This is a genomic window from Aeromonas sp. R1-2, from assembly GCF_040908505.1.
GTDB lineage: Bacteria > Pseudomonadota > Gammaproteobacteria > Enterobacterales > Aeromonadaceae > Aeromonas > Aeromonas veronii.
The window spans coordinates 56,315-104,085 of record NZ_JBFODU010000037.1 but is presented as its reverse complement, the minus strand read 5'-3'; the positions used below and the strand labels follow the sequence as shown (position 1 = coordinate 104,085).

Sequence of the window (47,771 nt, the reverse complement as noted above, 5' to 3'; positions counted from 1 at the left end):
CAATGAATTGCTGAAATAAACTGTTCGACTTCTTATTGCTAAGAAATCGTCTTGGTCACTTCACCAGACATTGAAAATCAAAAATTGTTTTTGATATTCGATGCTGTGAGTGCCCACACAGATTGCTTGATTCAAATTGTTAAAGAGCGTCACGCTTGTCGCGTTGAGGAGGCGCATATTACGCTTCTCACTTCGAAAGTCAAGCGATTGTTTTCGCTTTTCTTTCGGCGCCCACCTCGCTAGGAAGCTGGCTCATCAGTTCGGCGTGTTCCGCCGTGCTGGTAGGGGCGCATTATAGGGAGCCGCGCCTGGATGACAAGGGCTTTTTGCAAAAATGCGTTCGTTTGCTGAAAAAGCGAACTGAACGCCCCAAAACAACCCCTTGGCATCTCTTTTACGCCGCTTTTTTGCTCAACTCTTCGCTTTGTGCCCGGATATAGTTGACCCAGCTGGTTGCCTTCTGCTGCCAGTTATCCTGCTGCTGCAGCTCTCGGGCCAGTTCCAGCGCCTGGGCATACTGCTCCTTATTAAGGTGTGCCTGCACCAGCAACGCTTTGGCGCGATTGCCTTGCTCGCCTTTTACCGACTTGATGACGGCGAGCTGGGTCATGGCAGCATCAGTCTTGCCCTGTTGCAGCAGCAGTTCGGCGGCGCGCATGGCGCCTTTGGGCTGACCGTGCTGGTTGGCGAGCAGCTGCCAGCTATCGACCGCTTGTGACCACTCCCGGGCACCTTCCCACAATTGGGCAAGCAGTTGGCGGTTTTCAGCACTTTGCTTCATCTGTCCCTTGGCCATGGCCGCTTCCAGCAGACGGGCACCACGATAAGGCAGCCCTTGCCAGGCATAGAGACGGATCAGCTGATTGCGGGCTGACGCGTCATCCATCAGTTTTCTGTCGATAGCTGTTTGCAACAGAGCCAACGCCTGATCGCCACGTTTGGCGGAGAGGTTGAGCGATACCGCCTGTTGCCACCATTTGCTCTCTTTGGGTTCGTGGCTGATCAACTCGGCCGCCTGATCGGCAGCCACGCCATAACGTTGCTGAGCGGTGAGGGCGGAGAGACGAATGATGGCGGCCTGCTTCTGCCAACCCTTCTTCAACAACTGTTCGCTCTGGCTGGCAGCGTCACCGTACTGTTTGTTGTGGTAATAGAGGCCGGCCAGACGCAGGCGCAGCCCATCGTCTTGTTTGAGTGCCAGTGCCGCCTTGTAGCTGGCGATGGCGCCAGACCAGTTGGATTGCTGGGCCTGAATATCGCCGCGCAGTCGCAACAGCTGGAGCTGTTGCTGCTCGGGCCACTCTTTATAGGCAAGAGCCTGTTCGACATAACGGCTCGCCTGGGCGGTCTGTTGCAGATTGGCCGCCAGCGAGGCTTGCAGCTGCGCCAGCCAGGCACGCTCGGCATCGCTATTTGGCTTGAGGCCGGACGCCTTGCTCTGGGCTTGTTGCCACTGACCGGACTGATAGAGCTTCATCACGGGTTCAAGCTGACGGGAGAAGTGAGGGCTGACCTCCATCGCCAGACAGGCTTGGCCGACCAGGGCCAGCAGACAGATCCAGATCCGCAACATAGTTATGACTCCAGTTTGAATTTGAGCGTGATGACTTGCACCAGCTTGTCGGTAGCGCCCGGTCTCGGTTGATAGCGCCACTTGTTGATCGCCTGAATGGCCGCCCGCTCGAACTGACGCTTGGGCTTGGCCTCGACCACTTCCACATCCTGCACGCCACCTTCGGCATTCACGCTAAAGCGCAGGGTGACGAATCCTTCGATCCCTGACTGCTGGGCACGATAGGGGTAGACCGGCTCGATCCGTTGCAGCGGCATCAGCATGTCACCTGCGCCGATACCCACTCCCTGCTGCTGGCCGTGGTAGTTGCCACTCAATACCGGTGCGGTACTGGTCGCCACTCCGGGGGCATAGACCTGCACCGCGCTGAGGCTGGAAACCAGATCCAGACTCGGCTCAACGGCCGCCAAGGGGGCCGCGGCAGGCATCGGCAGCGGTGTCGAGGCCAATGCGGCAGGAGGCTCTGGCAGAGGTTCAGGCTCCTGCGGAACCGGACGCTCGCGCACCTGCACCTCGGTCACCTCGTTCTGCATATTGATGACGATGGGCTTCTGCTCGCTCGCCACCTTTTCGCCCCGGGGCGGTTCAACCAGCGTGGCCATGAACAGCAGGATACCCAGACTGAGGGCGATCCCCAGCCCCAGGCTCATCAGCTTGTATTTCATTTCGGTGCCACCGCCACGGCGATATTGGCGATACCCGCCGCCTTGGCCTCATCCATCACCCGCACCACCTTGCCGTGGGGCACCCGCTCGTCGGCCTGGATCACCAGACTGGCATCTGGCTGCTCCGCCAGCAGACGGGCGATGGTGGCCTGCACCCGCTCCACATCGATCTGCTTGCGGTCGAGGAAGATCTGACCCTGAGCCCCGATCGCCAGCATGATGCTGGAAGATTTCTGCGCCTTGGCCTGACTGGCCTGAGGTCTGTGTACCTCGAGCCCGGCTTCGCGCACGAAGGAGGTGGTGACAATAAAGAAGATCAGCATGATGAACACGATATCCAGCATGGGGGTCATGTCGATCTGCACTTCGTCACGCTGGCGTTTGGATTGCCGTCTCATTGCATTACCTTCTCTTCTCGCAGGCCGTCCCGGGTCTTGGCCAGCGCACGCTTGGCCTGACTCTCGAGCCGACTGAGTAACAACACGCCGGAGAGCGCCACCACCATGCCCGCCATGGTGGGGATAGTGGCGCGGGAGATCCCGCCTGCCATGCTCTCCGGGTTAAAGCGGTTGGCCGCAGCCAACGCATCGAATACGCCGATCATGCCGGTCACTGTGCCCAGCAACCCCAGCATGGGACAGAGCACCACCAGGGTGCGGATGAAGATCAGATGACGGTTCAGTTCCAGCTCTGCCTGCGCCAGCCAGCGGCTGCGGATCGCCCGGGCGTGCCAGCTGTGGCGCTCGCTGCGGGCTTGCCAGCGGCCGAGCAGCTGTTGCTGCAGCGGGCCGAAACCCAGATTGAGGTAGAGCAGCCGCTCGATCATCAAAATCCATATCAGCACCAGCAGGGCCAGAATGACCCAGAGCACAGGGCCGCCACGGCCCATGAAACTCTGCAGCTGTTGCCAGATGTCGAGCATCATGCTGCTCGCTCCATCCCGCCGTTATTGCGCTCGGCGCGCTCGGCCAGAATGCCGGCTACCTGCTGCTCCAGTACATTGGAGAGCTCGGTGAAGCGCGATTGCAGCAGGCTGTGGGCCAGGATCAGCGGAATGGCCGCAACCAGACCCTGTACCGTGGTGACCAGCGCCATGGAGATGCCGCCCGCCATGATCTTGGGATCGCCGGTGCCAAACTGGGTGATGGCCTGGAAGGTGCCGATCATCCCGGTCACGGTACCGAGCAGACCCAGCATGGGGGCGATGGCCGCGATCACCTTGACCATGCCGATGCCGCGCTCCATACGAGGAGTCTCCTGCAGGATTGCCTCATCAAGACGCAGCTCGAGGGTCTCCATGCTCAGCTCGGGGTGTTTGTCTGCCACCGTCAGCACCCGGCCGAGGGCGTTGTCGGCATGGTACTCGCCGCTCTTGAGCTGGCGGCGCACCCGACCCAGTTCGCGGGAGAGGCTCCACAGCCGTACCGCAGCGATACCCAAACCGATGGCGGCCAACAGCACGATAATGGCGCCGACCTGACCACCTTGTTGTACCTGCTGCCAGAAGGTGGGTGCCTGTGCCAGCATCGCCAGCAGAGTGCCATGCGAAGGATCCAGCGGCAGCGCTTCCCCTTCCTGACCCTGATAAGCCGCAACGGCAGAGAGCACGCTACCGGGCAGACCCAGTACCGGGCTCAAGCCTTCGGCGGTCGGTTGCAGGAAGCCTTCGCTCCCCAGCAGGGCAAAACTGCCAACCCGGGTCAGCGACTGCTCGCTGGCAGCCCCCTGGGCATCGAGCACCTTGCCGTTGAACTGGGCAATCCGGCCAGATTCGCGGATCTCCTGCAGCAGCGTGGCGGGCAGCAGGGCGAGGGCGGCGCGATCCGGCACCTGTTTATCCTGTGCCATGGCTTTCAGCGGGGCGAGACGCTCCGGGTACTGGCCCTCGACGGCGGATTCGCTCAGCAGCTTGACCGCATCGCTGGCGCCCTGACGGGTGACCGCGAAGATCTCGTTCATGTCGCCGGAGGCTTGCTCCCACTGGGCGTTGAGCTCGACCAGTTGCTTCTCGTTGCTGGCGAACTTGCCAGCCAGCTCCTTGCTCAGGCGCTGGGCCTCGGCCAGTCTGGCGCGGGCAGTGCCGAGCTCCCTGGCAACGGTCGTCAGATCTTGCTGAGCCTGCTGTTCACGAGCCTGTTCCTGCTGCTGCCACTCATCGGCAACAGCGGCGTTAGTACCGCAGGAGAGGGCAATAAGGAGGGGGAACCACTTCATGGTGACTCTCATGATTGGGCCTCCTGACTGCGGCTGACAGAGAGGGGGACATTGAGCAACTGGGGAACTTTCTTGTCGGCGGCCACATCCATCGCCTCGGCTATGGGGGAGAGCCACTGGCTGTCGAGGGCTTGCCACTGCTTAGCCTCGGCAGACCAGCGCCATGCCTGACTGCGATCGGCCGTCATTGCCAGCAGGGAGACCCGACCCAGCGCCAGCACATCGACCCGACGCGGAGCACCATCCAGCTCCAGCTCGGCGGAATAGCTGTCCATCCTGCTGCCGTACTCGGCTTCGATCTGATAGGCCTGCAGCAGCTGACGGAATTTCTCTGCCTCGCTAACGTCTGCGCGGGCCAGGGTCGCTTTCAACTGTTCAACCCGCGCCAGCCGATCTTCCTTGCGCAGCGGGATGTCGTTTTGCACCAGCTGTTCCAGATCTGCCTGCATCTGCAACATCAGCGGAATCAAGCCCTGACGGGTCTCTTGCACCGCTTCCAGATGCTGGCTCAATTTACCCAGCTCATTTTGCTGATCGGCCACCAGAGATTGCATGTAGCGGTTGTAGGCTTCGAGGTCACGCAGTTGCAGCTGGGCGTTTTGCAGCTCCAGTCGTGCGGCAACGGCGGCATCGGCGGCTTTTTCCACCCGCTGCTGGGAGGCTTTCCCGGCAGCTATGCTGTTCTTGAGGGCGGGAGCAACCAGCTCATCCCCGATGGCAGCAAAGTGGACTGACAGTGGCAGCAGGGCCACACCCCATAATTTGTTCATTGAAATACATCTTACTAATGATAACTATTATCATTATCTCAAATGCAGGGCGGACTGGCAACGAGAGGATTTTCTTGGCCTTTATGCACAAAAACAGGATAATTTTTAAGCACGCACGGAATAAGTGGCGCCAATAGCCACCGCACAAATATAAATAACGAGAAAAAATCTTTTCGATCAGTGTGATAGAGATCGAAAAAGGAGAAAGTAATGCTCAACGATGCGATCTGGGAACATATCGACAAGTTCACCAAGGCAACAAAAACCAGTGATATCCAGCAACTGCTGGAGCGCTTCAGTCATCAAATGGGCTTTGATTACTTTCGGCTGCTGATTATTTTCCCCATCAGCATGCAAAAATCCCACGTGGCACTGTTCAACAACTGTCCGACCACCTGGTTTGACGCCTATAGCGAAAACCAGTATCTGACCCAGGATCCGGTGGTCTATCTGGGGCTGAAACAGACCCAGCCGATCTTCTGGAACAAGCTCGACTGCGACTCGCCCTGGCTGCCCAGCGCCAGCCGCGACGTGATGAACCTGGCCGCCGATTTCGGGGTACGCAATGGCGTCTCCTTTCCGCTGCACACCCCGCAGGGGGAGCACGGCATCCTCTCTTTCATCACCAAGGACAAATCCAACTCCGACCTGATGTTTGAAAATGTCCCGCTGCTGTCGTTCTGCGCCAGCTACATCTTTAACTCTGCACTGCAACTGATCAAAAGCAGACCGGATATGATGAAATACCTGACCGAACTGTCGGATCGGGAGAAGGAGTGCCTGTTCTGGGCCAGCGAGGGCAAGACCTCCTGGGAGATCGCCACCATCCTCGGCATCAGTGAGCGGACGGTCAACTTTCACCTGACCCAGGTGACCAACAAGACCGACTCAAAGAACCGCAGTCAGGCCATCGCCAAAGGGATCACCAGCGGCATCATAGTGCCCTCCCTCGACGAGGTCACCATCACCAACCTGCGGCTGTCGTAACCCCTCAGCCGAAACAAAAAGAGCCGCAATTGCGGCTCTTTTTCATTTGAGAGAGTGACTTACTCGACGGTCACCGATTTTGCCAGGTTGCGCGGCTGGTCCACGTCAGTGCCCTTGATCAGGGCAACGTGGTAGGAGAGCAGCTGCAGCGGCACGGTATAGACGATGGGGGCGATCACCTCTTCCACGTGGTTGAGGTTCATGACCCGCATGGTCTCGTCGCTCTTGAAGCCGGTGTCGGCATCGGCGAACACGTAGAGGATACCGCCACGGGCGCGCACCTCTTCCACGTTGGACTTGAGCTTCTCCAGCAGATCGTTGTTCGGCGCCACCACAATGATGGGCATTTCGGCATCGATCAGCGCCAGCGGGCCATGCTTCAGCTCGCCAGCGGCATAGGCTTCGGCGTGGATGTAGGAGATCTCTTTGAGCTTGAGCGCCCCCTCCATGGCGATGGGGTACTGGCTACCACGGCCGAGGAACAGACTGTGCTGCTTGTCGGCAAACTCTTCGGCCAGGGTTTCGATATCCTTGGCCAGCGCCAGGCTCTCTTTAATACGCAGCGGCAGGGCTTGCAGCGCCTTGACCAGTTCGGCCTCGGCGGCGGCGCTCAGGTGGCCACGGCAGTGACCGACCGAGGCCACCAGCATCAGCAGGCCAGCCAGCTGGGTGGTGAATGCCTTGGTGGAGGCCACACCAATTTCTGCCCCCGCGCGAGTCATAAAGGCCAGATCCGATTCACGCACCAGCGAGGAGCCCGGCACGTTGCAGATAGCCAGCGAGCTCATGTAGCCGGATTCCTTGGCCAGACGCAGCGCCGCCAGGGTATCGGCGGTCTCGCCACTCTGGGAGAGTGTCACCAGCAGGCTGTTGGGGCGCACTACCGATTTGCGATAGCGGAACTCGGAGGCGATCTCTACATCGCAGGAGACGCCAGCGATCTCTTCGAACCAGTAGCGAGCCACCATGCCGGAGTGATAGGAGGTGCCACAGGCGACGATCTGCACGTGCTCGACCTTGTCAAAGATGGCGCGTGCACCGTTGCCGAAGGATTCGACCACCACGTGATCGCTGCCCAGACGCCCTTCCAGGGTGTTGGTGATCGCTTTGGGCTGCTCGTGGATCTCCTTGAGCATGTAGTGACGGTATTCACCCTTGTCACCGGCATCGTGGGAGAGTTCGGACTCCTGCTCTTCGCGCACCACGGCGTTGCCGTTGGTATCAAAGATATGCACATCGCGACGGGTCACTTCGGCCACATCACCCTCTTCCAGGAAGATGAAGCGACGGGTCACCGGCAGCAGCGCCATCTGGTCGGAGGCAATAAAGTTCTCGCCGATACCGCGGCCGATCACCAGCGGTGAACCGGAACGGGCAACCACTACGCGGCTGTCGTCGCGGCTGTCCATCACCACGGTACCGTAGGCACCGCGCAGCTGCTTCACCGCAGTCTGCATGGCGGCCAGCAGGCTACCGGCGCTCTTCAGCTCGTGATGGACCAGATGGGCAATCACCTCGGTATCAGTGTCGGAGCTGAACACATAACCCAGCGCCTTCAACTCTTCCCGCAGCTCTTCGTGGTTCTCGATGATGCCGTTGTGTACCACCACGATATGCTCGGAGACGTGGGGGTGAGCGTTGCGCTCGGAGGGCTCGCCGTGAGTGGCCCAGCGGGTATGGGCGATGCCGGTACCACCGTGAACGGACTGCTCGTCGAGCGCCTTGGCCAGCTCGGCCACCTTGCCCAGACGGCGAACCCGCTGCAACGGCTGGTTGGCGCTGAACACGGCCACACCGGCGGAGTCATAACCGCGGTACTCCAGACGGCGCAGGCCCTCTACCAGAATTTCAGCCACATCACGTTGGGCGACAGCCCCGACGATGCCACACATACACTTCTCCTTGAGATGCAAATCGTAAAGTCAGTTGGATGGTTCAGAGCTCGATGTCAGCAAGTGACCGGGGCGCAGATAAGCGTCACCCCCTGGGCTTGAATCTGTTCTCTGGCCTCGCTGGCCAGCCCCTCGTCGGTCACCAGGGTATGGATGCTCGACCAGGGCAGTTCGAGATTGGGGATCTTGCGGCCGATCTTTTCCGATTCGACCATCACAATGACCTCCCGCGACACCTCTGCCATCACCCGCGACAGGCCCACCAGCTCGTTGAAGGTGGTGGTGCCACGCTCCGGGTCGATGCCGTCGGCACCGATAAAGAGCTGGTCAAAGTCGTAGGAGCGCAGCACCTGTTCCGCCACCTGCCCCTGGAAGGATTCGGAGTGAGGGTCCCAAGTGCCACCGGTCATTAACAGGGTAGGCTCATTTTCCAGCTCGCGCAGGGCTCCGGCCACATTGAGGGAGTTGGTCATCACGATGAGGCCGCGCTTGTTGCCCAGCATGGGGATCATGGCGCTGGTGGTGCTGCCGCTGTCGATGATGACGCGGTTGTGATCACGCAGCCGCTCGGCCGCCGCACGGGCAATGGCTAACTTTCGGTTCGAAACTTGTTCAGGATTGGCCTCGACCACCATCTCGCTCGGCAAGGGGACGGCGCCACCGTAACGACGCAGCAGCAGACCGCCGGTCTCCAGTACCGCCAGATCTTTACGGATGGTCACTTCGGAGGTAGAAAAGTGTTTGGCGAGGGCGTCGACACTCACTTCACCCTGCTCTTGTACCAGGGTCACTATGGTGTGTCGGCGTTGTTGAGTATTACGTTTGGTCATTTTTAAGTTTCGATTCGAAAGAACATCGAAATATTAGCCCCTTTTTTGGAAAAATAAAACAGCAAATAGGATCCGATTTGGTTCGATGCCAGAATGGGGTGCCAATTTGCGACGAGGATGCCATGCAAAAGAGAGTCATCTGGCTGGTGGAGGATGAGGCCAGCATCGCCGACACCCTGATTTACGCCCTGCAGACCGACGGGTTCGAGGTGGAGTGGTTCATGCTGGGCCAACAGTTGCTGACACGACTGGAACAGACGCGACCCGACTTCCTGATCCTCGATGTGGGGCTACCCGACATCAGCGGCTTCGAACTCTGCAAGCAGGTGAGGGCGCTGACCAATATTCCCCTGATGTTCCTCACCGCCCGCAGCGAGGAGATAGACCGACTGATCGGGCTGGAGATAGGTGCCGACGACTATGTGGCCAAACCCTTCTCGCCACGGGAAGTGTGTGCCCGGGTGCGGGTCATCCTACGCCGCAGCCAGCCCGTCGCCCCCCAGCCCAGCGCCCTGCTGGTGCTGGATGAGGAACGGGCCCGCATCCATTTTCGCGGCCAACCGCTGGCCCTCACCCGCTACGAATATCTGCTGCTCAAGACCTTGATGCAGGCGCCGGGCCGGGTCTACTCCCGCCAGCAGCTGATGGATCTGGTGTGGCAGGATGCGGAGGAGAGTCTGGATCGCACCGTCGATACCCACATCAAGACCATCCGCGCCAAGCTGCGCGAACATGATCCCGAGGCCAACCTGATCCTCACCCACCGCGGGCTGGGCTACAGCCTGGAGCTGGCATGAGACTCGGGTTGCAACTGCTGTGCGGCCTGCTGCTGATCTTCGCGCTGGCCGCCTGGTTCGTGCTGGAGATCTTCGTCGAGGAGATAAAACCCGGGGTGCGCAGCGCCACCGAGGATACTCTGGTCGACATGACCCAGCTGCTGGCGCCGCTCGCCCTCGATGATCTGCAAGAGGGCAATATGATGAACGGGCGGTTGGCCAGCGCCTTCGCCCGCCTCAACCAGAATCCCATCAATGCGATGATCGATGGCCACCTCAAGCAGCAGGCGGAGTACCGCATCTATGTCACTGACCAGAATGGTATGGTGATTTACGACTCCGACGGCACGGATCTGGGCAAGGATTATTCCCGCTGGAACGATGTCTACCGCACCCTGCGCGGCCAATATGGCGCCCGCAGCACCCGCACCGATCCCGACGATGCCGCCAGCTCGACCATGTATGTGGCGGCGCCGCTGCGGGAGGGGGCAGAGATCATCGGCTCCCTCACCGTCGCCAAGCCCAACCGCACCCTGATGCCTGCCATCGAGCGGGGGGAACAGGAGCTGCTGCGGGCCGGCGGCCAGATGCTGCTCATCTCGCTGCTGATCGGCAGCCTGCTGGTGTGGTGGCTCAACCGCGCCATCGGCAAGCTGGTGCACTACGCCGACTCGGTCAGCAAGGGGGAGGCGGCACCGCTGCCGCAGTTGCACACCGTCGAGCTGGATCGGCTCGGCCGCTCGCTGGAGACCATGCGCCACCAGCTCGATGGCAAAAGCTACATAGAAGCCTATGTGCACAGCCTGACCCACGAGCTGAAGAGCCCTCTGGCCGCCATTCGCGGGGCAGGGGAGATTTTGGCCGAAACGCCGCCCCCCGAAGTTGCCAAACGGTTTATCGGCAACATCAATCTGGAAACCGCCCGCATGCAGCAGCTGATCGAGAGAATGCTGCAACTGGCGCGGCTGGAGTCGGGGCAGGGGCTGGATCGCCAGTCGGTGGAACCGGCAAAACTGGGCAAGCGCACCCTCGATGCTCGCCAGATCATTGCCCAGCGCCGTCAGGTGGCGCTGGTAGCCGAGCTGGCCAGCGCGCCGAAACAGAAGTGGGATCCGCTGCTGGTAGAGCAGGCCATCGGCAACCTGCTGGATAACGCTATCGACTTCTCTCCCGCCAACGGGCAGGTCACCCTGAGCGGCAGCCAGCAGGAGGAGGGCTACTGTTTTCGGGTTACCGACTGCGGCCCCGGCATTCCCGACTACGCATTGCCGCGCATCTTCGAGCGCTTCTACTCCCTGCCACGACCGGACAAGGGCAAGAGCAGTGGTCTGGGGCTCAGCTTCACCCATGAGGTAGCCCACCAGCATGGCGGCCGTCTGACCCTGAGCAACCGGCCGGAAGGAGGCGCGCTGGCGGAACTCTGGCTGCCATTCGCCTAGTCACCCCGCAACTTCACATTCCCCACACAAAGCGGCATTAGACTGCCGCTTTCTCTCATCCATTTGCTCAAGGAAATGCTATGTCCCGCCTGCTTCTCTCCAGCCTGCTGGCTGCCGGTCTGCTCGCAGCCCTGCCTGCCTCCGCCGCCAGCGGCTGCTTTCTCTATGCTGACGGCAACGGCCAGACACTCTCCAGCGAAGGGGACTGCTCCAGCCAGCTACCGCCCGCGTCCACCTTCAAGATCCCGCTGGCGCTGATGGGTTACGACAGTGGCTATCTGGTGGATGAAGAGCATCCGGCACTGCCTTACAAACCGAGCTATGACGGCTGGCTGCCCGCCTGGCGTGAAACCACCACCCCGCGCCGCTGGGAAACCTACTCGGTGGTCTGGTTCTCCCAGCAGATCACCGAATGGCTGGGGATGGAGCGCTTCCAGCAATATGTCGACCGCTTCGACTACGGCAACCGGGATCTCTCCGGCAATCCGGGCAAACATGACGGCCTGACCCAGGCCTGGCTCAGCTCCAGCCTCGCCATCAGTCCGGAGGAGCAGGCCCGCTTCCTCGGCAAGATGCTCAGCGGCAAGCTGCCGGTTTCGGCGCAGACCCTGCAGTACACCGCCAATATCCTCAAGGTGAGCGAGATCGACGGCTGGCAGATCCACGGCAAAACCGGCATGGGCTACCCGAAGAAGCTGGATGGCAGCCTCAACCGCGATCAGCAGATTGGCTGGTTCGTCGGCTGGGCCAGCAAACCGGGCAAACAGCTGATCTTCGTCCATACCGTGGTGCAAAAGCCCGGCAAGCAGTTCGCCTCCCTCAAGGCGAAAGAAGAGGTGCTGGCTGCCCTGCCTGCACAACTTAAAAAGCAGTGAGCTCGCTTCCCGCCAGATAACCCCCCGATAACCACGGTCAGCCCACCAGCGACGGGCTGACCGCCATTCGTAAACGAGACAAACATGAAATTATTTCTATTGCTGCTCTGGCTTCCGGCCAGCATGGCGCTGGCTGCCTGTGATCTCTCCGACCACCTGACGCGGCAGGGAGAAGTCATCCATGATCGGCTCAACCAGCTAGAATGGCAGGCGTGCAGCCTCGGCAGCCAGTGGCTGGAGGGGAAAGGGTGCGTGGGCACACCGGCCCTGCTGACGCTGCTTGAAGCCAAAGATGAAGCAGCCCGCCTTGGCGAGGGGTGGCGACTCCCCACCATCGAGGAGCTCTTCACCCTGCTCGACGAAAATTGCCGGATGCCGATGACAGACCCGCGTTTCTTCTCCGATATCCATGACAACGGGGAAAATTCAGCCCCCTACTGGACCTCCAGCTCCATTGAGGAGATGCCGGAACTGGTCTACTACATCGACTTTATGCACGGGCTGATCGACGGCCACACCGATCGTTTCGCACAAGCCGCTCGGTTGGTGCGCTCCCGCCCCTGAACAATCCCGCGGCACCTGATGGCGCCGTTTTTCAACAGTTCACCGCCACTTCACACAAGCCCATCACCACTTCACGCCGGACTGACAGACTCACTCCATCAAACAAGGAGACGTGTCATGGTCAAACAGATATTCACCCACAAGATCTTTCTGCTGCTGTTGCTCAGCCTGCTGTTGATGGTGCCGGTGCAATCCATCATGGAGCTGAACCGGGAGCGTCAGGCTTACCGCAGTCAGGCCATTCACAGCATCATGGCCAGCAGCAGCGGCCCGCAACGGCTGATGGGGCCCATTATCGTACAGCCCTATACCCGTTCGGTGACGGTCGAGCAGGAGGGCAAGCGCTTCGTCCGTCAGGAGCAGATCTACCGCTACCTGCTGCCGGAGCAACTGGATATCAGGGCCAACATGGAGGTGACCCCGCGCAAGCTGGGCATCTATCAGGCGCAGGTCTATCAGACCCGCCTCTCCCTCTCGGGCCGCCTGCCCATCCGGCAGAGTTTGCTGAATGACGCGACCTCACCGCTCGGTGAAACGGCCGAGCTGGTGGCGGGCAAACCCTACCTGAGCCTGGTGCTCTCCGATGCCCGCGGTATCAACAGCGTCCCCGAACTGCAGCTCGGCACACAGCGGATCCCGTTTGCCCCCGGCGCCCGCCTCGGTGATGCGCTGGCGGGTATCCATGCCCCGCTCGACAGCCTGCCGCAACAGGATGGCACCTTCCATCTGGAGCTCAATCTACAGGGGATGAACGCCCTCGACATAGTACCGCTGGGCAAGGAGAGCACCCTGCAGCTGGCGGGCAACTGGCCCCACCCCAACTTTATCGGTGACTTTCTGCCGGGCAGTCGCACCCTGAGCCCACAAGGGTTTGAGGCCAACTGGCAAACCAGCTGGTTCGCCAGCGACATGGAGACCCGCTTCAACCGGATGATGAACGGGAGCGATAGCAATCTCTCCACCTTCAGCGTCAGTCTGGTGCAGCCGGTGGATCACTATCAGCTCAACGAGCGGGCGGCCAAATATGCCCTGCTGTTTATCGGCCTCACCTTTATCAGCTTCTTTATGTTCGAGCTGCTCAAGGGGCTGAGGGTCCACCCGATCCAGTACGCGCTGGTGGGCATGGGGCTGGCTATCTTCTATCTGGTGCTGCTGGCACTGACCGAGCACCTCGGCTTTGGTTGGGCCTATCTGGTGGCCGCGCTGGCCAGCGTGCTGCTCAACGGCTTCTATCTCAGCCACGTACTGGGCGGCCCGAAACAGGGGATCGGCTTTGCTACGCTGCTCGGGCTGGTCTATGCCATCCTCTACAGCCTGCTGCAGGCCGAAGAGATTGCTCTGCTGCTCGGCGCCCTGCTCTTGTTCGCCACCCTAGCGCTGATCATGCTGCTGACCCGCAAGCTCGACTGGTATCAGGTGATGGATTACAGCACACCCGCCACCACATGGACGGCCCCCCAGCCATCGACCAGTGACCCCAGCCATCAGTCATAAGCCAAAAAAAACCGGCGCCATCAGGCGCCGGTTCTATTTTATTGATCGGGCATCACTTCTTCTTGACCGGGCGAGCCCAGTTTTTGATGTGACGCTGGGGCACCCGGGTGATCACCAGCTCGTTCTCAGCCACATCCTTGGTGATGGTAGAACCCGCCCCCAAGGTCGCACCCTTGCCGATGCGCACTGGCGCCACCAGCTGGGTATCAGAACCGACGAACACGTCATCCTCGATGATGGTCTGGAACTTGTTCACGCCGTCGTAATTGCAGGTGATGGTACCGGCACCGATATTCACTTTGGCACCCACCTCGGCATCCCCCAGATAGGTGAGGTGGCCACACTTGGAACCAACCCCCAGACGAGCCTTCTTCATCTCGACGAAGTTGCCGACGTGGGCATCCTGCTCCAGCACGGCCCCCGGGCGCAGACGGGCAAATGGGCCGACCGAGCACTGATCCGCCACCTGAGCCCCTTCAACGATGGAGTAGGGCTTCACTTCGGTGTGATCGCCAATGACACAATCCTTCAGCACGGCACCGGCACCGATACGGACGTGGTTGCCGAGAGTTACCTTGCCTTCGATGATGACGTTGACGTCGATCACCACCTCTTCACCGATCTCGAGGGTTCCGCGCAGATCAAAGCGGGCCGGGTCAATCAGGGTGGCACCGGCGATCATCAGCTTCTCGGCCTGCATCTGCTGATAGCTGCGCTCAAGTTGGGCCAATTGCACCCGATTGTTGGCCCCTTCAACTTCAGCGGCACGCTCTGGATGCACGGCGGCAATCGGGCAATTATCGCCGTGCGCCATTGCGATCACATCGGTCAGATAGAACTCGCCCTGGGCATTTTTGTTGTCGAGACGAGACAACCATTGATGCAACTGGCCCCCATTGGCCACCAGCACGCCTGTGTTCACCTCACGAATGGCCAGCTGTTCGGCATTGGCATCCTTCTGCTCGACGATGCCGACTACCTGACCATTTTCACGGACGATACGGCCATAGCCGGTCGGGTTGTCGAGCACTACAGTCAGCAGTGCCATCCCGTTTTCAGCCTTGGCAGCCAGCAGTCGCTGCAGGGTCTCTGGCTGGATCAGCGGGGTATCGCCGTACAGCACCAGCACATCGTCTTCATCATTCCAGAACGGGATGGCCTGGGCGACGGCATGACCGGTCCCCAGCTGCTGCGCCTGCAGCACCCAGTTCACGTCGGCCGCCACGATCCGCTCTTTCAGCAGCTCGGCACCGTGGCCATAGACCAGATGCAGCTGCTCGGCGCCGACCTGACGGGCGGTATCGATCACGTGGGAAACCATGGGTTTGTTGGCTACCGGGTGCAGTACCTTGGGCAGAACGGAACGCATGCGGGTACCTTTACCCGCCGCCAGGATCACGACGTTGAGAGACATGACTTCGACCTTGAACTTGTGTGGAAATACCCGGCGGAGTCTATCCAACGGGTAAAAAAAAAGCGACCCGAAGGTCGCTTTTTACATCACCGTTATTAGCGGTAATTCTTTTTGACGATATCGATGACTCGCAGTTGAGCCATCGCCTTGGCCAGCTCGGTGGCGGCCTGGGCGTAGTCGATATCACCATGGGAGCTGTGGATCCGCTCTTCGGCTGCGCGCTTGGCTTCCTGGGCTTTCGCCTCATCCAAGTCGTCAGCACGAATCGCGGTGTCCGCCAGCACGGTCACGGATTCAGGTTGTACTTCCAGCATACCGCCGGAGATGTACAGCACCTCTTCAGTTCCGTTCTGCTTCACCAAGCGGACCAGGCCCGGCTTGATGGCAGTCAGCAACGGAGCATGACCGTGGCGGAGACCCAACTCACCTTCGGAGCCTGATACCTGAGCGGATTGCACGCGACCGGAAAACAGTTTTCCTTCGGCGCTCACCACGTCCAGGTGAAAGGAGATCATCTCTGCCATGGGCCCTCCTGTCGAGGCTTACAGTTTCTTGGATTTCTCGACGACTTCGTCGATACCGCCAACCATGTAGAACGCCTGCTCGGGCAGATCGTCATACTCGCCTTTCAGGATGCCCTGGAAACCACGGATGGTCTCTTTCAGCGGCACGTATTTACCCGGAGAACCGGTAAACACTTCTGCTACGAAGAACGGCTGGGACAGGAAACGCTCGATCTTACGGGCACGGGCTACGGTCAGTTTGTCTTCTTCTGACAGTTCATCCATACCCAGGATGGCGATGATGTCCTTCAGCTCTTTGTAGCGCTGCAGTACGGTCTGAACGCCACGAGCGGTCTCGTAGTGCTCTTTGCCAACGACCAGCGGATCCAGCTGACGAGAGGTAGAGTCCAGCGGGTCAACGGCCGGGTAGATACCTAGTGCCGCGATTTGACGGGACAGTACGACGGTCGCATCCAGGTGGGCGAAGGTGGTCGCCGGAGACGGGTCAGTCAAGTCATCCGCAGGCACGTAAACGGCCTGTACGGAGGTGATGGAACCGGTCTTGGTGGAGGTGATACGTTCTTGCAGAACACCCATCTCCTCAGCTAGGGTCGGCTGGTAACCTACTGCAGAAGGCATACGGCCCAGCAGTGCGGATACTTCAGTACCGGCCAGGGTGTAACGGTAGATGTTGTCCACGAAGAACAGCACGTCACGACCCTCGTCACGGAACTTCTCGGCCATGGTCAGGCCGGTCAGCGCAACGCGCAGACGGTTTCCGGGCGGCTCGTTCATCTGACCGTAAACCAGAGATACTTTGTCCAGTACGTTAGACTCCATCATCTCGTGGTAGAAGTCGTTACCCTCACGGGTACGCTCACCTACACCGGCGAACACAGAGTAACCACTGTGCTCGATCGCGATGTTACGGATCAGCTCCATCATGTTTACGGTTTTGCCTACACCGGCACCACCGAACAGACCAACCTTACCACCCTTGGCGAACGGGCATACCAAGTCGATAACCTTGATGCCGGTCTCCAGCAGATCGTTGCTGTTGGACTGATCTTCGTAGCTGGGGGCAGCGCGGTGGATAGACCAGCACTCTTCTTCACCGATCGGACCTTTTTCGTCGATTGGCTCGCCCAGTACGTTCATGATCCGACCCAGAGTCGCAGTACCGACCGGAACCTGGATGGATTTACCGCTATTCACTACTTCCAACCCACGACGCAGACCGTCGGAGGAGCCCATGGTGATGCAACGAACGACGCCGCCACCGATCTGTTGCTGAACTTCCAGCACCAGACCCTGGCCTTGACCTTCGCTAACGACCTTCAGTGCATCGTACACCTGGGGCACGGCATTCTGCGGGAACTCGATGTCCACCACAGCGCCGATGATTTGGACGATGAAACCGTTACTCATGTCAAATCCTCTAAACCTTTGATAACCCTTGCCTTACACCGCAGCAGCACCGGATACGATCTCTGTCAGCTCCTGGGTAATACTGGCCTGACGGGCCTTGTTGTATACCAGTTGCAGATCGTTAATCAGGTTACCGGCGTTGTCAGTCGCGGCTTGCATGGCAACCATTCGGGCTGCCTGTTCACTTGCCAAGTTTTCCACTACACCCTGGTAAACCTGAGATTCGACATAGCGAACCAGCAGGGTATCCAGCAGCTTCTTGGGATCCGGCTCATAGAGGTAATCCCAGTGGTGTTTCTTGGCGAGCTTGCTGTCTTCAGTTACGGGCAAAGGCAGCAGTTGATCGACCCGTGGTTGCTGCACCATGGTGTTGACGAACTTGTTGTACACCAGATACAGCTTGTCAATCTCACCGTTGTCGTAAGCCTTCAGCATGACCTTGACTGAACCAATCAGGTCATTGACGCTCGGACTATCGCCCAGTCCTGCGACATGAGCTTTAACCTTGGCGCCGTGCCGTTCAAAGAAGTTGGAGGCCTTGTTACCGATCAGTGCCAGGTCAACCTTGGCACCTTTCGCGCTCCATTGCTTCATATCATTGAGGGCAGCCTTGAACAGGTTGATGTTCAGACCACCACACAGGCCACGGTCGGTGGAGACGACGATGTAACCCACTCGCTTGACCTCACGTTCGATGAGGTAGGGGTGCTTGTATTCCAAGTTCCCCTGAGCGATATGGCCGATCACCTTGCGCATGGTTTCAGCGTACGGACGGCTGGCAGACATGCGTTCCTGCGCACGGCGCATTTTGCTTGCTGCCACCATTTCCATAGCGCCGGTGATCTTCTGAGTGTTTTTCACACTCCCGATCTTGTTACGTATCTCTTTTGCGCCGGCCATCTCTTACTCTCCATCAAGTGGCAGCTCACGCTGCCACACACGCTTACCAGGTCTGGGTTGCTTTGAAGCTATCCAGCAACGCAGTCAGCTTGCCAACGATCGCGTCGTTGTAGTCGGCTTTGGCATTGATTTCTGCCATCAGCTCGGCATGCTGGGTATTGGCGTAAGAGAGCAGAGCGGCTTCGAAGTCGACGATTTTGTTCAGCTCGACATCGGAGAGATAGCCTTTCTCGGCAGCGAACAGCACCAGAGACTGGTGAGCCACGCTCAGCGGAGAATACTGCTTCTGCTTCATCAGCTCGGTCACTTTCACACCGTGATCCAGCTGCTTGCGAGTCGCTTCGTCCAGATCGGAAGAGAACTGGGCGAATGCCGCCAGTTCGCGATACTGGGCCAGCGCGGTACGGATACCACCGGACAGCTTCTTGACGATCTTGGTCTGAGCAGCACCACCGACACGGGATACAGAGATACCCGGGTCAACCGCCGGACGAATACCGGAGTTGAACAGCTGTGAAGTCAGGAAGATCTGACCATCGGTGATGGAGATTACGTTGGTCGGAACGAACGCAGATACGTCACCCGCCTGGGTTTCGATGATTGGCAGTGCGGTCAAAGAACCGGTTTTGCCTTTCACTTCACCCTTGGTGAACTTCTCTACGTACTCGGCGTTAACGCGAGCAGCACGCTCCAGCAGACGGGAGTGCAGATAGAAAACGTCACCCGGGTAAGCTTCACGTCCTGGCGGACGGCGCAGCAGCAGGGAGATCTGGCGATAAGCTACGGCCTGCTTGGACAGGTCATCATAGATGATCAGCGCGTCTTCACCGCGGTCACGGAAGTACTCACCCATGGAGCAACCGGCATACGGAGCCAGGTACTGCAGAGCAGCCGCTTCGGAGGCAGAGGCAACCACCACGATGGTGTTGGCCAGGGCGCCGTGCTCTTCCAGCTTGCGCACCACGTTGGCGATGGTGGAGGCCTTCTGGCCAATCGCAACGTAGACACACTTAATGCCGGAATCTTTCTGGTTGATGATGGTGTCGATCGCGATGGCGGTCTTACCAACCTGACGGTCACCGATGATCAGCTCACGCTGGCCACGACCGATTGGGATCATGGCATCGATGGCTTTCAGACCGGTCTGGACCGGCTGGTCAACAGACTTACGCTCGATAACGCCCGGTGCGATCACTTCGATCGGCGAGAAGCCGTCGTTGTCGATCGGACCTTTACCGTCGATCGGCTGACCCAGGGTGTTCAACACCCGGCCCAACAGACCACGACCTACCGGCACTTCCAGAATACGGCCAGTACCTTTTACTTTCATTCCTTCTGACAGACCGTCATAGGAACCCATAATCACCGCACCGACGGAGTCACGCTCCAGGTTCAATGCCAGAGCGTAGCGGTTGCCCGGCAGCTCGATCATCTCACCCTGCATGGCATCAGCCAGGCCGTGAATACGAATGATACCGTCGCTCACAGAGACGATAGTACCTTCGTTACGCGCTTCGCTCTTTACATCAAACTGCGCAATGCGCTGCTTGATCAGCTCGGCGATTTCAGTGGAATTCAGTTGCATGCTCTAATACCCCAATCAAGATTGCAGCGCGTCAGCCATGCGATCCAGCTTACCGCGGACTGTGCCGTCGATTACCAGATCACCGGCCTTGATGAGCACCCCGGCCATCAAGGACGCATCGATGCTGCAATTCAGCTTCACTTTGCGCGCGAGACGTTGTTCCAGAGAAGCCTGAATATTGGCTTTCTGCTGGTCGGTCAGTTCGATCGCCGAAATCACGTCAGCCTGAACCTCTTTATCCAGTTCAGCTTTGAACGCTACAAATTCAGCAACGACCGCCGGCAGCACACCCAAGCGACCATTCTCGGCCATCACCCTGATCAGGTTCTGGCCATGCACGTCGAGTTGCTCACCGCAGACACCGACAAACAGCGTTGCCAGCTCTTCGGCGGCCACAGAGCCGTTTACCAGGTTGTGCATGGTCTCGTTTTCCACTACTTGCGCAGCGAAACCGAGCATACCCAGCCACTGGTCAACCGCCTTGTGCTCAACGGCAAACTCGAAAGCAGCCTTGGCGTAGGGGCGAGCGATTGTAGTCAGTTCAGACATAGCCCCGTTCCCGTTACAGTTCTGCTACCAGTTTGTCGACGATGTCGCTGTTGGCAGCCTGGTCGATTTGACGCGCCAGGATCTTCTCTGCACCAGCAATGGCAAGAGCAGCAACCTGCTTACGCAGTTCTTCTTTGGCACGATGACGTTCAGCTTCGATCTCGGCACGGCCCTGAGCCAGGATTTTTTCCCGCTCAGACTGGGCACCAGCGGCAGCTTCATCAATGATCTGGGCTTTACGTTTGTTAGCCTGCTCAATGATTTCAGCAGCCTGCAGCTTGGCTTCTTTCAGCTGATCGGTGGCGTTGGCCTTGGCCAAATCCAGATCTTTCTTGGCACGTTCGGCAGAAGAGAGACCGTCAGCAATAGCTTTCTGACGGGCTTCGATGGCAGCAATCAGCGGCGGCCATACGTACTTCATGCAAAACACTACGAAGAAGAAAAAAGCAATTGCTTGGCCGAGGAGGGTGGCATTGATATTCACAGCCGATGTCCTCTTAAGTTAGTTAATGGGTTATGCCTGGAGAGTCGTAACGACTTAGCCAGCAACCGCAAACATCACGTACAGACCCAGACCAACGGCGATCATCGGGATCGCATCCACCAGACCCATTACGATGAAGAACTGGGTACGCAGAACAGGGATCAGATCCGGTTGACGAGCAGCACCTTCCAGGAACTTGCCACCCAGGATACCGATACCGATGGAAGCGCCGATAGCAGCCAGACCCATCATCATTGCAGCAGCGATGTACAGCAGGTCCATGTTCAAGTTTTCCATGAGAATCTCCAGTTATTTAGATGTAATTGATTGTATAAAAAGGATTATTTGAGTTGCATCAACCATGGTCTTCCTGCGCCATCGACAGATAGACGATGGTCAGAACCATGAAAATGAATGCCTGCAAAGTGATGATCAGGATGTGGAAAATTGCCCAAGGCACGGACAGGATCCACTGTGACCACCAGGGTAACAAACCAGCAATCAGGATAAAGATCAGTTCGCCAGCATACATGTTGCCGAACAGTCGAAGACCCAGAGAAACAGGTTTGGAAATCAGCGTAACAGTTTCCAGGATGAGGTTAACCGGGATGGCCGCCGGGTGGTTGAAAGGCTGAAGCGTCAGCTCCTTCACAAACCCGCCGATACCCTTGACCTTGATGCTGTAATACAGGATCAAGAAGAACACGCCCAAAGCCATGGACATGGTGATGTTAACGTCAGCAGAGGGAACCACACGCAGATAGGGAATACCCATCAATTGTGCAGCGTGAGGGATAAAGTCAACGGGGATCAGATCCATGAAGTTCATCAGGAAGATCCACACAAACACCGTCAGCCCCAAAGGTGCGATGACCTTGTTGCGACCGTGAAAGATGTCTTTGACGTTACCATTCACAAACTCGACCAGCATCTCCACAAAGCACTGCAGCTTACCCGGCACCCCGCTGGTAGCGTTAACGGCTACTTTGCGGAACAGCAGGATAAACAGGGCGCCTAGCACGACGGAAAATACCATTGAGTCGATATTGACCGTCCAGAACCCGGACCCGACTTGAAGGTGGGTCAGGTGGTGGGAGATATATCCCTGAGGAGTCAGGACTTCTCCGGTTGCAGACATGAGTTTTCCTAATAGTGGTTGTTAAGCGTGAATGAAACCATCCACTGTACAACGAGGGCGAGGATATAAGTGGCGAAAAACGAGACGGTAACGACCTCGACTCCCGCACCAAACATCAGGGCGAATAGACCTGTTGTAGAAATGAGCTTAATCCCTGCCCCACCATAAAAGTCCCGCAAAACCAGGCCCACACTCTCGGTTGTCACCTTGCGGCGCAGCACCCAGACAGTAAACAAGGCTTGAGGAACCCAGTACATCCCCCCTCCGTAGAGAGCGGAATAACCGGCGCTGGCACCAGTCAGGTAAAACCAGACGGCACTCATCGCCAGGATCAGGATGAGCTGACAAACGAGCATAACCAAGGCCAGTGTCAAACCTTCCAAGGCTATTTTCTGCTTCACCAACCTACCCCTGAACATTACAGAACTGTAAAAAATCGGGATCCGAAGACCCCATGTTAACAGCTCTTAAAGCCGGTCAAATTATACCCTTGAGGGCAGCTATTGCAATATGACAAAAATCCTTAATTTTTGCGGCTTTCCGCGGCAAATCAGGGTTATGGTCATATCAAAAGGAATGGATGTTTTATTACTACAAAAAGCGTAAAAATCACGATTCCGACACGCCAAAATAGCCCAATATACGGTCCAAATCGGACAAATTCTCGTAACTTATTACTAACTTCCCGCTATCCCGCTTGCCAGGCTGAAGTTGCACCTGATTGCCAATTTTTTCTGCCAGTTGGCGCTCCAGGTAGCCGATCTGCGGATCACGGGCCGGTTCGACCCTGGCTTTTGCCGGTTCGAGCGCTTTTTGCACCAGCTTCTCGGTATCGCGTACGGTCAGCCCTTTCTGGGCAACCAGCTTGGCCAGTTCAGACTGGGCCTGGCCGCTCAGTGCCAGCAGGGCACGGGCATGGCCCATGTCGAGGTCGCCATGCTCGACGAAACGCTTCACGTCGTCGTTGAGCTGGTTGAGACGCAACAGGTTGGTCACCGTGGTGCGGGACTTGCCCACCGCCTCGGCCACCTGCTGGTGGGTGAGTTCGAATTCGGTCAGCAGTCTTTGTAGAGCGACCGCCTCTTCGATGGCATTGAGGTCTTCCCGCTGAATGTTCTCAATCAGCGCGATGGCGACGGCAGCCTCGTCGGGTACATCCTTGACGATGCAGGGCACCACCTCGAGCCGCGCCAGCTGGGACGCGCGCCAGCGCCGCTCACCGGCGATGATTTCGAAGGATTGTTCGCCGAGAGGGCGTACCACGATGGGCTGGATCACCCCCTGGGCGCGGATGGAGTTGGCAAGTTCTTCCAGTGCATCCTGGGACATATCCTTGCGGGGCTGGTACTTGCCGGACTGCAACCACTCCACCGGCAGCTTGCGCAGCTCGCCCTGATTGGTGGGTGCCATGGCCTCTTCAGTACGTTGATCGCTCATCACCTGTTTCTGGCGGGCAGCAGTGCTGGTACTGAGCAGGGCATCCAGCCCCTTGCCCAGTCCACGTTTTTTCGGAGTCATATGCTCTCTCGGTCTGCGATGGTCGCCTGACGTTCCTGCTCCTGGCGGCGCAGGATCTCGCCAGCCAGTGCCAGGTAGGCCTTGGCGCCCACCGATGATTTGTCATAGTGCATGGCCGGGGCACCGAAACTCGGGGCCTCAGCCAATCTAACGTTGCGGGGAATGATGGTGCGGTAGACTTTGTCGCCAAAGTGCTGTTTTAGCTGATCGGACACATCATTGGCCAGCCGGTTGCGATGATCGAACATGGTGCGCAGCACCCCTTCGATCTTGAGCTCCGGATTGACCACGGCGGCCAGCTTGCTGATGGTGTCGACCAGGGCGGTGAGCCCCTCCAGCGCGTAATATTCGCACTGCATGGGCACCAGCACGGAGTCGGCGGCGGCCATGGCGTTCACGGTCAGCATGTTGAGAGAGGGCGGGCAGTCGATGAAGACGTAGTCGTATTTGTCCCGCACCGAGGCCAGCGCATTGCGCAGGCGGATTTCGCGGGCGAAAAATTCCATCAAACGGATTTCGGCCGCGGTCACGTCGGCGTTGGCGGCAATCAGGTGATAGCCCCCGGTGGTTTCGGGGATGATCACTTCGCTGATGGGGGCATCCTCGATCAGCAGCTCATAGGCGGTGCGCTCGACGTCATACTTGTCGACACCGCTGCCCATGGTGGCATTGCCCTGCGGATCCAGATCGATCACCAGCACCTTGCGCCGGGTGGCGGCCATGGAGGCGGCCAGATTCACACAGGTGGTGGTTTTACCCACTCCACCCTTCTGGTTGGCTATGGCGATGACTTTTCCCACACGATCCCCTAAATGAAACTGCGACCCTATTCGGGCTGGATATGTTTGAATTCCAGCAGATGACGTTCGCCTTCCAGCTCCGGCACCCGCAACTCATGACAGGCTACCAGACGGATATTGGCAGGCAACTGGGCCAGCTCCTGCTCGGGATATTGTCCCTTGAGCGCCAGGAAGCAGCCCTGTTCTGACGGCAGGTGGTGACACCAGCTCAGCATGTCCTCCAGCGAGGCAAATGCCCGACTCAGTACACCATCAAACCCCACCTCGGGTTGATACTCTTCAACCCGGGATTTGACCGGCGTCACATTGGTCAGACCCAGCTCCTGGATCACCTGACGGATGAAGTTGATCCGCTTGCCCAGACTGTCGAGCAGGACGAACTGCTTGTCCGGATTGATGATCGCCAGCGGCAATCCCGGCAGGCCGGGTCCTGTCCCCACGTCGATGAAGCGCTCACCGTGCAAGTGGGGGCTTACCACCAGGCTATCGAGGATATGCTTGACCAGCATGGCGTCCGGATCTCGCACCGAGGTGAGATTGTAAGCCTTGTTCCACTTGTGCAGCAACTCGACCAACTGCACCAGTTGGCTCTTTTGGGTATCGGTGATAACAATTTCGGCCTGCTTGAGCAGGCCGTTCAATCTTTCCAGCATGGGATTCCTCAGGCGGTTTTACGCAGCAGGCCGTGTTTTTTCAGGTGAACCAGCAGGATGGAAATGGCCGCCGGGGTGATGCCGGAGATGCGGGAAGCCTGACCAATGGTCTGCGGCTTGGCATCGTTCAGCTTGGCTTTCACCTCGTTGGAGAGGCCGTTCACCTCGCGATAGTCCAGATCCAGCGGCAGCAGGGTGTTTTCGTTGCGCAGCTGCTTTTCCACTTCATCGTGCTGACGCTCGATGTAACCGGCGTATTTGATCTGGATCTCAACCTGTTCGGCCGCGGCAGAATCGGTCACGGAGGGGCCAACCCCTTCGATGGCCATCAGCGCATCATAGGTCACCTCTGGGCGACGCAGCAGCTCTTCCAGACTCTGTTCGCGGGTCAGCGGGGTGTTGACCAGGGCGTTGACTGCCTCCAGTGACGGATGTTGCGGGTGGATCCAGGTTGAACGCATGCGCTGACGCTCCAGCTCGACCTGTTCCATCTTGGCGTTGAATTTGCTCCAGCGCTCGTCATCCACCAGACCCAGTTCGCGACCAATGGCAGTCAGGCGGATATCGGCGTTGTCTTCCCGCAGCAGCAGACGATATTCGGCGCGGCTGGTGAACATGCGGTAAGGCTCGCGGGTCCCCAGGGTGGAGAGATCATCCATCATAACGCCCATGTAGGCCTGATCCCGACGCGGGTTCCAGGGATCCTTGTCCTGAGCACGCAGGGCCGCGTTCAGGCCGGCCATCAGGCCTTGTGCCGCCGCCTCTTCGTAACCGGTCGTGCCGTTGATCTGGCCGGCGAAGAACAGGTTTGGAATGCACTTGCTCTCCATGTTGGCCTTGAGATCCCGCGGATCGAAGAAATCATATTCGATGGCATAGCCGGGGCGGGTGATGTGGGCGTTCTCGAAGCCGCGCACAGAACGGACGATCTGCACCTGCACGTCAAACGGCAGGCTGGTGGAGATCCCGTTCGGATAGAGTTCGTGGGTGGTCAGGCCTTCCGGCTCGACGAAGATCTGGTGCGCCGTCTTGTCGGCGAAACGGGTGATCTTGTCTTCGATCGACGGGCAGTAGCGTGGGCCGATCCCCTCGATCACCCCGGCGTACATGGGGCTGCGATCCAGGTTATTGCGGATCACCTCGTGGGTACGCTCGTTGGTGTGGGTGACGTAGCAGGGCACCTGACGGGGATGCTGGCCGGCATTGCCGATGAAAGAGAATACCGGACGCGGATCGTCACCGTGCTGCTCCTGCATTACGGAGAAATCGACACTGCGGGCATCGATGCGCGGCGGGGTGCCCGTCTTGAGACGATCGATGCGCAGCGGCAATTCACGCAGGCGCTGGGCCAAGGCGATCGAGGGAGGATCCCCGGCACGGCCGCCCTTGTAGTTTTCCATCCCGATGTGGATCAAACCGTTCAGGAAGGTACCGACCGTCAGCACCACTGTCTTGCCACTGATGCGGATCCCGCTCTGGGTGACCACACCGGCAACACGATCCCCGTCCATGATCAGATCGTCACAGGCCTGCTGGAAGATCTTCAGGTTCGGGTAGTTCTCCAGCATCTGGCGAACGACGGCCTTGTAGAGCAGGCGATCAGCCTGGGCACGAGTGGCTCGCACTGCCGGGCCCTTGGATGAGTTGAGGGTGCGGAACTGGATCCCGCCAAGATCAATGGCACGCGCCATGATCCCGCCGAGTGCGTCAACTTCCCTGACCAGGTGTCCCTTGCCGATCCCGCCGATCGCCGGATTACAGGACATGTGTCCCAGCGTATCGATATTGTGGGTCAGCAACAGGGTGTTCATGCCCATACGGGCTGCCGCTGTTGCTGCTTCGGTTCCGGCATGACCGCCACCGACGACGATCACATCAAATTGTTCATGGTATTGCATTGGGATCACCTTGATCTGCACGCCTGAAGATCTTTATTTGCCTGGGCTAAAGGGCGGAACATTCTATCTGTTTCGCGTCCTGAGGGGAACGTCTACTTAACGTTCAGTATGAAGGGAGGATCCACTAATTAGATCTTAAGGATCTTTAGATCGATCTTTTACTGGATCTCTTATTAGGATCCGCCCTTTCTGTTGATAAGCACTTTTTGATCATAAAGATCATTAATTTAAGGACGATCCTAGCTTGTGGAAAAGCTTGGCTCCTGGCCTGGTGAACGAGGGGATAACCAGGACTTTTATACACAGAGGTCTGTCGGTCTGGATCTAATACATGGATAACTATAGGTTTTGCAGAGCTTTACACCGTAGTTATGCACATTACCCCTGGGCGTTGTGGGTAACCTTGTAGAACAACTCCCCCGGATCAATCTGTTAATAACATGGTGGATAGTCGATCTGGGGATAAGTGGGGAGATCAAGCTTTTTTTCAGGATCTCCCGCACGCTGATCAGGCGATCATCGTCATCCAGTCGCGGATCCACACTTCTGCGGCATCTTCGGGGATCTCGTGTTGGGTCACATCGATGTCGAGTCGCTCGCCAATCCGGCTGGCTCCGCACTCGGCCAGCAGGCGATCCAGCGTCTTGCCGCCCTGGCAAAAGGTGTCATAACTGCTGTCGCCAAGGGCGATCACGCCATATTTCAATGAATTAAGATCCGGATGCTGCTCGGCAAGATCCTTGGCGAAGGGTTGCAGGTTGTCGGGCACATCCCCGGCACCATGGGTGGAAGTGACCACCAGCAGGATGGATCCCGCATCATCCAGCACCTCTGCCAGCTTGGCCGGGTTGTGGATCCGGGTCTGGTGGCCAGCCTGTTCCAGCAGGTTGGCGACGTGGTCTGCGACATATTCGGCGGCGCCCAGCATGGAGCCGACGACGAGATTGAGTTTGGCCATGGAATGGATCCTGATTTCAGACAAAGAAACGGAAAGCCGGATTCTACCGCCAAAGGGTGTGGATAAATATGGATAAAGCTTGGGGATAATGGATCCAGTCAGATAATGTCACCGGATCCATCCTGCCGATCTTTTTTCTGCTTCTTTATATTCCTCTCCATTTTCTTCTCCGCTAATGGCTCTCCTGATGACGCCCATCCCCGCGAAATCCTGCCAACGATGCAGCTAGATAACAATGTAGATGCAAATGATTAGCAATTATTGAATCGATTCGATCACGGCTCCTGTAGTAGGATTGCGCTGCTTTATTCGCCCATGGAACAGGGTAATGTCGTGACAAACGACCACAAATAACAATTAAAACAACATAACTCATTGATAAACGAGACTTTAATATGATTGCGCAAAAATACACTACAGGACCCGGCAAGAAGGGCGCCTTCGGCGTGCTTTCGCTCTCCGGTTTGCTCGTCTCCCTGCCGCTTATGGCCGAACAAACCACCGCTGAGCTGCCCAAAGCCAGCGAAACCATGGTGGTGACCGGTACGGCCATGAAGGTGGAAGTGCCGATGGCCGAGACCCCTCGCGCCGTCTCAGTGGTTAATCGCGAGGAGCTGGATCAGCACGCCGTGTTGCAGCTGGATGAGGCGCTTCGCTATCGTTCCGGCGTATTGACCGGCCTCTATGGTTCCGACAACAACACCGACTGGTTCAAGGTGCGTGGCTTCGATGCTGCTTCCTATCTCGATGGAAGCATCCTGTTTGGCTCTGGTTACTATCTTTGGACGCCGGAACCGTTCGGCCTGGAGAGTCTGGAAGTGCTGAAGGGGCCCGCTTCAATGCTCTACGGCGTAGCGCCTCCGGGCGGGGTGATCAATGCCATCAGCAAGCGACCGACCACCACGCCGCAAGGGCTGGTGGATCTGCAGCTTGGCAGCCGGGATCATCGTCAGGTCGGGGTGGACGTCTCTGATGCGCTCTCCGACAACAGCCGCTACCGCATGGTTGCTCTCTATAAAGAGCGTGATGGGGTGCTTACCGGTACTTACAACGATCGGGTTTATCTGGCGCCGAGCGTCGCCTTCGATCTTTCGGATCGTACCAGCCTGACCCTGCTGGCCAGTTTCCTGCACGACGAAGGAGTCCCGACCAACGGCTTCTTCCCGGTCTATGGCACCCTGAATACGTCAGGTGGCCAGATTGATCCCTCCACCAACCTGAGCCAGCCGGATTACGATCGCAACCGCAATACCCAGCTCTCCACCGGTTATGAGTTGGCCCACCAGCTCAACCAGAGCTGGGAGTTCAAGCAGAAGGTTCGGTTCAACTATAACGATCTGCTGCTGCGCCAGACCTATATCTATCCTTGGGCTGCCTGGCCCGCGACTCCCGATGAAAATATGCCGGTTCGTGGCCGTGGCATGATCTATCGGGATGGCAATACCAAGAGTGCCACTATGGATAATCAGATGGTGGGCTACTGGAACACCGACAGCACCGAGCAGACCCTGCTGCTTGGGGTGGATCTGCAGCGTCATGTCAACAAGGGGATGGAAGCGGATTCATGGATGGGGACCATAGATACCCAGAATCCGGATTACAGCGGCTTCCCTGGATTTGATGAGTCAACGGCCACTTATCAGAAAACAACCATGGCCCAAGAGGGGATTTATGCCCAGCATCAGATCCGTTGGGACGATCGCTGGTTGCTGACAGGAGGTGGTCGCTTTGACTATGTCGAGACCCATAACATCAGCAAAACATATGATAGAGATGAAAAGCAGTACGATCATGCGCTATCCCTTTCCGGCAGCTTGATGTATCTGGCCGACAACGGCATCTCGCCATATCTTGCTTATTCTGAGTCGTTCTTGATGTTGCCCGGGATCGATCCGAATACCAAAACTTCATATAAATCCCGTGAGGGAAAATTGTATGAAGCAGGCGTCAAATATGCGCCTGCCTTCCTCGACGGTTACATCAATCTGGCGCTGTTCGATCTGGAGCAAAGTAACGCTCTGGTTTCCAGTGGCTCAGGCCAGCAGACCCAAGCTGGCGAGATGACCTCTCAGGGGGTTGAGCTGGAAGGGAGCGTGCAGGTGACAGATGCGCTGCGTCTGACCGCTGCTTATACCTACACCGATGCCAAAACCAACGACACCGGCAGTGGCGATCGCCGTGCCAGCCTGATCCCGCGCCACCAGGCCTCATTCTGGGGTAACTACAAGGTGCTGCAAGGGGTGGCTTCGGGTCTGGAGCTGGGGACCGGTGTGCGTTATATCGGTTCCAGCGTGGGTATTGGCGCCGTGAATGCGGACTACACCCCCATCTACGGCTCTGCCGAGGTGCCGGCCCATACCGTCTGGGATGCGATGATCGGGTATGACTTTGCCAAGAACTGGCGCGCCCAGCTCAACGTCAACAACCTGCTGGGTGAAACCTACGTGGCCAGTTGTGACTACTACTGCTACTACGGCGAGCCGCGCAGCGTAGTGGGCAGCATCAACTACCGCTGGTAATCGAAGTCGGGCGGGAACCGGATTCCCGCCCTTCTTTTCACCCGCAGTTGTTCTGATCTCTCTGGAATACCGGTCCGTTATGGAACTTTTGTCTCTGGTTTATCGTCAATATCGTTGGCCTTTTATCGCCATTACCCTGCTCAGTCTGCTCAGTGCCGTCAGCGGGATTGGCGTCATTGCTTTTATTAATCAGTCTCTTATCGAATCTATAGGTGATCCGCTGCCGATCCTCGGTCAGCTGGTCGGCCTGATTGTGCTGCTGCTGGTGATCACACTCGGATCTCAGCTGGCCCTGACCACCCTCGGTCACCATTTTGTCTACCGGTTGCGCGGCCGTCTGCTCAAGCAACTGCTGGATACCGATGTCGCCCGCATCCGCCAGATTGGTCAGGGGCCGCTGCTGGCTTCCCTCTTCAGCGATATCGGCCAAATCACCATCGCCTTCGTGCGCCTGCCTGAGCTGGTGCAGGGGCTGGTGCTCACGCTGGGTTCTGCCCTCTATCTCGGCTGGCTCTCTCCGGCCCTGCTCGGGGTGACCGCGCTCTGGGTCACCGTCACCATGGTGGTGGGCTGGTTGCTGGTGAACCGTGTTTATCGCCATCTCTCCCACATGCGTCAGGCCGAAGATCGGCTCTATCAGAACTATCAGGCCATCATTGCCGGCAGCAAGGAGCTGGCGCTCAACCGCGAGCGGGCTCACTTCGTTTACCACCAGCTCTATGAGCAGAATGCCCGTGACTACCGCCAGCAGATCATCCGCGCCGACACCTATCACCTGAGCGCGGTGAACTGGTCGAATATCATGATGCTGGGGGCTATCGGTCTGGTCTTCTTTCTGGCCAACGGCCTTGGCTGGGCCAACACCAATGTGGCCGCCACCTTCGCCCTGACTTTGCTGTTCCTGCGTACCCCGCTGTTGCAGGGGATTGGCGCCCTGCCGACCCTGCTTGCCGCTCAGGTGGCGTTCGACAAGATCGCCGCCCTCAATCTGGCCGAGCCGGATGCGGACTTCCCGCTGCCGCCCGCCATCCGTCCCTGGCAGCGTATCGAGCTGGAGCAGGTGAGTTTTCACTATCAGGGGGAGGGCGGTTTTGCCGTTGGCCCCATCGATCTGGTCATCGAAAAGGGGGAGCAGATCTTCATCATCGGTGGCAATGGCTCCGGCAAGTCGACCCTGGCCATGCTGCTGACCGGCCTCTATCAACCGGTATCGGGCCGGATCCTGCTGGATGGTGAGCCGATCACCGATCGCAATGGCTATCTGGCGCTCTTCTCCGCCATCTTTACCGACTATCACCTGTTCCAGCACCTGCTGGGGCCGGAACCCAAGGATGAGCTGGTGGCCGAGTGGCTGGAGCGGTTGCAGATGGGCAGCAAGCTCACCATCGAGGATGGCTTTATCGCCGATATCGATCTCTCCCAAGGGCAGCGCAAGCGGGTCGCCCTGCTGCTGGCGCTGGCCGAGCAGCGCGAGGTGATGCTGTTTGATGAGTGGGCCGCGGATCAGGATCCCCAGTTCCGCCGCATCTTCTATCAGGTGCTGCTGCCTCGCCTCAAGGAGATGGGCAAGACGGTAATTGCTATCAGTCACGATGATCACTATTTCCCGCTGGCCGATCGCCTGCTGGAGATGCGGCAGGGAAAACTCACCGAACTGACCGGCGCGCGCCGTGCCGCAGTGAGCCGCGATGCGATCGCCCATCTGGATTGCGAGGTGCCGGTTTGATACCAGCACCGATGAGACTGGCGGCAAGCCAGCACAGGAATTGCTTATGTTCGAGATGAAATCAGCCAGCTTCACGGTCAATGACCGCACGCTGCTGCACCCCACCGACCTGCGTTTCGAGCAGGGACAGGTCTACGGCCTCATCGGCCACAATGGGTCGGGCAAATCGACCCTGCTCAAGCTACTGGCACGCCAGCAACCCCTCAGCGACGGCGAGATCCTGTTCGATGGCAAGCCGCTGCCCGACTGGGGCAATCGGGAGTTTGCCCGTCAGGTGGCCTATCTGCCCCAGCATCTGCCGAGCGCCGAGAATCTGCTCGGGCGGGAGCTGGTGGAGATGGGCCGCTACCCCTGGCGTGGCCTGCTGGGCCGGATGGGGGCGGAGGATCACCGTCAGGTCGATCGGGCCATCGCCCTTACCCATACCGAACGCTTTGCCGATCGGCTGGTGGATACCCTCTCCGGCGGTGAGCGGGGGCGGGTCTGGCTGGCGATGCTGCTGGCCCAGGAGAGCCGCTTCATCCTGCTGGACGAGCCGCTGGCCGCGCTGGACGTGGCCCATCAGGTGGAGGTGCTGACGCTCGTCAAGCAGTTGAGCCGTCAGCTCAACCTCGGGGTCATCATCGTCATTCACGACATCAATATGGCCTCCCGTTTCTGCGATCGGCTGGTGGCACTCCACTCCGGCCGCCTGCTCACCCACGGCGAACCTGAGGGGATCATGATCAGCGAGACCCTGCACGCCATCTATGGCATCCCGATGGAGGTCATTCGCCACCCGGCCCATGCTCATCCCATCGCCATCGTCTGACCGGGGGCATCCTTGAACCTTTTATTGAAGAAGATGGCTCCCTGCCTTATCAGCCTGTTGTTACCACTTGTGGCGCAGGCCGACACATCCCCGATCGCCTCTGCACCGCTACCCCGTATCGCCACCGTCGACTGGACCATAGCCGAGACCCTGCTGGCGCTCGGGGTGACGCCGCTGGCCGTTGGGGATGCAGGCCCCTATCAGGCATGGGTCGGCGAGCCACGGCTACCTGCCGGAGTGGTGGATATCGGCCTGCGCACCCAGCCCAACCGTGAGCTGCTGGCGGAGCTCAAACCCGACCGCATCCTCATCTCGCCGCTGGCGGCCCCGCTGGCGCCAACTCTTTCCCGCATCGCGCCGGTGAGCACCATCGCCCTCTATGATGGGCAAACCGATTTGTGGCAGCGGCTGCACGAGATGACCCTGACCCTCGCCCGTATGGTGGGCAAAACCGCCGAGGGCGAACGGCTGCTGGCCGGGCTGGGTCGGGATCTCGCCAGCATGCAGGCCAGATTGCCTGCGGATCTGCCGCCCCTGCTGGTGGTGCAGTTTATCGATGAGCGCCATGTGCGGGTGTTTGGTCGCCACAGCCTGTTCGATGCGGTGATGACGCGGCTTGGGCTGCGTAATGGCTGGCAGGAGCAGACCAATGACTGGGGTTTCTCGGTGGTCAGCATCGAGCAGTTTATGACCTTGCCAACCGCGCGGCTGGTGGTGGTCGATCCCATCCCGGTCGGAGTGGATGAACGGCTGCAGGAGCCTGGGCTGTGGCAGCATCTGCCGCTGGTACGCCAAGCCCCCGTGCTGCATCTGCCTGCGGTCTGGAGTTTTGGCGGCGTATTGGCCGCCCGCCGTTTCGCCGATCTGCTCAGCGATGCATTGCTGCAAGATGTCGAGCGTATGGAGGCTAGCCGATGAAGCGACTGCTCACATCGCCGCTGCTGCGGCCGGTCTTGATCCTGCTGGGGTTGACCCTCTTGCTCGCGTATTGGGAGCTGGCTCGCCAGCTGCCCGGTGCGCTCTGGTGGCAGAGCCTCTTCGCCCCCAATCTGGATGATGTCAGCCAAGCGGTGGTGCATTTCAGCTGGCTACCCCGCTTGGCTGTCACCCTGCTGGCCGGGGCGGCACTCGGGCTGGCGGGCACCCTGATGCAGCAGGTGCTGCGCAACCCGCTCACGTCACCGACCACCTTGGGGGTGGCCTCCGGTGCCCAACTGGCGTTGATGATGGTGACCCTGTTTGCCCCCTCCTGGTTGCTGCTGGGGCGGGAGTGGATCGCCATGGCCGGCGGCAGCCTTGCGATGGCACTGGTGTTTGCCCTGGCCTGGCGTCGCCAGCTCAATCCGGTGGTCATCGTCTTTGCCGGGCTGGTGATCAACCTCTATCTGGCGGCCATCAGCATGGGGCTCTTGCTGTTCTTTCAGGAGGAGCTGAAAGGCTTGCTGGTGTGGGGCAGTGGCTCGCTAGTGCAGAACAGCTGGAGCGGGGTGAGTTATCTGTTGCCCCGCCTGCTGGCAGCCGCTTTGCTGGCCGCAGTACTGGTGCGCCCGCTGGCGGTGCTGGAGCTGGATGATGCCAGCGCCCGCAGTCTGGGGGTCTCCCTCCAACACTTGCGACTGGCGGGGCTTGGCTTGGCGGTATTTGTCACCGCTTGCGTGGTGAGCGTGGTTGGGCTAATCGGCTTTATCGGATTGGCAGCGCCCGCCATGGTGCGGCTGCTCGGGATCCGCCAGCTTGGCCAGCGGCTGCTGTGGGCACCGATCCTCGGCGCCCTGCTGCTGGCGGCGACCGATCTGTTGCTGCAGAGTCTGAGTCGCTTCTGGCCGGTGCTGATCCCCACCGGCGCCATGACCGCTCTACTGGGGGCGCCGCTGCTGCTCTGGCTGATCCCGCGCCTTGGCATCAAGTCGGGTGCGCCTAAGGCAAACGCCGGCCTGCTGGTGGCTCGCCATCCGGCTCCGGCTCGCCTTATTGGCCTGTTGCTGGTCGGGCTGCTGCTGGCCGTGGTCGCCTCCCTGCTGTTGGGTCAGGGAGTGACGGGCTGGAGCTGGCCAAGCTGGCTCCGCTGGCAGGCCCAGCTGGAGTGGCGGTTGCCGCGCACTCTGGCGGCGGGGGCGGCTGGTGTGCTGCTGGCGCTGGCGGGCACCCTGTTGCAGCGGGTCAGCAACAATCCTATGGCGAGCCCGGAGCTGCTGGGGGTGAGCGGCGGCACCTTTATGGGGGTGATAGCGACGGCGCTGTTGCTGCCTGCATTGCCCCTGCCGCTGATGCTGGTCGGTGGCCTGCTCGGTGCCTTCGGCTGCCTGTTGCTGCTGGTGCTGGTCAATCGCAAGCACGGCTTCCAGCCGGAGCGGATCCTGCTCTCAGGTATTGCCATCACGGCACTGTTCGAGCCGCTGCAGGCCATTGCGCTGGCCAACGGTGACCTGCGGGTGCAGCAACTGCTCTCCTGGATGTCCGGCTCCACCTACTACGTCACCCTGCCGGTAGCCTATGGGTTGGTGGGGCTGGCGCTGTTAATGCTGGCCGCCTGCCTGTTGGTGAGCCGCTGGCTCGATCTGATGCCGATGGGGAGTGCTGTAGCGACTGCGCTTGGCATTCGCCTCAACCGTGCCCAGCTCGCCATCCTGCTGCTGGTGGCCGTGCTCACTGCCAGCGCCACCCTGGTGGTCGGGCCGCTCTCATTCGTCGGTCTTCTGGCGCCACACATGGCCAAGCTGATGGGGTTGGTGCGGGCACGCTGGCACCTGCTTGGGGCCGCCGCTTCCGGCGCCCTGTTGATGGTGTCGGCGGACTGGGTCGGCCAGCAGATCCTCTTCCCGCAGGAGGTGCCGGTCGGGCTGGTCTCCACCTTGTTAGGGGGCGCTTACTTCATGTGGTGTCTGCGCCGCCTCTAGGTTTGCGGATAAAAAACATACAAAAAGCCCGGGATGAACCCGGGCTTTTTATTGTTTGCCGAACCGGCTTACTTGCCGATGCAGAAGCTGGAGAAGATACGGCCCAGCAGATCGTCGGAGCTGAATTCACCGGTGATCTCGGAGAGGGACTCCTGCGCCAGGCGCAACTCTTCGGCCACCAGCTCGCCAGCTACGAACACTTCCAGCTGCTCTTTGGCAACCAGCAGCCGCTCGGCAGCGCGCTCCAGCGCATCCAGATGGCGGCGGCGGGCCATAAAGCCCCCTTCGGTGTTGCCCTGGAAGCCCATGCAGGCTTTCAAGTGCTCGCGCAGGGCAGGCAGTCCCAGCTCGGTCTTGGCGGAGATGCGGTAGACGGCGTGGCCCAGCTCCTGACTCGGTGCCAGATCCTCGCCGGTCAGGTCGGCCTTGTTGCGAATCACGGTGAGGCCGATGTTTTTTGGCAACCGATCAACAAATTCCGGCCAGATCTCCCGCGGGTCGACCGCGTCCGTGGTGGTGCCATCCACCATAAACAGCACCCGATCGGCCTGTTCGATCTCGGCCCAAGCTCGTTCGATACCGATCTGCTCCACCTTGTCCTGAGTGTCGCGCAGACCGGCGGTGTCGATGATGTGCAGCGGCATGCCATCGAGATGGATGTGTTCGCGCAGCACGTCGCGGGTGGTACCGGCAATCTCGGTGACGATGGCCGACTCGCGGCCCGCGAGGGCATTGAGCAGGCTCGATTTGCCGGCGTTGGGACGACCGGCGATCACCACCTTCATCCCTTCCCGCAGCAGGGCGCCCTGTTTGGCTTCCCCGCGCACGTCGTCCAGCTCGGACATGATGGCGTAGAGGTCGCCCGCCACCTTGCCGTCAGAGAGGAAGTCGATCTCCTCGTCCGGGAAGTCGATGGCAGCTTCCACATAGATGCGAAGCCGGATCAGGCTCTCCACCAGTTGCTGGATTTTGCTGGAGAACTGCCCCTGCAGGGAGTGCATGGCGCTGCGGGCGGCCTGTTCGCTGGAGGCTTCGATAAGGTCGGCAATCGCCTCGGCTTGGGCCAGATCCAGCTTGTCGTTGATGAAGGCGCGCTCGCTGAACTCGCCGGGGCGGGCAGGGCGGATGCCGTCGATTTTCAGAATGCGGCGGATCAGCATGTCCATGATGACGGGGCCGCCGTGGCCCTGCAGCTCCAGCACATCCTCGCCGGTGAAGCTGTTGGGGGCTTTGAACAGCAGGGCGATGCCCTGATCCAGTACCTGGCCTTGCTCATCCTTGAACGGCAGATATTCGGCGTAGCGCACCCGCGGGAGCTTGCCGAGCACTATCCCGGCGACCTGTTCGGCGGCGGGGCCGGAGACCCGGACTATGCCGACGCCACCACGGCCTGGCGCGGTGGCCTGGGCCACGATCGTATCTGTTGTCATCTTGCTTGGCTCGTTTGTTCGCTGATAGGAAAACGTAGTGGGAGACATTGTAATAAAAAAGGCGGCCCGAAGGCCGCCTCTTTTGTCATCACGGGAAGATTAGCTGCGTGAATGCAGTCCTTTCTTCTCCAGCTGACGATAGATGATGGTCTGCTGGATGATGGAGATGACGTTGCTCACCAGCCAGTAGAGAGTCAGACCAGCCGGGAACCAGAGGAACATGAAAGTGAAGATGATCGGCATGAATTGCATCACTTTCTGCTGCATCGGGTCGGTTACGGTGGTCGGGCTCATCTTCTGCAGATACCACATGGAGGCACCCATGAGGATTGGCAGCACGAAGAAGGGGTCCTTCACTGACAGGTCGGTGATCCACAGGGCGAACGGCGCGTGGCGCAGCTCAACAGACTCCATCAGTGCCCAGTAAAGGGCGATGAAGATCGGCATCTGAACCAGGATCGGCAGGCAGCCACCCAGCGGGTTGACCTTCTCCTTCTTGTACAGCTCCATCATGCCCTGAGACATCTTCTGGCGGTCATCGCCGAAGCGCTCGCGCAGGGCCGCAATCTTGGGTTGCAGCATGCGCATCTTGGCCATGGAGGTGTACTGGGCCTTGGTCAGCGGGAACATGATGCCGCGTACCAGCAGGGTCAGCATGATGATGGCCAGACCCCAGTTCTGGACGAAACCGTGGAACACGGTCAGCAGCCAGTGCAGCGGTTGGGCGATGAACCACAGCCAGCCGTAGTCGACGGTCAGGTCGAGGTGGTTAGCCACCTTGGCCATCTGGTCTTGCAGCTTGGGGCCAACCCACAGTTTGCTGGTCACTTCGGCCTGTTGACCGGCAGCCACGTCAACCATCGGCGCCTTGTAACCGATGATGGCCTGGCCTTTACCCGGGATCACGCGGCTGTAGAAGCTGTTGGTATCGTCGGCATTCGGAGCCCAGGCAGAGACGAAGTAGTGTTGCAGCATGGCGACCCAACCACCCTTGGTGGTCTTGTTCAGGTCGGCATCCTTCATCTCGTCGAAGGTGTACTTCTTGTAGCGGGTATCTTCAGTGGAGAAGGCACCACCACGGTAAGCGCTGGCTACCATGGCATGACCTTCCTGATCCTTCGGTGTGGCTACGGTCTGCTTCAGCTGACCATAGAACTGCACCTGAACCGGCTCGGCAGATTTGTTGTCGATCTTGTAATCAACGCCAACGGCATAGTCGCCACGCTTGAGGATGAACTCCTTGGTGAAGACCACGCCCTTGCTGTCGGTCCAGGTCATCGGAACGACGACTTGATCCTGACCATCGGCCAGCTGATAGCTGGTCTGGGCGGCTTCATAGGTAGGACGACCTTCGGCCTGACTGTCCGGACCGTTGCGACCCACCAGACCGCTCTGGGCGATATAGAGGTGCTCAGGCTTGCTGGTCAGCAGCACGAACGGTTGGTCCTTGCCCTCTTCCAGTTTGTGAGACAGCAGTTCGGCAGACACGATGTCGCCACCCTGGGTATCCAGGGTCAGCTTGAGCACGTCAGAGGAGACGGTGATCAGCTTGCGTGCGGCAGTCGCATTGGCTTGCTCGGAAACCTGAGGAATATCACCGGTCTGACCGGCTTCAGGTACGAAATGTTCGGTTTGGGCCACGGTAGTCGGGGCCGGCTTCGGAGCCTTGTCGGACTCCCACTGTTGCCAGAGCAGAAAGCTCACGAACAGCAAACCGATCAGGAGTAGATTGCGTTGTGATTCCATAGTTTTCAGTTTCTTCGCTTTGGTTGCGGAACCGGGTCATAACCACCCTCGGATAAGGGATGGCATTTTAATAGACGTTTGCTGGCTAACCAAACGCCTTTTATGAAACCGTGAAGTCGGATGGCTTCTATCGCAAATTGGGAACAAGTTGGGGTAAAACGGCAGCGCGGCCCGAGCAGAGGGCTAATGATTAGCTGATACAGGCGTATCAGTTTGATAGCTACCCATTGCAACGGCGTGACAGGGTGCGCCATAGCTTTTCCAGTAACTTGAACAGTTCCTCGTTATCCATCTCTTTCACACCGGCCTTGGCGATCACCACTATGTCGATAGCGGGCAGCTGATGTTGTTTGAGGCGGAAACTTTCCCGAACCACCCGTTTGACACGATTACGCCAAACGGCACGCTTGAGTGCTTTTTTGGGCACAGCGAGACCAAGACGAGGGTGTTCGAGCGAATTGGGAGAAGCGAGAAGGGTAATCTGCGGAGAGGCGGCCCGGACAGGCTCGGCGAAAACGCGTTTGAAGTGTTCGGGAGTTAACAGACGTAACTCCCGAGAGAAGGTGTGCTGGGTAGGCATTAGACTACCAGGCGGGCACGACCCTTGGCACGACGAGCGGCCAGAACTTTACGACCGTTGGCAGTTGCCATGCGGGCGCGGAAACCGTGAGAGCGCTTGCGCTTCAGGTTGGACGGTTGAAAAGTACGTTTCATGATTCGATTCCGTATTTCTGTACAGTTTTGATTGTCACACTTAGCCGACGCGCCAGCTATAGCGTGTGACGACTAGCAAAAGAGGCCGAATTCTAAACAGAGTTCGGCTTTTAGTCAATCCGCCGTTCCCTCTCATCCTGCCGTGGTCTTGAAAAGGCCACTGCCGAGCGTGAGGATCCAGAGGATCAAGGGCTCCGGATTATACTGGCAACCCGGGGTTAAACAAGGGATCCCTCAATAAAAAAGGCGGCCAGGCCGCCAAAGAGAGAGCTATTTAAGGACTTTCCGCAAGAACTCCCGGGTACGGGGATCCTTGGGATCGACAAATATCTGATCCGGCGGGCCCTGCTCGACGATCCGCCCCCCTTCCATGAAGATCACCCGATCGGCAACATCACGAGCAAATTCAATCTCATGGGTCACCACCACCATGGTCTGGTGCTGGCGGGCCAACTCTTTCATTAGTCCCAAAACCTCGTCGACCCACTCGGGATCGAGGGCCGAGGTGGGCTCGTCAAACAGGATCACCTTGGAGTGGGCCGCCATGGCGCGGCCAATGCCGACCCGTTGCTGCTGGCCGCCGGAGAGGGAGGCCGGATAGGCATCCTGCTTGTCGGCGAGGCCAATGTCCTTGAGGATGCCGAGCGCTGTGGCGCGGGCCTCCGCTTTTGGCTGCTTCCAGACGGTGATCAGCCCTTCGGCGATGTTGTCGAGCGCTGTTTTGTTGGCAAACAGGGCGTAGTTCTGGAACACGAAGGAGGCCCGCTTGCGCAGCTCGATCGCCTGCTGTTCACTGGCCTTGGCCAGATTGAGCTCGAGATCGTCGATTGCCAGGGTGCCCGCATCCGGGGTCTCCAACAGGTTCAGGCAGCGCAACAGAGTCGACTTGCCGGTGCCGGAGGGGCCGATGATGACGACAATTTCCCCCTTTTTGACCTCCAGATCGATACCGTTGAGCACCTGATTGCCGTGATATGCCTTGGAGAGGCCGGTTAGCTTGATCATGAGAGCCCTCCTTTAATAGGCACGGTTGAGACGGACTTCCAGCAGATGCTGCAAGCGGGTAAAGAAGATCACCACTACCCAGTAGATCAGCGCCACCGCCATAAAGCTCTCGAAGAACTTGAAGGAGGAGGAGGCTTCCATCTGCGCCTTGCCCATGATCTCGGCCACTCCCAGGGTGAAGGCCAGCGAGGTGCTCTTGATCATGTCGATGAAGTAGTTCATCAGCGACGGGGTGGCGATGCGGGCCGCCTGCGGCAGGATGATCCGCTGCATCGCCTGATAACGGCTCATGCCGATACTGAGCGCCGCTTCCATCTGGCTTTTGTGAATGCCGAGGATGGCTGCGCGGATCGACTCGGCCATGTAGGCGGCGAAGTGCAGGGTCAGACCGACGATGGCGGCGGTAAAGGCATCCATCCCCACGAAGATCGGGAACAGTTGCGGCAGTCCGTAGTAGAGCAGGAACAGCTGAACGAGTAGCGGTGTACCCCGAAAGAACGAGATATAGAGCATCGCCAGCCAGTGAATCGCGGGGACGCGAAACACCCGTACTATCGCCAGGGCCAGCGAGAGTACGAGTGCCAGCACGAATCCCCACAGGGCCATTTCCATCGTGGTGCCCAGATATTTGAGCAGGATGGGAAACAGCCCCAGCGTGTATTCGAGGTCAAATTCCATCATTTATTTGTCGGTGATGTCGGAAGCGAACCATTTCTCGGAGATCTGGCGAAGGGAGCCATCCTTGCGCATGGCGGTCAGGGCCTCGTCGACCTTCTTCAGCAGCGCCTGTTTCTCCGGGGTCTTCAGGAAGGGCAGGGCGTTCTCGATAGTCTCGAACGGTGCGCCAGCCTGTTGCAGCGGCAGCTTGGACTCCTTGATCAGCTGGGCGGTGGAGACGCGGTCCATCACGAAGGCATCGATGCGACCCAGGGCGACATCCTGCTCGAAGGCGGAGTCATAGGTGCGGATGTCGATCTTCTTGTTCGGGTCGTTCTTGCGCAGCAGCTCTTCGAAGTTGGAACCCAGGTTCACGGCCACCTTCTTGCCTTCCAGATCCTTGATACCGTGGATGGTGCTGTTGCCCTTGCGTATTACGATCTGGGCGCCGTCATAGACGTAAGGCTGGGAGAAGTCGTACTTAGCCTTGCGCTCGTCGGTGATGGTGATCTGGTTGGAGATGGTGTCGATGCGGCCGGTTTCCAGCATGCCGAACAGGCCGGAGAAGCTGGCGGTCACGAATTCGACCTTGTAGCCGGTGCGCTCGCCGATCTGGTTCCACATATCCACTTCAAAGCCCTGCAGCTTGTCCTGCTTGACGAAAGTGAACGGGAAATATTTGCCGGACATGCCGACCTTGATGGTCTCCTGGGCGATGGCCTGACCGGACAGGGTGGCGAGCAGGATGGCTGCGCCGGAAATCAGTTTGATGGATGTTTTCATGGTGTTTCTCTCTCTCAATGTCTTGTATTTGTAGTTGTAATAACTGGTTTGGCCCTGATGTTATTGGAATAACATTTAAAAAATAAATGACATTTGGTTATATGAAATAACAAGAGAGAAGCACGGGATCGACCAATCCGGACGGTGGATCAAGCTGTGGGTAACTTTGGGGATGAAATCCGATCCAAAGGCGCTGGATCCTTGAAAGTCAAGGATCTTATTTGCTGGATCCACCGGGCGATGGCTGGAGATCCGGCGGCTAAAAACGTAGAATAGCCGGTCTTTAGTTAATCAATCGACAGGAGTTTAGAGTGACTGCTTCGCTATGGCAGCAGTGCCTTAACCGGCTGCAAGATGAGTTGCCCTCGGCAGAATTCAGCATGTGGATCCGGCCGCTTCAAGCGGAGTTGAGTGACAATACTCTGACCCTGTATGCACCGAATCGCTTTGTTCTGGACTGGGTACGAGACAAGTATCTCATCCGGGTTAACGGCATCATCAACGAACTCTGCGGGGTCGACGGCCCCGCCCTGCGTTTTGATATAGGCAATCGTCCCCATCCTGTTGCTGTCGCCAGAGCGCCGGTACAGGGTGCCGCGCCTGTGAATAACTTGCAGAAGAGCTGGGAAAGCAAGGCTGAAGCCAAGCCCGAGCCGAACCACAAGAGCAACACCAACGTGAACTATACCTTCGAGAATTTCGTTGAGGGTAAGTCCAACCAGTTGGCGCGTGCGGCTGCCCGTCAGGTAGCGGACAATCCGGGTGGTGCTTACAACCCGCTGTTCCTCTATGGTGGCACCGGCCTGGGTAAAACCCACCTGTTGCACGCCGTTGGCAATGCCATCAAGGAGAGTAAAAAAGATGCCAAAGTCATCTATATGCACTCCGAGCGGTTTGTTCAGGACATGGTGAAAGCGCTGCAAAACAACGCCATTGAAGAGTTCAAGCGTTACTACCGCAGCGTCGATGCCCTGCTCATCGATGACATCCAGTTCTTCGCCAACAAGGAGCGCTCCCAGGAGGAGTTCTTCCATACCTTCAATGCCTTGCTAGAAGGTAACCAGCAGATCATCCTGACCTCGGATCGCTATCCGAAGGAGATCAACGGTGTCGAGGATCGCCTCAAGTCCCGCTTCGGCTGGGGCCTGACCGTGGCGATCGAGCCGCCGGAGCTGGAGACCCGTGTCGCGATCCTGATGCGCAAGGCAGACGAGAACCAGATCCATCTGCCGGACGAAGTGGCCTTCTTCATTGCCAAACGTCTGCGATCCAACGTCCGTGAATTGGAAGGTGCCCTCAACCGGGTGATCGCCAACGCCAACTTCACCGGCCGTGCCATCAACATCGATTTCGTGCGCGAAGCGCTGCGCGACCTGTTGGCACTGCAAGAGAAGCTGGTCACCATCGACAATATCCAGAAGACGGTGGCGGAGTACTACAAGATCAAGCTGGCGGATCTGCTCTCCAAGCGTCGTTCCCGCTCCGTTGCCCGTCCGCGCCAGCTGGCGATGGCACTGGCCAAGGAGCTGACCAACCACAGTTTGCCGGAGATAGGTGATGCCTTTGGTGGCCGTGACCACACTACCGTTCTTCATGCCTGCCGCAAGATCGAGCAGCTGAAGGAGGAGAGTCACGACATCAAGGAGGACTATTCCAACCTGATCCGTACCCTTTCTTCCTGATAACGGAATCGAGTGGACAGATGCAGCGCGAATATTCCAACCTGATCCGAATCTTTTCCTCCTAATCACAACGGAGAGCACAGATGCAGCTCGAAATTAGCCGTGAGGCCCTGTTACGTCCTCTGCAACTGGTGTCCGGCGCCCTCGGCGGCCGACCGACCCTGCCGATCCTCGGCAACGTGCTGCTTGATGTCAGCAACGGTCTGCTGTCACTGACCGGTACCGATCTCGAAGTAGAGATGATCGGTCAGGTCTATCTGAACGGGGCCAGCGAAGATGGCCGCACCACAGTACCGGCGCGCAAGCTGCTGGATATCTGCCGTGGTCTGCCGGAAGGCGCCGAGATCCGTCTCAATACCGAAGGCGAGCGCCTGATCATCCGGTCCGGTCGCTCCCGCTTCAACCTCTCGACCCTGCCGGCGACCGAGTATCCGAACATCGAGGATTGGGAATCCGTGCTCGAGTTCGATATCAGCCAGCTGGAGCTGAAGAAGCTGATCGATGCGACCCAGTTCTCCATGGCCAGCCAGGACGTGCGTTACTACCTGAACGGCATGCTGTTCGAGAGCGAAGGTCACGGTCTGCGCACCGTGGCGACCGACGGTCACCGTCTGGCCACCTGCCGCCGCGAGGTAGTAGGGGAATCGCTGCCCGATCATCAGGTTATCCTGCCGCGCAAAGGGGTACTGGAGCTGGTACGTCTGCTGGAAGCGGAAGACAAGCCGGTACGTCTGCAGATCGGTCGCAGCAACCTGCGTGCTGCGCTGGACGGCTTCATCTTCACCTCCAAGCTGGTGGATGGCCGCTTCCCGGATTGGCGCCGCGTCATTCCGCGCAACAGCGACAAGGCGCTCATCGCCGGCCGTGAGGATCTGCGTCAGGCGTTTGCCCGCGCCGCCATCCTCTCCAACGAGAAATTCCGTGGGGTGCGTCTCAATCTGCAGGAAAACCTGCTGCGCATCACCGCCAACAACCCGGAACAGGAAGAAGCCGAAGAGCTGCTTGACGTACAATATGCCGCTGGCGAGATGGAGATCGGCTTTAACGTCTCTTATGTGCTCGACGTGCTGAATACGTTAAAATGTGACCAAATTCGGATTAGCCTGAGCGATTCCATCAGCAGTGCCATTATTGAGGATTTTGAACATCAGGATGCTCAGTACGTGGTGATGCCGATGCGGATCTAGTCGTGTCTCTGGTCAAACTCCAGCTCAGCGACTTTCGCAATATCCAGCAAGCCAGTCTCAAGCTGTCGCCCGGCCTCAACATTCTGGTCGGGTGCAATGGCAGCGGCAAGACCAGCGTGCTGGAAGCCATTCACTACCTTGGTCTGGGGCGCTCCTTTCGCACTCATTTGACCGGGCGGGTCATCCGCCAGGGGGAGAGGGCCTTTACCCTGTTTGCCCAGTGCGAGCTGGAGGGGCGTCAGGTACCGATCGGTCTTGCCAAAGACAAGAGTGGCGAGACCCAGCTCAAGATTGCCGGGGCGCAGGCCCAGCGGCTTGCCGATTTGGCGGAGCTGTTGCCGGTGCAGTTGATCCATCCCGATGGCTTCAACCTGCTGACGGGCGGGCCTCAGGCTCGCCGGGCCTGGCTCGATTGGGGCGTTTTTCATCAGGAGCCGACCTTCTTTGCTCTCTGGGGACGAGTGCGGCGGCTGCTGAAACAGCGCAATGCGCTGTTGCGCCAGAGCACCCAGTACCGCCAGCTGGCGTTCTGGGATCAGGAATTGGTGCGGCTGGGTGGTGAGCTGGCAGAGTTTCGCGCCAGTTATTGTCAGGCCATTACTCCCCTGATCAAGGAGATGACGGCGGATTTTCTGCCGGAATTCGATATCAGTCTCGGCTTTTACCGGGGCTGGGAGAAAGATACTCCCCTCGGCGATCTGCTGGAGGCGGGGTTTGAGCGGGATCGGGCGCTGGGCTATACCGGTGTCGGTCCACAGAAAGCCGATGTGCGCCTCAAGGCGAACGGGGTGCCCGCTCAGGATATTTTGTCCCGGGGTCAGCTGAAGTTGCTGGTCTGCGCTATGCGACTGGCCCAAGGGCTCTATTTGAATCAACATAGCAGCCGTGGCTGTATTTTTTTAATTGACGATTTTGCCTCTGAACTGGATGTCGACAAGCGCCGCTTGCTGGCCGCAAGGCTGAAGCAGTGTGCGTCCCAGGTGTTTATCACCGCCATCGACACCGGTCAGCTCGCAGACATGATGGATGCGAATGACTGTAAGTTGTTCCACGTGGAACAGGGTAAAATCTCCGAAACGTTAGAGAAGGCAGAGAGTAAGCTATGAGTGAAAATACTTACGACTCCTCGAATATCAAGGTGCTGAAGGGCCTGGATGCGGTCCGCAAGCGCCCGGGGATGTATATCGGCGATACGGATGATGGCTCGGGTCTGCACCACATGGTGTTCGAGGTCGTCGATAACTCCATTGACGAGGCGCTCGCTGGCTACTGCTCCGATATTCTGGTCAAGATCCATTCCGACGGTTCTGTCTCTGTGCGTGACAATGGCCGGGGTATCCCGGTAGACATGCACGAGGAGGAGGGCCGCTCCGCCGCAGAGGTCATCATGACCGTGCTGCACGCTGGCGGTAAGTTTGATGACAACTCCTACAAGGTATCCGGCGGCCTGCACGGCGTGGGTGTCTCGGTGGTTAACGCCCTCTCTGACAAGCTGTTGCTGACTATTCGTCGTAACGGTCACGTCTACGAGCAGACCTATCATCTGGGTGAGCCACAGGCGCCGCTCAAGCAGATTGGCGACAGCACCGGCACCGGTACCGAAGTTCGCTTCTGGCCGAGCCCGGCCATTTTCAGCGATACCCTGTTCCATTACGAGATCCTGGCCAAGCGCCTGCGCGAGCTCTCCTTCCTCAACTCCGGTGTCTCCATCCGTCTGCAAGACGAGCGTGATGGCCGCGAGGCGCATTTTTGCTACGAGGGTGGCATCAAGGCATTCGTTGAATACCTGAACCAGAACAAGACCCCGATCCACCCGAAGGTGTTCCATTTCACCACCGAGCAGGATGGTATCGGCGTTGAAGTGGCGATGCAGTGGAACGACGCCTATCAGGAAGGGGTCTACTGCTTCACTAACAACATCCCGCAGCGGGATGGTGGTACTCACCTCGTTGGTTTCCGTACTGCGCTGACCCGTACTCTGAACTCCTATATGGACAAAGAGGACTACAGCAAGAAGGCCAAGTCTGCCGCCAGTGGCGACGACGTGCGTGAAGGTCTGATTGCCGTTATCTCCGTCAAGGTGCCGGATCCCAAGTTCTCCTCCCAGACCAAAGACAAGCTGGTCTCTTCCGAAGTGAAGACCGCCGTTGAACAGGCGATGGGTGAGAAGCTGGCCGACTTCCTGCTGGAAAACCCGGGCGATGCCAAGATCGTGGTCAACAAGATCATCGATGCGGCCCGTGCCCGCGAAGCGGCCCGCAAAGCCCGCGAACTGACCCGCCGCAAAGGCGCGCTGGATATCGCCGGTCTGCCCGGCAAGCTGGCTGACTGTCAGGAAAAAGACCCGGCTCTTTCCGAACTCTACATAGTGGAAGGGGACTCTGCTGGCGGTTCCGCCAAGCAGGGTCGCAACCGTAAAAACCAGGCCATCCTGCCGCTCAAGGGTAAAATCCTGAACGTAGAGAAGGCCCGTTTCGACAAGATGATCTCCTCGCAAGAGGTGGGCACCCTGATCACCGCACTGGGTTGCGGTATCGGTCGCGACGAGTACAACCCGGACAAGCTGCGTTATCACAACATCATCATCATGACCGATGCGGACGTCGATGGTGCGCACATCCGAACCCTGCTGCTGACCTTCTTCTATCGTCAGATGCCGGAAATCATCGAACGTGGCTACGTCTACATCGCCCAGCCGCCGCTCTAC

46 protein-coding genes (1 of these 46 cut by a window edge) are annotated in these 47,771 nt (G+C 58.7%); 15 read left to right on the top strand and 31 right to left on the bottom strand.

Going from position 1 to position 47,771, the window contains the following annotated elements:
- Positions 1–394 precede the first annotated feature (394 nt).
- From AB5Y76_RS14680 to AB5Y76_RS14655, 6 genes are read right to left on the bottom strand one after another with little or no spacing between them, the layout of a single operon-like run.
- Entirely contained in the window at positions 395–1,573 is a 1,179-nt protein-coding gene (locus AB5Y76_RS14680) for a hypothetical protein (RefSeq protein WP_263718294.1), read from the bottom strand.
- 2 nt (positions 1,574–1,575) lie between these two features.
- Positions 1,576–2,238, bottom strand: coding sequence for an energy transducer TonB (locus AB5Y76_RS14675; protein WP_160882005.1), 663 nt, complete (start codon positions 2,236–2,238; stop codon positions 1,576–1,578).
- Positions 2,235–2,636 carry a biopolymer transporter ExbD gene (locus AB5Y76_RS14670; RefSeq protein ID WP_005339369.1) on the bottom strand — a complete coding sequence of 134 codons (402 nt, stop codon included), beginning with the start codon at positions 2,634–2,636 and terminating at the stop codon, positions 2,235–2,237. The genes AB5Y76_RS14675 and AB5Y76_RS14670 overlap by 4 nt, the downstream gene beginning before the upstream one ends.
- Positions 2,633–3,163: a MotA/TolQ/ExbB proton channel family protein gene (locus tag AB5Y76_RS14665; protein ID WP_263718293.1), complete on the bottom strand. Its 531-nt coding sequence runs from the start codon at positions 3,161–3,163 to the stop codon at positions 2,633–2,635. Before AB5Y76_RS14665 ends, AB5Y76_RS14670 begins: the two co-directional genes overlap by 4 nt.
- Positions 3,160–4,464: a MotA/TolQ/ExbB proton channel family protein gene (locus AB5Y76_RS14660; RefSeq protein ID WP_263718292.1), complete on the bottom strand. Its 1,305-nt coding sequence runs from the start codon at positions 4,462–4,464 to the stop codon at positions 3,160–3,162. Before AB5Y76_RS14660 ends, AB5Y76_RS14665 begins: the two co-directional genes overlap by 4 nt.
- A complete protein-coding gene (locus tag AB5Y76_RS14655; protein ID WP_263718291.1) occupies positions 4,461–5,222 on the bottom strand; it encodes a DUF3450 domain-containing protein in 762 nt (253 codons plus the stop codon). Before AB5Y76_RS14655 ends, AB5Y76_RS14660 begins: the two co-directional genes overlap by 4 nt.
- A gap of 210 nt (positions 5,223–5,432) precedes the next feature.
- Here AB5Y76_RS14655 and AB5Y76_RS14650 point away from each other — a divergent pair, with 210 nt between their 5' ends.
- Positions 5,433–6,209: a LuxR family transcriptional regulator gene (locus AB5Y76_RS14650; protein ID WP_005339360.1), complete on the top strand. Its 777-nt coding sequence runs from the start codon at positions 5,433–5,435 to the stop codon at positions 6,207–6,209.
- Positions 6,210–6,268: 59 nt separating this feature from the next.
- Here the strand turns inward: AB5Y76_RS14650 and glmS are convergent, their stop codons facing one another.
- Both glmS and AB5Y76_RS14640 read right to left on the bottom strand, forming a co-directional pair.
- A complete protein-coding gene (glmS, locus tag AB5Y76_RS14645; protein WP_005355853.1) occupies positions 6,269–8,101 on the bottom strand; it encodes a glutamine--fructose-6-phosphate transaminase (isomerizing) in 1,833 nt (610 codons plus the stop codon).
- A gap of 56 nt (positions 8,102–8,157) precedes the next feature.
- On the bottom strand, positions 8,158–8,931 hold the full coding sequence (locus AB5Y76_RS14640; RefSeq protein WP_005339356.1) for a DeoR/GlpR family DNA-binding transcription regulator: 774 nt from the start codon (positions 8,929–8,931) through the stop codon (positions 8,158–8,160).
- A 122-nt stretch (positions 8,932–9,053) separates the two neighbouring features.
- Here AB5Y76_RS14640 and blrA point away from each other — a divergent pair, with 122 nt between their 5' ends.
- The 5 genes from blrA to creD all read left to right on the top strand — a co-directional run bounded on the left by blrA (position 9,054) and on the right by creD (position 14,079).
- Positions 9,054–9,728 (top strand): beta-lactam response regulator transcription factor BlrA, encoded by a 675-nt coding sequence (gene blrA, locus AB5Y76_RS14635; RefSeq protein ID WP_263718289.1) that lies wholly within the window; start codon positions 9,054–9,056, stop codon positions 9,726–9,728.
- The gene (gene blrB, locus AB5Y76_RS14630; RefSeq protein ID WP_263718288.1) at positions 9,725–11,146 is read left to right on the top strand and encodes a beta-lactam sensor histidine kinase BlrB; all 1,422 of its coding nucleotides are present in this window, start codon (positions 9,725–9,727) and stop codon (positions 11,144–11,146) included. Before blrA ends, blrB begins: the two co-directional genes overlap by 4 nt.
- Positions 11,147–11,226: 80 nt before the next feature.
- Positions 11,227–12,021 carry an OXA-12 family class D beta-lactamase OXA-912 gene (locus AB5Y76_RS14625; protein ID WP_040068451.1) on the top strand — a complete coding sequence of 265 codons (795 nt, stop codon included), beginning with the start codon at positions 11,227–11,229 and terminating at the stop codon, positions 12,019–12,021.
- 84 nt (positions 12,022–12,105) lie between these two features.
- The gene (locus tag AB5Y76_RS14620; protein WP_263718287.1) at positions 12,106–12,585 is read left to right on the top strand and encodes a DUF1566 domain-containing protein; all 480 of its coding nucleotides are present in this window, start codon (positions 12,106–12,108) and stop codon (positions 12,583–12,585) included.
- Between the two features lie 117 nt (positions 12,586–12,702).
- Positions 12,703–14,079: a cell envelope integrity protein CreD gene (creD, locus tag AB5Y76_RS14615; RefSeq protein ID WP_263718286.1), complete on the top strand. Its 1,377-nt coding sequence runs from the start codon at positions 12,703–12,705 to the stop codon at positions 14,077–14,079.
- A 52-nt stretch (positions 14,080–14,131) separates the two neighbouring features.
- Here creD and glmU read toward each other — a convergent pair whose 3' ends face one another.
- From glmU to mioC, 15 genes are all read right to left on the bottom strand, one after another.
- Positions 14,132–15,493, bottom strand: coding sequence for a bifunctional UDP-N-acetylglucosamine diphosphorylase/glucosamine-1-phosphate N-acetyltransferase GlmU (gene glmU / locus AB5Y76_RS14610; protein WP_263718285.1), 1,362 nt, complete (start codon positions 15,491–15,493; stop codon positions 14,132–14,134).
- Positions 15,494–15,588: 95 nt separating this feature from the next.
- Positions 15,589–16,017: a F0F1 ATP synthase subunit epsilon gene (locus AB5Y76_RS14605; RefSeq protein WP_005339345.1), complete on the bottom strand. Its 429-nt coding sequence runs from the start codon at positions 16,015–16,017 to the stop codon at positions 15,589–15,591.
- Between the two features lie 18 nt (positions 16,018–16,035).
- Positions 16,036–17,424 (bottom strand): F0F1 ATP synthase subunit beta, encoded by a 1,389-nt coding sequence (atpD, locus tag AB5Y76_RS14600; RefSeq protein ID WP_005339344.1) that lies wholly within the window; start codon positions 17,422–17,424, stop codon positions 16,036–16,038.
- Between the two features lie 33 nt (positions 17,425–17,457).
- Positions 17,458–18,324 (bottom strand): F0F1 ATP synthase subunit gamma, encoded by an 867-nt coding sequence (gene atpG, locus AB5Y76_RS14595; protein WP_005339343.1) that lies wholly within the window; start codon positions 18,322–18,324, stop codon positions 17,458–17,460.
- Between the two features lie 43 nt (positions 18,325–18,367).
- Positions 18,368–19,909, bottom strand: coding sequence for a F0F1 ATP synthase subunit alpha (gene atpA, locus AB5Y76_RS14590; protein WP_005339342.1), 1,542 nt, complete (start codon positions 19,907–19,909; stop codon positions 18,368–18,370).
- 15 nt (positions 19,910–19,924) lie between these two features.
- Entirely contained in the window at positions 19,925–20,458 is a 534-nt protein-coding gene (atpH, locus tag AB5Y76_RS14585) for a F0F1 ATP synthase subunit delta (protein WP_005339341.1), read from the bottom strand.
- 13 nt (positions 20,459–20,471) lie between these two features.
- Entirely contained in the window at positions 20,472–20,942 is a 471-nt protein-coding gene (gene atpF, locus AB5Y76_RS14580; protein ID WP_005339336.1) for a F0F1 ATP synthase subunit B, read from the bottom strand.
- Positions 20,943–20,996: 54 nt separating this feature from the next.
- Positions 20,997–21,239, bottom strand: coding sequence for a F0F1 ATP synthase subunit C (gene atpE / locus AB5Y76_RS14575; RefSeq protein WP_005307205.1), 243 nt, complete (start codon positions 21,237–21,239; stop codon positions 20,997–20,999).
- A gap of 58 nt (positions 21,240–21,297) precedes the next feature.
- Positions 21,298–22,080 (bottom strand): F0F1 ATP synthase subunit A, encoded by a 783-nt coding sequence (gene atpB / locus AB5Y76_RS14570; protein WP_005339335.1) that lies wholly within the window; start codon positions 22,078–22,080, stop codon positions 21,298–21,300.
- An 8-nt stretch (positions 22,081–22,088) separates the two neighbouring features.
- Entirely contained in the window at positions 22,089–22,499 is a 411-nt protein-coding gene (locus tag AB5Y76_RS14565) for an ATP synthase subunit I (RefSeq protein WP_019445506.1), read from the bottom strand.
- Positions 22,500–22,689: 190 nt separating this feature from the next.
- Positions 22,690–23,598: a ParB/RepB/Spo0J family partition protein gene (locus AB5Y76_RS14560; protein WP_005342343.1), complete on the bottom strand. Its 909-nt coding sequence runs from the start codon at positions 23,596–23,598 to the stop codon at positions 22,690–22,692.
- The gene (locus AB5Y76_RS14555) at positions 23,595–24,398 is read right to left on the bottom strand and encodes a ParA family protein (RefSeq protein ID WP_005357226.1); all 804 of its coding nucleotides are present in this window, start codon (positions 24,396–24,398) and stop codon (positions 23,595–23,597) included. The genes AB5Y76_RS14560 and AB5Y76_RS14555 overlap by 4 nt, the downstream gene beginning before the upstream one ends.
- Positions 24,399–24,424: 26 nt before the next feature.
- On the bottom strand, positions 24,425–25,051 hold the full coding sequence (gene rsmG, locus AB5Y76_RS14550) for a 16S rRNA (guanine(527)-N(7))-methyltransferase RsmG (protein ID WP_005339331.1): 627 nt from the start codon (positions 25,049–25,051) through the stop codon (positions 24,425–24,427).
- Between the two features lie 8 nt (positions 25,052–25,059).
- Positions 25,060–26,949: a tRNA uridine-5-carboxymethylaminomethyl(34) synthesis enzyme MnmG gene (gene mnmG, locus AB5Y76_RS14545; protein WP_263718283.1), complete on the bottom strand. Its 1,890-nt coding sequence runs from the start codon at positions 26,947–26,949 to the stop codon at positions 25,060–25,062.
- A gap of 508 nt (positions 26,950–27,457) precedes the next feature.
- Entirely contained in the window at positions 27,458–27,907 is a 450-nt protein-coding gene (gene mioC, locus AB5Y76_RS14540) for an FMN-binding protein MioC (protein ID WP_033138545.1), read from the bottom strand.
- A gap of 395 nt (positions 27,908–28,302) precedes the next feature.
- Here mioC and AB5Y76_RS14535 point away from each other — a divergent pair, with 395 nt between their 5' ends.
- From AB5Y76_RS14535 to fhuB, 5 genes are all read left to right on the top strand, one after another.
- Positions 28,303–30,426, top strand: coding sequence for a TonB-dependent siderophore receptor (locus tag AB5Y76_RS14535; protein ID WP_263718282.1), 2,124 nt, complete (start codon positions 28,303–28,305; stop codon positions 30,424–30,426).
- Between the two features lie 79 nt (positions 30,427–30,505).
- Positions 30,506–32,152, top strand: coding sequence for a multidrug ABC transporter permease/ATP-binding protein (locus AB5Y76_RS14530; protein ID WP_263718281.1), 1,647 nt, complete (start codon positions 30,506–30,508; stop codon positions 32,150–32,152).
- Between the two features lie 46 nt (positions 32,153–32,198).
- Positions 32,199–32,963 carry an ATP-binding cassette domain-containing protein gene (locus AB5Y76_RS14525; protein WP_263718280.1) on the top strand — a complete coding sequence of 255 codons (765 nt, stop codon included), beginning with the start codon at positions 32,199–32,201 and terminating at the stop codon, positions 32,961–32,963.
- A 33-nt stretch (positions 32,964–32,996) separates the two neighbouring features.
- The gene (locus tag AB5Y76_RS14520) at positions 32,997–33,881 is read left to right on the top strand and encodes an ABC transporter substrate-binding protein (RefSeq protein WP_263718298.1); all 885 of its coding nucleotides are present in this window, start codon (positions 32,997–32,999) and stop codon (positions 33,879–33,881) included.
- The gene (fhuB, locus tag AB5Y76_RS14515; protein ID WP_263718279.1) at positions 33,878–35,860 is read left to right on the top strand and encodes a Fe(3+)-hydroxamate ABC transporter permease FhuB; all 1,983 of its coding nucleotides are present in this window, start codon (positions 33,878–33,880) and stop codon (positions 35,858–35,860) included. The genes AB5Y76_RS14520 and fhuB overlap by 4 nt, the downstream gene beginning before the upstream one ends.
- Before the next feature lie 68 nt (positions 35,861–35,928).
- Here fhuB and mnmE read toward each other — a convergent pair whose 3' ends face one another.
- From mnmE to AB5Y76_RS14475, 8 genes are all read right to left on the bottom strand, one after another.
- Positions 35,929–37,290 (bottom strand): tRNA uridine-5-carboxymethylaminomethyl(34) synthesis GTPase MnmE, encoded by a 1,362-nt coding sequence (gene mnmE / locus AB5Y76_RS14510; protein ID WP_042054350.1) that lies wholly within the window; start codon positions 37,288–37,290, stop codon positions 35,929–35,931.
- A 99-nt stretch (positions 37,291–37,389) separates the two neighbouring features.
- Positions 37,390–39,036, bottom strand: a complete 1,647-nt coding sequence (gene yidC / locus AB5Y76_RS14505; protein ID WP_088868083.1) for a membrane protein insertase YidC — start codon at positions 39,034–39,036, stop codon at positions 37,390–37,392.
- A gap of 5 nt (positions 39,037–39,041) precedes the next feature.
- Complete coding sequence (gene yidD / locus AB5Y76_RS14500; protein WP_075116235.1) at positions 39,042–39,290, bottom strand: membrane protein insertion efficiency factor YidD; 249 nt, start codon at positions 39,288–39,290, stop codon at positions 39,042–39,044.
- Positions 39,257–39,616 (bottom strand): ribonuclease P protein component, encoded by a 360-nt coding sequence (rnpA, locus tag AB5Y76_RS14495; protein ID WP_005342318.1) that lies wholly within the window; start codon positions 39,614–39,616, stop codon positions 39,257–39,259. Before rnpA ends, yidD begins: the two co-directional genes overlap by 34 nt.
- A complete protein-coding gene (rpmH, locus tag AB5Y76_RS14490; protein ID WP_005307156.1) occupies positions 39,616–39,750 on the bottom strand; it encodes a 50S ribosomal protein L34 in 135 nt (44 codons plus the stop codon). The genes rnpA and rpmH overlap by 1 nt, the downstream gene beginning before the upstream one ends.
- A 270-nt stretch (positions 39,751–40,020) precedes the next feature.
- Positions 40,021–40,755: an amino acid ABC transporter ATP-binding protein gene (locus tag AB5Y76_RS14485; protein ID WP_263718278.1), complete on the bottom strand. Its 735-nt coding sequence runs from the start codon at positions 40,753–40,755 to the stop codon at positions 40,021–40,023.
- A 12-nt stretch (positions 40,756–40,767) separates the two neighbouring features.
- Positions 40,768–41,436 (bottom strand): amino acid ABC transporter permease, encoded by a 669-nt coding sequence (locus tag AB5Y76_RS14480; RefSeq protein ID WP_019445518.1) that lies wholly within the window; start codon positions 41,434–41,436, stop codon positions 40,768–40,770.
- Positions 41,437–42,195 (bottom strand): amino acid ABC transporter substrate-binding protein, encoded by a 759-nt coding sequence (locus AB5Y76_RS14475; protein ID WP_263718277.1) that lies wholly within the window; start codon positions 42,193–42,195, stop codon positions 41,437–41,439. It lies immediately after the preceding gene.
- Positions 42,196–42,506: 311 nt separating this feature from the next.
- Here AB5Y76_RS14475 and dnaA point away from each other — a divergent pair, with 311 nt between their 5' ends.
- The 4 genes from dnaA to gyrB all read left to right on the top strand — a co-directional run.
- Positions 42,507–43,877, top strand: coding sequence for a chromosomal replication initiator protein DnaA (dnaA, locus tag AB5Y76_RS14470; protein WP_005339307.1), 1,371 nt, complete (start codon positions 42,507–42,509; stop codon positions 43,875–43,877).
- Positions 43,878–43,960: 83 nt separating this feature from the next.
- Positions 43,961–45,064, top strand: coding sequence for a DNA polymerase III subunit beta (dnaN, locus tag AB5Y76_RS14465; RefSeq protein ID WP_005339306.1), 1,104 nt, complete (start codon positions 43,961–43,963; stop codon positions 45,062–45,064).
- A gap of 2 nt (positions 45,065–45,066) precedes the next feature.
- Positions 45,067–46,170 carry a DNA replication/repair protein RecF gene (gene recF, locus AB5Y76_RS14460; RefSeq protein WP_005339305.1) on the top strand — a complete coding sequence of 368 codons (1,104 nt, stop codon included), beginning with the start codon at positions 45,067–45,069 and terminating at the stop codon, positions 46,168–46,170.
- Positions 46,167–47,771, top strand: the 5' portion of a protein-coding gene (gene gyrB / locus AB5Y76_RS14455; RefSeq protein WP_005357188.1) for a DNA topoisomerase (ATP-hydrolyzing) subunit B. Its footprint extends 807 nt past the window's final position; the window shows 1,605 of its 2,412 coding nt (coding positions 1–1,605); the start codon lies at positions 46,167–46,169; its stop codon lies off the right edge, out of view. The genes recF and gyrB overlap by 4 nt, the downstream gene beginning before the upstream one ends.

What these genes read in the sequence shown, in the direction of transcription:
- yidD (WP_075116235.1), bottom strand. Translation starts at nt 39,290, where the DNA reads ATGGCGCACCCTGTCACGCCGTTGCAATGGGTAGCTATCAAACTGATA.
- atpE (WP_005307205.1), bottom strand. Translation starts at nt 21,239, where the DNA reads ATGGAAAACTTGAACATGGACCTGCTGTACATCGCTGCTGCAATGATG.
- creD (WP_263718286.1), top strand. Translation starts at nt 12,703, where the DNA reads ATGGTCAAACAGATATTCACCCACAAGATCTTTCTGCTGCTGTTGCTC.
- blrB (WP_263718288.1), top strand. Translation starts at nt 9,725, where the DNA reads ATGAGACTCGGGTTGCAACTGCTGTGCGGCCTGCTGCTGATCTTCGCG.
- AB5Y76_RS14605 (WP_005339345.1), bottom strand. Translation starts at nt 16,017, where the DNA reads ATGGCAGAGATGATCTCCTTTCACCTGGACGTGGTGAGCGCCGAAGGA.
- AB5Y76_RS14530 (WP_263718281.1), top strand. Translation starts at nt 30,506, where the DNA reads ATGGAACTTTTGTCTCTGGTTTATCGTCAATATCGTTGGCCTTTTATC.
- AB5Y76_RS14655 (WP_263718291.1), bottom strand. Translation starts at nt 5,222, where the DNA reads ATGAACAAATTATGGGGTGTGGCCCTGCTGCCACTGTCAGTCCACTTT.
- AB5Y76_RS14625 (WP_040068451.1), top strand. Translation starts at nt 11,227, where the DNA reads ATGTCCCGCCTGCTTCTCTCCAGCCTGCTGGCTGCCGGTCTGCTCGCA.
- AB5Y76_RS14665 (WP_263718293.1), bottom strand. Translation starts at nt 3,163, where the DNA reads ATGATGCTCGACATCTGGCAACAGCTGCAGAGTTTCATGGGCCGTGGC.
- atpG (WP_005339343.1), bottom strand. Translation starts at nt 18,324, where the DNA reads ATGGCCGGCGCAAAAGAGATACGTAACAAGATCGGGAGTGTGAAAAAC.
- AB5Y76_RS14565 (WP_019445506.1), bottom strand. Translation starts at nt 22,499, where the DNA reads ATGTTCAGGGGTAGGTTGGTGAAGCAGAAAATAGCCTTGGAAGGTTTG.
- atpH (WP_005339341.1), bottom strand. Translation starts at nt 20,458, where the DNA reads ATGTCTGAACTGACTACAATCGCTCGCCCCTACGCCAAGGCTGCTTTC.
- rsmG (WP_005339331.1), bottom strand. Translation starts at nt 25,051, where the DNA reads ATGCTGGAAAGATTGAACGGCCTGCTCAAGCAGGCCGAAATTGTTATC.
- AB5Y76_RS14520 (WP_263718298.1), top strand. Translation starts at nt 32,997, where the DNA reads ATGGCTCCCTGCCTTATCAGCCTGTTGTTACCACTTGTGGCGCAGGCC.
- fhuB (WP_263718279.1), top strand. Translation starts at nt 33,878, where the DNA reads ATGAAGCGACTGCTCACATCGCCGCTGCTGCGGCCGGTCTTGATCCTG.
- AB5Y76_RS14640 (WP_005339356.1), bottom strand. Translation starts at nt 8,931, where the DNA reads ATGACCAAACGTAATACTCAACAACGCCGACACACCATAGTGACCCTG.
- AB5Y76_RS14660 (WP_263718292.1), bottom strand. Translation starts at nt 4,464, where the DNA reads ATGAGAGTCACCATGAAGTGGTTCCCCCTCCTTATTGCCCTCTCCTGC.
- glmS (WP_005355853.1), bottom strand. Translation starts at nt 8,101, where the DNA reads ATGTGTGGCATCGTCGGGGCTGTCGCCCAACGTGATGTGGCTGAAATT.
- AB5Y76_RS14475 (WP_263718277.1), bottom strand. Translation starts at nt 42,195, where the DNA reads ATGAAAACATCCATCAAACTGATTTCCGGCGCAGCCATCCTGCTCGCC.
- mnmG (WP_263718283.1), bottom strand. Translation starts at nt 26,949, where the DNA reads ATGCAATACCATGAACAATTTGATGTGATCGTCGTCGGTGGCGGTCAT.
- glmU (WP_263718285.1), bottom strand. Translation starts at nt 15,493, where the DNA reads ATGTCTCTCAACGTCGTGATCCTGGCGGCGGGTAAAGGTACCCGCATG.
- AB5Y76_RS14675 (WP_160882005.1), bottom strand. Translation starts at nt 2,238, where the DNA reads ATGAAATACAAGCTGATGAGCCTGGGGCTGGGGATCGCCCTCAGTCTG.
- AB5Y76_RS14525 (WP_263718280.1), top strand. Translation starts at nt 32,199, where the DNA reads ATGTTCGAGATGAAATCAGCCAGCTTCACGGTCAATGACCGCACGCTG.
- AB5Y76_RS14680 (WP_263718294.1), bottom strand. Translation starts at nt 1,573, where the DNA reads ATGTTGCGGATCTGGATCTGTCTGCTGGCCCTGGTCGGCCAAGCCTGT.
- atpA (WP_005339342.1), bottom strand. Translation starts at nt 19,909, where the DNA reads ATGCAACTGAATTCCACTGAAATCGCCGAGCTGATCAAGCAGCGCATT.
- yidC (WP_088868083.1), bottom strand. Translation starts at nt 39,036, where the DNA reads ATGGAATCACAACGCAATCTACTCCTGATCGGTTTGCTGTTCGTGAGC.
- atpB (WP_005339335.1), bottom strand. Translation starts at nt 22,080, where the DNA reads ATGTCTGCAACCGGAGAAGTCCTGACTCCTCAGGGATATATCTCCCAC.
- rpmH (WP_005307156.1), bottom strand. Translation starts at nt 39,750, where the DNA reads ATGAAACGTACTTTTCAACCGTCCAACCTGAAGCGCAAGCGCTCTCAC.
- AB5Y76_RS14670 (WP_005339369.1), bottom strand. Translation starts at nt 2,636, where the DNA reads ATGAGACGGCAATCCAAACGCCAGCGTGACGAAGTGCAGATCGACATG.
- blrA (WP_263718289.1), top strand. Translation starts at nt 9,054, where the DNA reads ATGCAAAAGAGAGTCATCTGGCTGGTGGAGGATGAGGCCAGCATCGCC.
- AB5Y76_RS14560 (WP_005342343.1), bottom strand. Translation starts at nt 23,598, where the DNA reads ATGACTCCGAAAAAACGTGGACTGGGCAAGGGGCTGGATGCCCTGCTC.
- AB5Y76_RS14480 (WP_019445518.1), bottom strand. Translation starts at nt 41,436, where the DNA reads ATGATGGAATTTGACCTCGAATACACGCTGGGGCTGTTTCCCATCCTG.
- AB5Y76_RS14650 (WP_005339360.1), top strand. Translation starts at nt 5,433, where the DNA reads ATGCTCAACGATGCGATCTGGGAACATATCGACAAGTTCACCAAGGCA.
- dnaN (WP_005339306.1), top strand. Translation starts at nt 43,961, where the DNA reads ATGCAGCTCGAAATTAGCCGTGAGGCCCTGTTACGTCCTCTGCAACTG.
- AB5Y76_RS14535 (WP_263718282.1), top strand. Translation starts at nt 28,303, where the DNA reads ATGATTGCGCAAAAATACACTACAGGACCCGGCAAGAAGGGCGCCTTC.
- mnmE (WP_042054350.1), bottom strand. Translation starts at nt 37,290, where the DNA reads ATGACAACAGATACGATCGTGGCCCAGGCCACCGCGCCAGGCCGTGGT.
- AB5Y76_RS14485 (WP_263718278.1), bottom strand. Translation starts at nt 40,755, where the DNA reads ATGATCAAGCTAACCGGCCTCTCCAAGGCATATCACGGCAATCAGGTG.
- rnpA (WP_005342318.1), bottom strand. Translation starts at nt 39,616, where the DNA reads ATGCCTACCCAGCACACCTTCTCTCGGGAGTTACGTCTGTTAACTCCC.
- mioC (WP_033138545.1), bottom strand. Translation starts at nt 27,907, where the DNA reads ATGGCCAAACTCAATCTCGTCGTCGGCTCCATGCTGGGCGCCGCCGAA.
- AB5Y76_RS14620 (WP_263718287.1), top strand. Translation starts at nt 12,106, where the DNA reads ATGAAATTATTTCTATTGCTGCTCTGGCTTCCGGCCAGCATGGCGCTG.
- atpD (WP_005339344.1), bottom strand. Translation starts at nt 17,424, where the DNA reads ATGAGTAACGGTTTCATCGTCCAAATCATCGGCGCTGTGGTGGACATC.